General features: G+C 70.1%; 49 protein-coding genes and 6 pseudogenes (1 of these 55 cut by a window edge). 31 read left to right on the top strand and 24 right to left on the bottom strand.

From position 1 onward, the window contains the following. The 3 genes from ACTWQE_RS17745 to ACTWQE_RS17735 all read right to left on the bottom strand — a co-directional run. Positions 1-707, bottom strand: the 5' portion of a protein-coding gene (locus ACTWQE_RS17745; RefSeq protein WP_443329928.1) for a hypothetical protein. It extends 181 nt beyond the left edge of the window; the window shows 707 of its 888 coding nt (coding positions 1-707); its start codon is at positions 705-707; its stop codon lies off the left edge, out of view. A gap of 65 nt (positions 708-772) precedes the next feature. Next, positions 773-1933: a hypothetical protein gene (locus ACTWQE_RS17740; protein WP_443329927.1), complete on the bottom strand. Its 1161-nt coding sequence runs from the start codon at positions 1931-1933 to the stop codon at positions 773-775. After that, positions 1930-4275, bottom strand: coding sequence for a hypothetical protein (locus tag ACTWQE_RS17735; RefSeq protein WP_443329926.1), 2346 nt, complete (start codon positions 4273-4275; stop codon positions 1930-1932). The genes ACTWQE_RS17740 and ACTWQE_RS17735 overlap by 4 nt, the downstream gene beginning before the upstream one ends. A 597-nt stretch (positions 4276-4872) precedes the next feature. On the opposite strand from ACTWQE_RS17735, the gene ACTWQE_RS17730 reads away from it, so the two are divergent. After that, the gene (locus tag ACTWQE_RS17730; protein WP_443329925.1) at positions 4873-5577 is read left to right on the top strand and encodes a hypothetical protein; all 705 of its coding nucleotides are present in this window, start codon (positions 4873-4875) and stop codon (positions 5575-5577) included. Between the two features lie 272 nt (positions 5578-5849). Here ACTWQE_RS17730 and ACTWQE_RS17725 read toward each other — a convergent pair whose 3' ends face one another. Further along, a complete protein-coding gene (locus tag ACTWQE_RS17725; protein ID WP_443329924.1) occupies positions 5850-6353 on the bottom strand; it encodes a hypothetical protein in 504 nt (167 codons plus the stop codon). Then, positions 6350-7483 carry a NucA/NucB deoxyribonuclease domain-containing protein gene (locus ACTWQE_RS17720; protein WP_443329923.1) on the bottom strand — a complete coding sequence of 378 codons (1134 nt, stop codon included), beginning with the start codon at positions 7481-7483 and terminating at the stop codon, positions 6350-6352. The genes ACTWQE_RS17725 and ACTWQE_RS17720 overlap by 4 nt, the downstream gene beginning before the upstream one ends. A gap of 203 nt (positions 7484-7686) precedes the next feature. Here ACTWQE_RS17720 and ACTWQE_RS17715 point away from each other — a divergent pair. Next, a pseudogene (locus ACTWQE_RS17715) lies at positions 7687-7981 on the top strand (alpha/beta hydrolase); the annotation flags it as partial. A gap of 25 nt (positions 7982-8006) precedes the next feature. On the opposite strand, the gene thrS reads toward ACTWQE_RS17715, so the two are convergent. Then, positions 8007-9236: a threonine--tRNA ligase gene (gene thrS / locus ACTWQE_RS17710; RefSeq protein WP_443329922.1), complete on the bottom strand. Its 1230-nt coding sequence runs from the start codon at positions 9234-9236 to the stop codon at positions 8007-8009. Between the two features lie 247 nt (positions 9237-9483). Between thrS and ACTWQE_RS17705 the strand changes: the two genes are divergently transcribed. Further along, positions 9484-9837: a putative quinol monooxygenase gene (locus ACTWQE_RS17705; protein ID WP_443329921.1), complete on the top strand. Its 354-nt coding sequence runs from the start codon at positions 9484-9486 to the stop codon at positions 9835-9837. Positions 9838-9930: 93 nt separating this feature from the next. After that, entirely contained in the window at positions 9931-10734 is an 804-nt protein-coding gene (locus ACTWQE_RS17700) for an intradiol ring-cleavage dioxygenase (protein ID WP_443329920.1), read from the top strand. 148 nt (positions 10735-10882) lie between these two features. Here the strand turns inward: ACTWQE_RS17700 and ACTWQE_RS17695 are convergent, their stop codons facing one another. Continuing rightward, a complete protein-coding gene (locus tag ACTWQE_RS17695; RefSeq protein ID WP_443329919.1) occupies positions 10883-11968 on the bottom strand; it encodes a DUF2855 family protein in 1086 nt (361 codons plus the stop codon). Positions 11969-12025: 57 nt separating this feature from the next. On the opposite strand from ACTWQE_RS17695, the gene ACTWQE_RS17690 reads away from it, so the two are divergent. After that, positions 12026-12682, top strand: a complete 657-nt coding sequence (locus ACTWQE_RS17690; RefSeq protein WP_443329918.1) for a TetR/AcrR family transcriptional regulator — start codon at positions 12026-12028, stop codon at positions 12680-12682. 235 nt (positions 12683-12917) lie between these two features. On the opposite strand, the gene ACTWQE_RS17685 is transcribed toward ACTWQE_RS17690, so the two are convergent. Then, positions 12918-13565 carry a CatB-related O-acetyltransferase gene (locus ACTWQE_RS17685; RefSeq protein WP_443329917.1) on the bottom strand — a complete coding sequence of 216 codons (648 nt, stop codon included), beginning with the start codon at positions 13563-13565 and terminating at the stop codon, positions 12918-12920. 45 nt (positions 13566-13610) lie between these two features. Between ACTWQE_RS17685 and ACTWQE_RS17680 the strand changes: the two genes are divergently transcribed. Then, positions 13611-14399: a class I SAM-dependent methyltransferase gene (locus tag ACTWQE_RS17680; protein WP_443329916.1), complete on the top strand. Its 789-nt coding sequence runs from the start codon at positions 13611-13613 to the stop codon at positions 14397-14399. A gap of 403 nt (positions 14400-14802) precedes the next feature. Here the strand turns inward: ACTWQE_RS17680 and ACTWQE_RS17675 are convergent, their stop codons facing one another. Next, positions 14803-15309 (bottom strand): GNAT family N-acetyltransferase, encoded by a 507-nt coding sequence (locus tag ACTWQE_RS17675; RefSeq protein WP_443329915.1) that lies wholly within the window; start codon positions 15307-15309, stop codon positions 14803-14805. A 1065-nt stretch (positions 15310-16374) separates the two neighbouring features. Here ACTWQE_RS17675 and ACTWQE_RS17670 point away from each other — a divergent pair. The 4 genes and pseudogenes from ACTWQE_RS17670 to ACTWQE_RS17655 all read left to right on the top strand — a co-directional run. After that, a complete protein-coding gene (locus tag ACTWQE_RS17670) occupies positions 16375-16596 on the top strand; it encodes a hypothetical protein (RefSeq protein WP_443329914.1) in 222 nt (73 codons plus the stop codon). A 695-nt stretch (positions 16597-17291) separates the two neighbouring features. Continuing rightward, positions 17292-17690, top strand: coding sequence for a DUF2267 domain-containing protein (locus tag ACTWQE_RS17665; protein WP_443329913.1), 399 nt, complete (start codon positions 17292-17294; stop codon positions 17688-17690). 437 nt (positions 17691-18127) lie between these two features. Continuing rightward, entirely contained in the window at positions 18128-19237 is a 1110-nt protein-coding gene (locus ACTWQE_RS17660) for a Rieske 2Fe-2S domain-containing protein (protein WP_443329912.1), read from the top strand. Positions 19238-19396: 159 nt separating this feature from the next. Then, positions 19397-19825, top strand: a pseudogene (locus ACTWQE_RS17655) (site-specific integrase); the annotation flags it as partial. A 309-nt stretch (positions 19826-20134) separates the two neighbouring features. Here the strand turns inward: ACTWQE_RS17655 and ACTWQE_RS17650 are convergent. Continuing rightward, positions 20135-21352 (bottom strand): erythromycin esterase family protein, encoded by a 1218-nt coding sequence (locus tag ACTWQE_RS17650; protein ID WP_443329911.1) that lies wholly within the window; start codon positions 21350-21352, stop codon positions 20135-20137. Positions 21353-21410: 58 nt separating this feature from the next. Between ACTWQE_RS17650 and ACTWQE_RS17645 the strand changes: the two genes are divergently transcribed. Continuing rightward, positions 21411-22142, top strand: a complete 732-nt coding sequence (locus tag ACTWQE_RS17645; protein WP_443329910.1) for a TioE family transcriptional regulator — start codon at positions 21411-21413, stop codon at positions 22140-22142. A gap of 31 nt (positions 22143-22173) precedes the next feature. On the opposite strand, the gene ACTWQE_RS17640 is transcribed toward ACTWQE_RS17645, so the two are convergent. The 3 genes and pseudogenes from ACTWQE_RS17640 to ACTWQE_RS17630 all read right to left on the bottom strand — a co-directional run bounded on the left by ACTWQE_RS17640 (position 22174) and on the right by ACTWQE_RS17630 (position 23263). Further along, positions 22174-22416 (bottom strand): Tn3 family transposase, encoded by a 243-nt coding sequence (locus ACTWQE_RS17640; protein WP_443329909.1) that lies wholly within the window; start codon positions 22414-22416, stop codon positions 22174-22176. A gap of 52 nt (positions 22417-22468) precedes the next feature. Beyond that, positions 22469-22807, bottom strand: a pseudogene (locus tag ACTWQE_RS17635) (Tn3 family transposase); the annotation flags it as partial. A gap of 108 nt (positions 22808-22915) precedes the next feature. Next, positions 22916-23263: a MerR family transcriptional regulator gene (locus tag ACTWQE_RS17630; protein ID WP_443329908.1), complete on the bottom strand. Its 348-nt coding sequence runs from the start codon at positions 23261-23263 to the stop codon at positions 22916-22918. A gap of 1165 nt (positions 23264-24428) precedes the next feature. Here ACTWQE_RS17630 and ACTWQE_RS17625 point away from each other — a divergent pair. The 3 genes from ACTWQE_RS17625 to ACTWQE_RS17615 all read left to right on the top strand — a co-directional run bounded on the left by ACTWQE_RS17625 (position 24429) and on the right by ACTWQE_RS17615 (position 26939). Next, positions 24429-24632, top strand: a complete 204-nt coding sequence (locus ACTWQE_RS17625; RefSeq protein ID WP_443329907.1) for a cold-shock protein — start codon at positions 24429-24431, stop codon at positions 24630-24632. Between the two features lie 349 nt (positions 24633-24981). Next, positions 24982-26490: a DEAD/DEAH box helicase gene (locus ACTWQE_RS17620; protein ID WP_443329906.1), complete on the top strand. Its 1509-nt coding sequence runs from the start codon at positions 24982-24984 to the stop codon at positions 26488-26490. Positions 26491-26642: 152 nt separating this feature from the next. Next, positions 26643-26939 carry an SCO5918 family protein gene (locus tag ACTWQE_RS17615; protein ID WP_443329905.1) on the top strand — a complete coding sequence of 99 codons (297 nt, stop codon included), beginning with the start codon at positions 26643-26645 and terminating at the stop codon, positions 26937-26939. A gap of 156 nt (positions 26940-27095) precedes the next feature. Here the strand turns inward: ACTWQE_RS17615 and ACTWQE_RS17610 are convergent, their stop codons facing one another. Both ACTWQE_RS17610 and ACTWQE_RS17605 read right to left on the bottom strand, forming a co-directional pair. Continuing rightward, a complete protein-coding gene (locus ACTWQE_RS17610; RefSeq protein WP_443329904.1) occupies positions 27096-27473 on the bottom strand; it encodes a hypothetical protein in 378 nt (125 codons plus the stop codon). A gap of 301 nt (positions 27474-27774) precedes the next feature. Further along, positions 27775-28116: pseudogene (locus tag ACTWQE_RS17605) on the bottom strand (Lrp/AsnC family transcriptional regulator); the annotation flags it as partial. 157 nt (positions 28117-28273) lie between these two features. Between ACTWQE_RS17605 and ACTWQE_RS17600 the strand changes: the two are divergent. Then, a complete protein-coding gene (locus ACTWQE_RS17600) occupies positions 28274-28732 on the top strand; it encodes a hypothetical protein (RefSeq protein ID WP_443329930.1) in 459 nt (152 codons plus the stop codon). A gap of 411 nt (positions 28733-29143) precedes the next feature. Then, positions 29144-30934: an ATP-binding cassette domain-containing protein gene (locus ACTWQE_RS17595; protein WP_443329903.1), complete on the top strand. Its 1791-nt coding sequence runs from the start codon at positions 29144-29146 to the stop codon at positions 30932-30934. On the opposite strand, the gene ACTWQE_RS17590 is transcribed toward ACTWQE_RS17595, so the two are convergent. Beyond that, positions 30914-31582, bottom strand: coding sequence for an adenosylcobinamide amidohydrolase (locus ACTWQE_RS17590; protein WP_443329902.1), 669 nt, complete (start codon positions 31580-31582; stop codon positions 30914-30916). The genes ACTWQE_RS17595 and ACTWQE_RS17590 overlap by 21 nt on opposite strands. 103 nt (positions 31583-31685) lie before the next feature. Here ACTWQE_RS17590 and ACTWQE_RS17585 point away from each other — a divergent pair, with 103 nt between their 5' ends. From ACTWQE_RS17585 to ACTWQE_RS17570, 4 genes are all read left to right on the top strand, one after another. Further along, complete coding sequence (locus ACTWQE_RS17585; protein WP_443329901.1) at positions 31686-32573, top strand: phytanoyl-CoA dioxygenase family protein; 888 nt, start codon at positions 31686-31688, stop codon at positions 32571-32573. Further along, positions 32560-33462: an SAM-dependent methyltransferase gene (locus tag ACTWQE_RS17580; protein WP_443329900.1), complete on the top strand. Its 903-nt coding sequence runs from the start codon at positions 32560-32562 to the stop codon at positions 33460-33462. The genes ACTWQE_RS17585 and ACTWQE_RS17580 overlap by 14 nt, the downstream gene beginning before the upstream one ends. After that, positions 33459-34565: a phytanoyl-CoA dioxygenase family protein gene (locus ACTWQE_RS17575; protein WP_443329899.1), complete on the top strand. Its 1107-nt coding sequence runs from the start codon at positions 33459-33461 to the stop codon at positions 34563-34565. The genes ACTWQE_RS17580 and ACTWQE_RS17575 overlap by 4 nt, the downstream gene beginning before the upstream one ends. 103 nt (positions 34566-34668) lie before the next feature. Next, positions 34669-35142 (top strand): hypothetical protein, encoded by a 474-nt coding sequence (locus ACTWQE_RS17570; RefSeq protein ID WP_443329898.1) that lies wholly within the window; start codon positions 34669-34671, stop codon positions 35140-35142. 524 nt (positions 35143-35666) lie between these two features. Here ACTWQE_RS17570 and ACTWQE_RS17565 read toward each other — a convergent pair. Further along, positions 35667-36176 carry a DUF6624 domain-containing protein gene (locus tag ACTWQE_RS17565; RefSeq protein ID WP_443329897.1) on the bottom strand — a complete coding sequence of 170 codons (510 nt, stop codon included), beginning with the start codon at positions 36174-36176 and terminating at the stop codon, positions 35667-35669. Positions 36177-36349: 173 nt separating this feature from the next. Here ACTWQE_RS17565 and ACTWQE_RS17560 point away from each other — a divergent pair, with 173 nt between their 5' ends. Beyond that, the gene (locus ACTWQE_RS17560) at positions 36350-36508 is read left to right on the top strand and encodes a hypothetical protein (protein WP_443329931.1); all 159 of its coding nucleotides are present in this window, start codon (positions 36350-36352) and stop codon (positions 36506-36508) included. Positions 36509-36523: 15 nt separating this feature from the next. Here the strand turns inward: ACTWQE_RS17560 and ACTWQE_RS17555 are convergent. Further along, a pseudogene (locus ACTWQE_RS17555) lies at positions 36524-36655 on the bottom strand (protein phosphatase); the annotation flags it as partial. 42 nt (positions 36656-36697) lie between these two features. After that, positions 36698-36985: a hypothetical protein gene (locus ACTWQE_RS17550; RefSeq protein ID WP_443329896.1), complete on the bottom strand. Its 288-nt coding sequence runs from the start codon at positions 36983-36985 to the stop codon at positions 36698-36700. 86 nt (positions 36986-37071) lie between these two features. On the opposite strand from ACTWQE_RS17550, the gene ACTWQE_RS17545 reads away from it, so the two are divergent. Continuing rightward, positions 37072-37944, top strand: coding sequence for an LppU/SCO3897 family protein (locus ACTWQE_RS17545; protein ID WP_443329895.1), 873 nt, complete (start codon positions 37072-37074; stop codon positions 37942-37944). Between the two features lie 376 nt (positions 37945-38320). On the opposite strand, the gene ACTWQE_RS17540 is transcribed toward ACTWQE_RS17545, so the two are convergent. After that, a complete protein-coding gene (locus tag ACTWQE_RS17540) occupies positions 38321-39094 on the bottom strand; it encodes a DUF817 domain-containing protein (protein WP_443329894.1) in 774 nt (257 codons plus the stop codon). A 107-nt stretch (positions 39095-39201) separates the two neighbouring features. Then, entirely contained in the window at positions 39202-41718 is a 2517-nt protein-coding gene (locus ACTWQE_RS17535; protein WP_443329893.1) for a hypothetical protein, read from the bottom strand. A gap of 745 nt (positions 41719-42463) precedes the next feature. Between ACTWQE_RS17535 and ACTWQE_RS17530 the strand changes: the two genes are divergently transcribed. Further along, positions 42464-43579 (top strand): PP2C family protein-serine/threonine phosphatase, encoded by a 1116-nt coding sequence (locus ACTWQE_RS17530; RefSeq protein ID WP_443329892.1) that lies wholly within the window; start codon positions 42464-42466, stop codon positions 43577-43579. A 466-nt stretch (positions 43580-44045) separates the two neighbouring features. Then, a complete protein-coding gene (locus tag ACTWQE_RS17525; protein ID WP_443329891.1) occupies positions 44046-45851 on the top strand; it encodes a BTAD domain-containing putative transcriptional regulator in 1806 nt (601 codons plus the stop codon). Positions 45852-45952: 101 nt separating this feature from the next. On the opposite strand, the gene ACTWQE_RS17520 is transcribed toward ACTWQE_RS17525, so the two are convergent. The 3 genes from ACTWQE_RS17520 to ACTWQE_RS17510 all read right to left on the bottom strand — a co-directional run bounded on the left by ACTWQE_RS17520 (position 45953) and on the right by ACTWQE_RS17510 (position 47548). Further along, on the bottom strand, positions 45953-46426 hold the full coding sequence (locus tag ACTWQE_RS17520; protein ID WP_443329890.1) for a hypothetical protein: 474 nt from the start codon (positions 46424-46426) through the stop codon (positions 45953-45955). Between the two features lie 72 nt (positions 46427-46498). Beyond that, positions 46499-46801 carry a hypothetical protein gene (locus ACTWQE_RS17515; protein ID WP_443329889.1) on the bottom strand — a complete coding sequence of 101 codons (303 nt, stop codon included), beginning with the start codon at positions 46799-46801 and terminating at the stop codon, positions 46499-46501. A gap of 3 nt (positions 46802-46804) precedes the next feature. Next, entirely contained in the window at positions 46805-47548 is a 744-nt protein-coding gene (locus tag ACTWQE_RS17510) for a hypothetical protein (protein ID WP_443329888.1), read from the bottom strand. Between the two features lie 683 nt (positions 47549-48231). Between ACTWQE_RS17510 and ACTWQE_RS17505 the strand changes: the two genes are divergently transcribed. The 7 genes and pseudogenes from ACTWQE_RS17505 (at position 48232) to ACTWQE_RS17475 (ending at position 56439) form a co-directional block, all read left to right on the top strand. Then, positions 48232-51609, top strand: a complete 3378-nt coding sequence (locus ACTWQE_RS17505) for a pyruvate carboxylase (protein WP_443329887.1) — start codon at positions 48232-48234, stop codon at positions 51607-51609. Positions 51610-51717: 108 nt separating this feature from the next. Then, positions 51718-52020: pseudogene (locus tag ACTWQE_RS17500) on the top strand (NmrA family transcriptional regulator); the annotation flags it as partial. A 304-nt stretch (positions 52021-52324) separates the two neighbouring features. Beyond that, positions 52325-53305, top strand: a complete 981-nt coding sequence (locus ACTWQE_RS17495) for an alpha/beta fold hydrolase (RefSeq protein ID WP_443329886.1) — start codon at positions 52325-52327, stop codon at positions 53303-53305. Between the two features lie 330 nt (positions 53306-53635). Continuing rightward, on the top strand, positions 53636-53977 hold the full coding sequence (locus tag ACTWQE_RS17490; protein WP_443329885.1) for an STAS domain-containing protein: 342 nt from the start codon (positions 53636-53638) through the stop codon (positions 53975-53977). Positions 53978-54252: 275 nt separating this feature from the next. Further along, a complete protein-coding gene (locus tag ACTWQE_RS17485; protein ID WP_443329884.1) occupies positions 54253-54672 on the top strand; it encodes a DUF6153 family protein in 420 nt (139 codons plus the stop codon). A 324-nt stretch (positions 54673-54996) separates the two neighbouring features. Then, entirely contained in the window at positions 54997-55626 is a 630-nt protein-coding gene (locus ACTWQE_RS17480) for a DUF305 domain-containing protein (RefSeq protein WP_443329883.1), read from the top strand. A gap of 291 nt (positions 55627-55917) precedes the next feature. After that, positions 55918-56439, top strand: a complete 522-nt coding sequence (locus tag ACTWQE_RS17475; RefSeq protein WP_443329882.1) for a DUF4396 domain-containing protein — start codon at positions 55918-55920, stop codon at positions 56437-56439. The last annotated feature ends 67 nt before the right edge of the window (positions 56440-56506 follow it).

Genomic DNA, 56506 nt, shown 5'->3' with positions numbered 1-56506 from the left:
GGGAGTCCGCGCCGCGGGGCCTCGGGGGCCAGGACCGCGAGAGCCTCCCCCGGCTCCACGGAGGGAGCCTCCTCCGCGCCCTGGACCAGGTTCAGCACCAGAGCACGGCCGTCCGACCCGAGCAGCAGCGCACGTACATGGGCGGTGAAGGCGGTGACCGCCTCGGCCCTTCGCGGGCTGTCGAACCATGACTTCCGGCCGTCGGGCTCCAGTGCCTTGGCGCCGTCCGGCCGTGGCTCCACCGACCGCAGCAGGGCGGTCACCCGGTCCTGGACCCGGTCGCCGGCTTCCCGGTCACGGCGCAGCCGCAGCTCGACGACCTCGTCGTCGGAGGGGAACTGTTCGTCGAGCAGCCGGCCGAGCTCGGTGAGTCCGGCTCCGTCGGTGTACTGCTCCAGCCACCGCTGGACCAATCCGACGACCCGGTCGGTCACATCGTCGTCGGGCGCCCCCGGAGCGTTTCCCCCGCATTTCCCCTCCAGCGCCAGCGAGAACCGGATGGGCGTGCCCACCTCGTCCCGCCGCTGGGAGGGGATACCGCTGAGATAGGTCTGCCACTTCCCGCCGGAGGCCCGCATCAGCAGACTCGGGTAGTTGGGGTCGGTGTGGTCACGGTAATCCAGCCACCACATCGGGTCGGGGACCGCTCCCAGGAAGCGGTAGTCCGCCTTCCGCGGACGGCCCCTGGACATCACATATCCGCGCACTGCCGTTTCCTTCCCATGCCGCTTCCCGCCTCCGGCGGCCGGAGATCCGCCGCCGTCCCGCGCGTTCACAGAATCCTGCTCCGTCCGCTCGGGGAGCGCTTGGCCAGCAGCTCCACGGTCTCGTGCAGCTGCTCCGCCTGCTCGCGCAGATGTGCCGCCTGTTCCCACTCGCCCTGTTCCTCCAGGCGATTGGCGTTGATGCTGCCGTTGGCCCAGTTGCGGATGTGCCGGAAGAACCCCCGCTTGAGTTCCTTGCCTTCCTCGGCGGCTCGCTGCGCCGCGTCCGCGTGGCCGGTCGCCGTCTCGCTGACCACCTTGCGGCGCGCGTCGGCCAGCAGGGAACACACCGCGATGAGGATGTCCTCCGCGCCGAGGATGGAGATCCTTCCCTCGCCGCGTACGGCGAACGTCCCCTCCGGGCGCAGGACATGCGGTTCGTCGGGATCCGGCTTCCACTGCACCCTGACGAGCTCCACACAGCCGAGCGTGTCCACCGGGCAGTAGCGGATCTGGGCGTGCGAGGCGTTCAGCCGTACGAGTTCGATGACCCGGTCGTAGACCCGGAGCACACGCTCCCGGAGAAGCTGCGAATCGTCCCGGAAACCGCCGTTGTCGGCGAAGTAAGCCTCGCACTTCACCGGGGCGAGGACGACCAGAGCCGGCTCGTCGGTGAGCTCTCTGCGCTGAGTGGCCCAGAGTTCCACGATGTCCAGCACCGACAGGGTCTCCAGGACGGCGGGTACGGACTGCCACTGGCGGTCCCGCTCCGCTTCCATGAGCACCGTGGCGTCGATCGGGATGATCAGCACATTGCACTCGGTGAGGAAGTTGGAGCACTCCTGCCAGTTCTTGGCTTCCTGTTCGGTCAGTTCCTCCGGCTCCCGTATCCAGCCGCCGGGGAAGTCGAGCAGGGAGAACCTGATGCCGTCCTCCGCTCGCCCGGCCCGCATGCCGAGCTGGAAGTACACCGCTTCCTGAGTGCCCGGCATCGTCGTGGCGTCGAACTTCCGGGCGAGCAGCCCTCCGTCCAGCTCCTGACGCCGCAAACGCAGCCGTTGTCTGGTGGCCGCGTCGGCCGCCCTCAGCACCACCGGGGTTCCCCCCAGCAGCCGTTCGCCGTCCGTGAGCATCGAGACGACCAGTGATGTCTTGCCCACGCGGCTCGGCCCCAACATGCCGATCTTGAACACCGGAGTGTTCCCGGTGTCGGCGGTCATGCTTGTCATCCGGTCTCCCCCATCTCGTGCCCCGGGGCCGTTCCCCGTACTGCCCGTTCCACATCCCGGCAGGCGCGGGTCACCGCCGCGAACCGGGCGTGTTCGCTGCCCAGCCCCTGGTAACGGCCCGGCCACAGTTCATTGCGGTACGTCCGGGCCAGCCGCCGGTACTCCCGCTCCGCCGCCCCCGACCGGATGAGCGTGTCCTCGAACTGCTCCACCGCCGCGTAGAGCACCAGCGCCGGTACGACGGAGTCCCGCAGCAGCGCCGTACAGGTCCGGTAGGCCGCCTGCTCGGCACGCAGCGCGATGAAGTCGTACAACTCCTCCACACCGCCGGGGCTGACCTCCACCGCGATCTGTGACCGCATCTGCCCGGTGGCCGGGTCACGGACCTCCAGGTTCAGCCCGTTGAGCTCGGCGCGGATCCTCGGGTGCAGCTGGGTGCGGTAGTCCAGGCGGACGGACAGCAGTTCGCCGATGGCGGCGGAGAGCGCCGGGCACGGTTCGAAGCCGGCGTCGAGGAGGCCGCGCAGCCGCGTCAGCCAGGCGTTGCCGTCGACTGGTGGCGCCGGCCCGTCCGAAGCGCCGTCGTCGCTCACCAACAGACCGGTGTGCCGGGAGAGCGCCTGGGCGACGCCGTGGTGCAACTGGCGGACGCGCTGCTCGAAATACGCGTCGACGGAGGAGAACCGCCGGCCGATCTCCACGCGGATCCGATTGAGCTCCGCGGAGGCCACCGGGGCAGCGTTGCGATGGACACGCATGGCTTTGAGCTGCTCGGCGCACCACTGCTCGCGCAGCGAACCGGCGTCAGGAGCCGCTTCCGGCGCCCCGTTCCCGTACGCCGTGCCCAGCCCCCGGGCGATCCAGCCGCGCAGCTCCTCGTACGCGGTCTGTACGGCGGCCACGAAGTCCGTGTCCTCGTGTTCCGCGGCCGCCTCCGACCGCAGTCCCGCCACGATCTCCGCCAAGTCGGCGGCGATGTCCTCGCGCAGCGCCTTCGTCCGCGCTTCCAGGTCCTCTGCCGGCGCCGCGGTGTGGCCCCGCAGAGCCGCGAGCGCCGCCTCGAGGGTGGCGATCTCGGCGAGGACGGACCGCTCGACGGCCTCGGCGCGTTCGGTGAGACCGGCGATGATGTCGCCGTCCATCACCGGGAGGCGCTCGGCGAGGGCCGCGAGCAGGGGCGCCAGCAGGTGTTCGCCCACCGAGGCGGGGTCCGCCGCGTCCGCCTCCAGGACGGTGAAGTGACGGCCGGGCATACCGGCGTTGACCTCACTGGTCAGATGACCGTGCAGCGCGGCGGCCAGACTCTCCGGCTCGCCCTTGCCCCGGTTGACGACGATGAACACGAAGTCCCCCGTGCGGCGGACCAGTCCCCGGGCCTCGTCGAGCAGCGCCAGGGCCCGGGCGTCCGCGGCACCGAAGTAGGCCATGCCCTCGAGCGGGCGTTTGACCAGCAGCACCGCGTCGACATCATGCCGGAGTCCGGCGACGTGCTGCCGCTCGGCCTCCGCGGCGATCTCGCCCAGCCCCGGGAGGTCGGCGATGCCGAGCCGGCCGACACCGGCGTGCGGGAACGGGCACTCGATCCTGGCCTCACGCACGGCCAGGTAACGGCGGGCCGGGCGGCCGGAGTCCACGTCGGCCTGGGTGGGGTAGGCGACATAGGCGCGCAGTTGGTCGAGCGCGACCTCGCGCTCGCCGCCCACCAGGTCCTGCCGGAAGGACCACAGCCCCTGCTGTGCTGCCTTCACCCGTTGCAGCAGAGGCATACGGCTGTCCTCCACCTCCTCCGGATAGCGCCAGGAGGCGAACTCCTCGAGCGTCGCCGGCGCCGACGTGAGGCCGAGCTGGGCGTGGTAGGGGCGGACGGACTCGTCGAGGAAACTGCCCACCGTGTGCAGCCGTACCGTGGCGCGGGCGGGGCCGGGAGAGTGGTAGATGCGGCTGCGGACGGCGGTGACCGGGATCCCCGATCCGGAGGGGATCTGGTCGGCGGTCAGACCGGACAGCGACTGGAGCAAGGTGCTCTTGCCCACCCTGGCCTGCCCGCTCACCCCGAGATTGACGGTCGTACGGGAGAACCGGGCGGCCGCATGCCCCTGGAGGTCGAGGAGCTCGCTGATCCGCGCCTGCAGGGCGCGCAGACCGGCTCCCGTCAGCACCGCCTTCAGCTGCTCGGACGCGTCCGGGTGGTCGCGCAGCCGGGCGAGCTTGTCGCCCAACTCCTCGATACCGGCGCTCGTCGCCCGCCACCGGTGCCGTTCGGCGTCGATGACCCCGAGCAGCTTGCGGCGGCTTTCGAGCAGTGCGTCGACACGTTCCTCTGCGCTGGGTACGGAGGTCATACCGCTGTGGTCCCCCTACTGCCGTTCGACGTCCCGCCGTGTCGTGCGGCGGGGGAGCAGGGCCGCGCGGCGGCGTAGCAACCCCGTGTGTGATCCCCCGGCCCGTTGGCTGACCGGCTGACATCCGTTCCGGCCCCTGACGCCGTACGGACCACGGCCCGCGGATGCCCCACCGTTCCACCGGTGCACCACGGGGCCCGCCCCGGAATCCCCCTGCACGGCCGTCAGGCTAGTGAGAACGGGAAGCGGCGTTCCCCTCAGCTGATGGGATTCCCCCAGGTTGGAGCCAGGGCCGCATACATCAGCAGCCGCCGGGCTCCGAGGACGACAGCGGGCCGTTGTCCGCGTCCGGTCCGGTGGGACGTCGGCGCGGGTGAAAGGCCCGATGGCCCGGAGCGGGAGCGCCGCCCGGCCGAGGCCGCCACCGCACGTATGGCTGAGGCCCACCGGTCCCGCAGGTCGACGGACGATGGCACGGGGGCATGAGAACGGGCTGCTCTTCGCCACGACGCGACATGAAGGTGTCCGCCCCGGGGCAAGGCACAGACCCGAACGGGGGCTCCTTCTCCGTTCGTTCCGCGGACATCAGGGGGGCTCATGGGATCGGCCATCGGTGCGCATGTCGTGGTGGACGCCTTCGACAAACTCGGGGCGGACACCTCCATGGCACGGAGAGGAGTGTCCGAGTACTCCACCCTGGCCGGTTGGCGCGCCTCGCAGACCGCGCAGGTCGCCGCCGCCGGCGCCGCGGCGATGGCAGTACCCGGCGCGCATCTCCTCGCTCTCACGGCGGATGTGGGATTCCTGTTGCACAAGATGTCCATCTGCGCCTGGGGCATCGGATTCAAACTGGGCGCCACGGTCGACGGCAAGGACGACCTGGCCGTCATCCTCGGGCTGTGGTCGGGCGCACTGGAACCCGACGCACTGAGCGTGGGCTCGGCCGCCGCGGGAGCCGCGGCGGGCTGGATCGTCCTCAACGCCGCCTATCCGACGTATGGCACCGCTGTCATGGCCAAGGCGCTCGCTGCCGGGGCCGGTGCGGGGGCATCCGCGGTCGGCGCGAAGATCGCGGGAAAGAAGAGCGGGAAGCTGGCCGCGAAGCTGAGCAAGCCCTTCCTGCAGAAGATCGCACAGAAGGTCGCCGTGAAGTTCTCCGCGCTGCTCGGCTCGAAGGCCGCCACGGGCGCGGTACCGCTGCTCGGTGCTCTCGCGGGTGCCGGGCTCAACAGCTATTTCATCGCGAAGTTCGCCGATGCCGCCGAGAGTTACTACCGCGCGAAGATTCGCGCGGGCGGCTGAACGCCCGCCCCGGCACAGGGGGCGCACCCATCGTGGCCCGCGGCGGCGCTCTCCGGCACCCCCACCACCCCGCACGGGCCGGCCTTTTCCATCCCTCCGACCCCCGGCGCTTCCGCCGGGACAACGTCCCGCTTCGGCGGAATCGGCTTGCCGCGGTCGACCCGCCGCCCGACACCGGACGACCTTCCGATGCTGCGGCTGTCCGCCTCAGCGCCGCCAGGCAGAGCCGTGCCCTGACCGCCCGTCGCCCACGGACCGTCGCACTGTCCCGCTCACCCTGACGGCACGGCTGTGTGGACGGGCCACAGCTGTACCAGGAAGCGTTCTACGCCTCGGGGGATGGCTTCGGGGCCGGCTCCAGGGTCGGCTTCGGCGAGTCCGGCCACGTGCCGGCCGCCTGTCCGGTGTGCCCGCACCCGGTATGTTCCGGGCCGTCCCACGGGGAGAGGCGTGCTTTCCGGTTCACCTCCGGTGAGGCCGAAGATGCCTACCTCTCCGCTCCCCAGGCACAGCTGTGTTTCGGCTCTGTCGTCCCACTGCCCTGTGGGCTCGGGCGGAGCGTCCTCCCACGCTTCGACGCGGACAGCAGGCTCGTGGAGGATGTCCCCGGCGCCGCTTTCGAGGATGAGAATGTTGTCGGACGCGAGCAGCCAGGAAACGCCACCGGCGGCCCGGACCGAAGAGGCCGAGCCGCCGACGTGTACGTCTTCCACCACGATCTGAGCGTCCTCGGCCCACAGTTGAGCCTCGGTTGCACCGCGCGGCGATCGGGTCATGGGGCGATGTGGACGTAGAACTCGTCGTGCTGGCCGTAGAGGATACGGTCGCGGGCGTAGAAGTCCTTCAGCAGTCTCCCGCCCGCCTGGTTCTGCCCGGAGTCGACCCAGTCCACGGAGGAGTTCCCGGTCAGCTGCTCGCCGCCTGCCTTGTCGGCAAGGCCTTCCTGCGTGCTGGCCATGGGGTACTCGTCCAGGTCGTAGGACTTGTCGGTGGGCTTGGGCCGCAGATCGTTCGGCTTGCCGTACGGGGCTCGGCCGTGCTTGATCCTCTCGAGCTCCAACTTGTTCGCCTTCCACACTTCGCCCTGGTAGGGGACCCGGTGAAGCCCGGGGTCTCCCCACCTGCCGGTGTACTTGCCCGGGATCTTCTTCGGCGTCCCCCGGTTGGGGAAGGTCTCGGACGGGGCGTTCTGCGCCCGGGAGATGTGCTCGGTCAGCTCGGGAAGTTCGCTGCGCTTGTAGGTGAGGAAAGGGATGACATCGTCGTTGACGCATGCCCTGGCCGACCTGAAATAGGCGGCCGAGTCACAGCGGACGCGGTGCTGGAGCATGGCGAAATCGACACCCGGTTTGAGATTGTTCCTGCCGATATTGGCGAGGAAGTTCCACTTGTGCCGGAGCACATGATCGTCGCCCTCGCCCATGTCGGGTGATGTGAGGTCCCAGGACACCCATTCGGCTCCGCGCCACGTCGCCAGCCAGTTGTCCTTGGCGCTGTCGTCATCACCGGTGGTGGTGCAGTCGAACTCGCAGATGACCCTCATCTTGAGGTTGGTGAGTCCGGTGTACAAGCCGGTGGTTTCGTAGTCGTTGACGCGGAAGAACACCCGCACCCGGCGGTCGGTGGCGTCCGCGTAGGCGAGCGCGGTGAAGTGGACCGTGACGGTGCCGCGACTCGTTCGCATGACGCGCCCGATGTTCTGACACCACACGCCGCGGTTGAAGACCCGGCCCTCTTTGGTGCGGGCCTCCGCGTCGTTCTCGCACTGCGTGACGAAGCCCGGATCCGGCGCTGCCGGTACCGGGCCCCGCTCCGGCGCGGCCAGGGCCTGGGCCGGCGCGGCAGATGGCCGGGGCGTCGGCTGGTCGGCCGAGGCCGGTGCGGTGGTGGTCAGCGGTATCAGCAACGCCGCTGCTCCCGCTGCGAACCGTTTGCTCCATGTCGATATCAAGCGCACTGCACCCCGTGATATGTCGGATACATGACAAACGGCGCTCGGGGCGCTCCCCGAGATCGCCGGTGAGGAGTCTTTCAGCGCCTGCCGACTGTCCGGAACCGCCTCACGATACGAATGGCGACATCATTGATACGTCCCTGCCTATGAATGCCGTCCGGGCCTACACCGGAAGCGAAGCCCTGCGCTGCACCTTCGCGTACTACCGGGCCCTGCCCGTCGGTGCACGGCACATCCAGGAGGCTGTCGGCTCCGGCAGGCTCACGGCCCCCACGATGGCGGTGGGCGCCCACCCCCGTGGGGGCCGCACTCGAACGGCAGTTGCGGCCCGTCTCCGACGACCTTGTCTGGCACATGATCGAGGACTGCGGCCACATCATCCCCCTGGACCGCCCCGAAGCCCTGCTCGGCGTGCTGGAGAAGTCTCTCGCCGCCGACCCGCCGGAGTGAGCGCGTCATGTGCTCGTGCCGGTACCTACGAGCGGGCCGTGCGGTCCCACAGGCCGGTGCTGTGGGCGTCGATGAGAGCGCCGATACGGGCGAGGACGTCGCCGGCGGGCTGCGGGGCGAGGCGGCGTCCGTCACGCAGACGCAGGGCGACATGGTCGTCGGCGGCTTCCTCGGCACCGATGACCAATTGGTAGGGCACGAGGCGGGCCTCCCTGATGCGGGCGCCCAGGCTGCCGTGTTCCGGCCCGGCGACCTCGGCCCGCAGCCCGAGGCCGGTGCATCGCTGCGCGAGTGCCGCGGCGGTCGGCACCTGGGCCTCGGAGACGGGGAGGGCCACCAGCTGGGTGGGGGCGAGCCAGGCGGGGAAGGCGCCGCCGTGCTGTTCGATGAGGTGGGCGACGGCTCGCTCCACGCTGCCGATGATGCTGCGGTGGATCATGACCGGCCGGTGCTTCGCGCCGTCCGCACCGATGTAGTTCAGGTCGAACTGTTCGGGCTGGTGGAAGTCGACCTGGACGGTGGACAGCGTGGACTCCCGGCCGGCGCTGTCGGTGACCTGGACGTCGATCTTCGGGCCGTAGAAGGCGGCCTCGCCCGCGGCCGCCTCGTAGGGCAGGCCGGACCGGTCGAGGACCCCGGTCAGCAGTGCGGTGGACCGCCGCCACAGCTCCGGGGCGGCAACGTACTTCCCGCTCGGCCCCGGGAGGGAAAGCCGGTAGCGGGCCGGGCTGATGCCGAGTGCCTCGTACGCCCGGCGGACCATCTCCAGGGCGGCCTGTGCCTCATCGGCGACCTGCCCCAGGGTGCAGAAGATGTGCGCGTCGTTCAGCTGGACGGCCCGGACCCGGGTCAGTCCGCCGAGCACGCCCGAGAGTTCGGAGCGATACATGCCTCCCAGCTCGGCCATGCGCAGGGGCAGCTCGCGGTAGCTGTGGGAGCGGGCACGGTAGATCACCGCGTGGTGCGGACACAGGCTCGGTCGCAGAACGACCTGCTCTCCGCAGAGGTTCATCGGGGGGAACATGTCGTCGCTGTAGTGCGACCAGTGCCCCGAGATCTCGTACAGCTCCCGCTTGCCGAGCACCGGCGAGTACACGTGCCGGTAGCCCGCCCGCCGCTCCTGGTCGCGGATGTACTCCTCCAGGGTGTGCCGCACGGCCGCGCCGTCCGGCAGCCAGTACGGCAGCCCCGCTCCGATCAGCGGGTCGGTGTCGAACAGGCCCAGCTCACGGCCGAGCTTCCGGTGGTCATGCATGGCGGTCTCCTCGCAGGCATCGGGCGAGTGACTGCCCCGGCCGGTGGCCGGGGGACCCCATGGCGAAGCCCCGGGGCCACTCGCCCCGGGGCTTCGGACTACGACATCTGTCAGCGCGCCGGGACACTCTCCGGCGTCGTCGTCATGGCAGCGCGCTTCATACTGGTGACGCTAGCAGAGGCGCAGCGGCGTCCGCGCGGTCATTCTTCGGTGGCCGCTGGGCCAACTGTTCTGCTGGGATGGAGGGATGAGCATCTTCGTACGCGCGCGGTTCGATGTCCGTGACCATCGCCAGGCGGACTTCGAGGAGGTGGCACTCGCCCTGCGGGAGCAGGCGCGCGAGGAGCCCGGGACGCTCAACTACCGCTGGTTTTCGGCCGGTGTGCGCGGCTATGTGGTGCTGGAGGAGTACGCCGACTCGGCAGCGGCCGTGGCCCACAACGAACGTGCGGCGGAACTCCTGGCGCGTGTGGGGGAGTGCGCGGAGATGGTCTCCGCCGAGCTCTACGGCCCCATCGGGCCCGAGCTGCGTGCATGGGCCCGGTCGCGTCCCCGGGTGGCCACGTTTCCGGACTTCCCTGATCGCGGCGCCGACGGCTGAGACCCGATCCCCCGACCCTCATCGAGCGGCGCCGCTATGTTTGTGACCAAAAGAGTTCTTGTCATGGCCACGGCGTAAACCTACGGTCGGGCCATGGCTGATACCCCCCGCACTCCTGACGAGCCGGCACCCGGCCGCACCGGTGCGTCCCGCCGCACGGTCCTCACCACACTCGGCGGAACCGCGCTCTCACTGGCCGCCGCGGGACTGGCGGCCCCCAGCGCGCTCGGGAAGACGCAGGACGACCGCCGGGCGCCGGCCCCGACCGGCTCCCCCCGGCTGTCCGCGGCCTGCGTGCTGACCCCGGAACAGACGGAAGGGCCCTTTTACCTGGACCTGGAGACAGTCCGCAGGAACATCACCGAGGGCAAGGCCGGTGTGCCGCTCACCCTGCGGACCACGGTGATCGACACCAGGACGTGCTCACCGCTGCCGAACACGGCCGTCGACATCTGGCAGTGCGACGCCCTCGGGGACTACTCCGGCTACGCGGAGGGCGGCTCGGATCCCGACACGACCTTCCTGCGCGGCATCCAGCTCACCGACTCCAGCGGTGTCGCCGAGTTCACCACCGTCTACCCCGGCTGGTACGTGGGCAGGGCCCTGCACATCCACGTCAAGACCCACCAGGGCGGCACCGTCTCCAACGGGGAGTACCACGGCGGGCATGTGTCCCACACGGGGCAGCTGTACTTCCCCGAGAACTACAACAGCCAGGTCGCCGCCCTCGACCCGTACCGGAGCAACACCGCGCGCCGCACGCTCAACTCCCAGGACGCGATCTACCGGAACGGCGGATCCGCCACCCTGCTCACCGTCACCCGGGTCGGTGGCAACACCAGCCAGGGAGTGATCGGCACCGTTGTGCTGGGCATCGACCCCACCGCGACGCCCTGACGGACACGGGCTGACCGGCCCAGCTGACGGAACGTCAGGAAGTGCCTGGCGACCCCACCGGCCAGGGCCCCGGCTCCCGGGGCCCTGACCCGGCCGCCCGAGGGGGCGGCCGAAGGACAACTCGGCGCCGAGCCGTGCGCCGTGAGAATCAGAGGGCGAGGACATGGCCGGTGCGCGGTGCGGTCCGCCCCGACTGGACCTCGTGCCAGACCTTCTCCAGGGCCTCCGGGCCGTGGCCATGGACGACATCGACCCATCCCTCGACCACGGGGGCGAACCGCTGCCATGCGTCGGCGAAGCGCCGGTCCAGCCCCTCGCGCCCCCAGTCGCCGACGCGCTTGCGCATCTGGTCCGGTGCGAAGAACATGCCCGGGCCGGTGTCGGCCAGCGTGCCGGCGGGCCCGGGCTGCTGGTTGGTGACGCCGACGACCACGTGGTGCACCAGGGCGTCGCCGAGGTGGGCACGCAGCGCGGCGGTCAGGGCCTCGTCACCGGCGAAATCGGCGTACAGGGTGGGCTTGGCCGGGGAGAGCCGGGCGGCGTCCTCGTACGCCAGCACCCGGTCGTAGCAGCCCAGGCTCTCGGTGAAGGCGACGTTGCGCCGGGATGTCAGCCCCACGACCTCGCATCCCTGCCCTTGGAGCAGGAAGGCCGCACCGTAGGCGGTCTTGCTCGACGCGGAGGACAGGACGGCGGTGCGGGCACCCAGCCAGGAGTTGTCGACGAGCCAGTCGGCCAGCATGAACGAGGTCCAGAACAGCGGGCGGTACAGGATCTGGAGGTCCTCGCGGTCCGCCTCGTACGCCAGGTCGCCCGTGGTGAGGGCGTAGGCGTTGTAGGGCGAGGGCAGCGTGGCCCGGTGAGGGGTGGTGTCCCGGAAGCCGCGCTCTCCCACCCGCCCGGGGCGCACCCGCAGATGGCTGCCGGAGGGGAAGTAACCGTAGAGGCGGCTGCCGGGCTCGACGCCGTCGACGCGGGAGGAGACGACCTCGGCGAACCCCCAGAGCGGGACGATGCCCCAGCCCGCCCGGGCCGGGAAGAACTCCCAGTAGCGGAAGGAGTCGCCGAGCGCGGCGTAGGTGACGTTGTTGGCGGTGACGCCGACCCGGTCGACCCGCAGCAGCGCCTCGCCCTGCCCGACCTCGGGGACCGGCGCGTCGACCAGCTGGGCGCTCGACAGATCATCGCGGGCTATGAGCAGATTCCAGCCGCTGGACGTAGGAGTGGTATTCATGGCTCGGAAACGTACTTGAATCCGGATTCGGATTCAATACTGGCTAGGATGCAGCGCATGCTCTCCCCCGACCACTCAGCGCGCGAGCCCACCGCACCCCGGCGCACCCGGCGCGGGATCCGCACCAGGGACGCCCTTGTCGCCGCGGCCCGACGGATCTTCGAACGCGACGGTTATCTGGATGCCCGGATCGTCGACATCGCGGCCGAGGCCGGTGTCGCCACCGGAAGCTTCTACACGCACTTCACCTCCAAGGAGGACGTCTTCACGGCCGTTCTGACGGAGCTGCAGGACGAGATGCTGCACGCGGGAGTCAGCGGCGGCAGCCGCAAGGAGCTGCGCCGTGGGGTGGAGGAGGCCAACCGCGCCTACCTGGAGTCCTACCGCCGCAACGCGGCGCTGATGGCGGCCATGGAACAGGCCGCCGCCGTGGACCGGCGCTTCCTGCAGCTGCGGCTGCAGCGGTCGCAGGCGTTCATCGAGCGCAGCGCCGCGGCGATCACCCGGCTCCAGGAAGCGGGGCTCGCCGACCCGGCGCTCGACCCGGCCGTCACCGCCCGGGCCCTCAATGCCATGGTGAGCCGCATGGCGTACGTGACCTTCGCCACCGACCAGCCCGTGCCCTTCGAGGCGCTGGTGGAGACCCTCACCAGGCTCTGGGTGAACGCGTTGCGCATGCCTCATGAGCCCGAGCCTCCCGAGGCGGGCCGCTAGTGGGGCGTCAGCCAGGGTTCACCCCGCTCGCCGCCCTGGTACGGCCCCCCTCAGCTACCGCTGGGTGGGGCCCGGCCGGAGGCTGGGGGAGGGCCCAGCTGCGTTGCCCGATCGGCCGGGTAGGCCCTCCCCGGCCTTCGGCATGGGGCACCCCAGCGGCTGCGGGCGGCGTTCTCCTCCCTGCGGTGCCAGAGGCCGACCGGGCACGGGGTGGGCGCATGGGCTGTGCGGACGACTACGTCCCCGTCGGGGAGGCGGCCTCGAGGTCCTCGATGCTGCCGGACATGATCGTTCGGATGTGCTCGGTGATGTGCTCGGCGGGCCAGTCCCACCAGGCCAGGGCCAGAAGGCGGGCGATGTCCGCTTCGCTGTAGCGGTGACGGATGAGTCCGGCCGGGTTTCCGCCGACGATGCCGTAGTCGGGGACGTCGTCGACGACGACGGAACCGGAAGCGATGATGGCCCCATGGCCGATACGGACACCCGGCATGACCATGACCCCGTATCCGAACCAGACGTCGTTGCCGACCACGGTGTCCCCCCGGCCCGGCAGGCCGGTGATCAGATCGAAGTGCCCGGCCCAGGAACCGCCCACGATGGGGAAGGGGAACGTCGAGGGGCCGTCCATGCGGTGATTGGCGCCGTTCATGATGAACCGCACGCCCTCGCCCAGCGCGCAGAACTTGCCGATGACCAGCTTCTCCGGCCCGTAGTGATACAGCACGTTGCGGGTCTCGAATGCGGTCGGATCGTCGGGGTCGTCGTAGTACGAGTACTCGCCGACCTCGATCAGCGGCGAGGTGACCAGGGGTCTCAGCAGCACCACGCGCGGATGGTCCGGCATCGGGTGAACCACGGTCGGGTCGGCGGGAACAGCCGGCATGGCGATGGCTTCCTCCGGTCGCACGAAAACTGATGGGATTCCTCTATGAGCTCCTTGCCGTCGGCCGGGTCGCCGGCCGTGTATGACCGTATCGGCCTCGGCTATCGGGAGGTCCGCCGTCCCGACCCGCGGCTCGCAGCACTGATCCATGACGCGTTGGACGGGGCCCGCACCGTGGTGAACGTCGGCGCGGGAGCAGGCTCCTACGAGCCCCCGGACGCGGAGGTCACCGCGGTGGACCCCTCACGAGTCATGCTGGACCAGCACCCAGGGGCACACAGAGTCCAGGCCGGTGCGGAAAACCTGCCCTTCGGGAGCGGCGCGTTCGACGCAGCGATGGCCATCATGACCGTGCATCACTGGTCCGATCTGCACCGGGGGATCCGGGAACTGCGACGGGTCGCCAGGCGTCAGGTCGTCCTCACCTGGGACCCCGGCCATGAGCGCGAACTGTGGCTGGTCTCCGAATACCTGCCGGAGATCCGGAACCTGGACCATGCCCGCTTCACGCCCGTGGCCGAGGTCGCAGGGAGCCTCGGGGCACACACCGTCCGCAGCTTCCCCGTCCCCCACGATTTCAGCGACGGGTTCCAGGCCGCGTTCTGGCGGCGTCCGGAGCAGTATCTCGACCCGATCGTGCGACGGGCGAGTTCGACGCTCGCCGTCCTGCCCTCCGGTGTGGTCGAGCGGGCGATGCACCGGCTCCGGGGAGATCTGGCCTCCGGGGAGTGGCAACGGCGTCACGCCGACCTCCTGGCCGAGGACACCGCCGACTACGGCTACCGGCTTCTCATCGCCGGTGAGGACCTGCCGGCCCGGACGATCGCAGGGTGAAAGCCTTCGACCGGCCGCCGCGGTAGGGAGGCTGACGCGGAATCAGCACGAGGACAGAGCCGTGAGGCCATACGGTGGGAAGGCCCTTGCGGCCGTGACGGGTGCGGCCTGAGCGCCGGTCCCCCGAGCACATCTCCGGACCCCTCCGGCGTTGGTTTCGTCGACCTGGCGCACTACACCTACGTCTCGCCGCACCGTCGGCCTGCCGCCCCGCTGTTCACGGGGGAACGCGGTGATGGCCGAGCGTTTTCGGGCGGTACCGAGACGGACGGTGGCCGGTCTCGCCGCACTCGGGGAGGCTTCACGCTGGAGCCCGTATCCGGGTCCCTGCCGGTGCGCTGCAGGTGCGCGATCCCGTGTGCCAGCTCCGGATGTCCGAAGGAGCCGAGGCATCCAGGGCCGGCTACAGCGGTATCTGAATGTCGAGGACGGGCCCGGTCGCGCGGGCGGGCGGCGCGTCCAGGCTCTCCAGGACGTGAAGCATCGGGGCGTTGCCTGCGGCCACCGCGGCCGTCAGGGTGTGGTGGCCGGCCCGGCGGGCCACCTCGGCCGCGTGTGCGGCCAGTGCCGTGCCCAGCCCCTTGGACTGCCATGCGTCCTCGACCAGCACGGCGAGTTCGCCCACCCCCTGCTGATCGGTGCGCATGACGTTGGTCATGGCGATGATGCGGTCCGTGCGCTGGGCGGTGGTGGTGACCAAGGTGGTGCCGCGCCCCGGGTCGGACAGCTGCCGCCAACCGGCGGAGGACAGCTGGGATTTACCCGCGTGATAGCGCAGGGCTCTGCTGCCCAGCGAGCAACGGCGGTGCAGCGCCTGGATCGGACCGAGGTCGGCGGGGGTCGCCTCCCGGGTCCGGGTGGTGGTGCCATCGGTCAGCGTGATCGGGAATGCGGTGTCGGTGCCGGACATGCGCGTCTCCTCACGTTGCGAACGTGACTGGTGTACCAGGGAGCGCCAATACGCGGCAGATGCCCCCCTTTGGCACAGGAGAAGTCTTTGCGGACCGCCGGGTCGACTCAAGACGGATTCTCGCCATGTCGATTACCGTTAGCTTATACCCAGTCACCCATTGGAGTGACATCGGTCCCCCGGTCTCATAGACTCTGCCGTGGTTCCCTTGTGACCACCGTGTTCGTCCACGAGCCGGTCGAACCCGCGTGGTGCGACATTCCTCGTGGGACGGGTCCGGTTCGGTCGGCCACACCTGATCGGTCACCAGCTCGAGTGGATCCAGCCGCTCCGGTCGCTCCGTTGACGGCGGCGGATTCGCAATAGATAACACCTGGTCCACGGGGTCGCACCGGTCTTCGTCAGGCCGTACGCCCCGGATCCGCTGCCGTCCGCGACCCGGTGACGCTCGCCGCCTGGGTCGTCGAACGTCCTGGAAGTGAGGGTGTCCGCTCCGACCGTGCCGCTTCCCCGCCGCAGGGCGTCGTTCCGCCGGATGCGCCTACGACGGGCACAACGAGTACCGGGGAGACGCCCGATGAAGGCCTCCACGCCTTCTGGTCGGACCGATACTCACCCGTGCCGTCGCCGCACGGAGGGAACCCGCGCTCGTCCCGACGCCGCCGCCCCCGGCGGCTCGACCGGTTCCCGCGCGGCCATGCCATCGACCGACCTCACGGCTCGGGCGACGTGGGGCGGGGATGGCGCTACGGGGCACCGCGGCCTCGCGGAGGACGAGATGGTGCTCCGGGTGTCCTGGGGCCGGGTGTGCCGCGCCTTGGGCTTGATCACGTCTGATCGGCAGCTGCCTCAGATGGCCGAAAGCCGAGGAGTCGCACCCGGTTCCCGGCAGGTGTGCCGGCGGTACGCGAGGTCTGCCCCGCCCTGGGCGGGAACGCGGGACGTTCGGGCGGGCGGGTGGCCGGCTGCCGCGAAGGGCCGAGGATGGTGAGTGCCGGATCGAATCGTTATCGTCGCTCTCCTGGCCTGACCGTTCGGGCCCCGTGGGCGCATACTGGTTCCACGATGACGAAGCCACCCGCGCCCCGGCGCCACCTGCCCACAAGCCCCTTCAAAGCCCCGGTTGTGCCGCCGGTCAAGCAATTCGGACTGGGGGACCGAGTCTCACACGACCAGTACGGCCTGGGCCGGATCATTGGTGTCGAGGACGGGATCGCGATGCTCGTCGACTTCGGCTCCCGCCACGCCCGGATCGTCAGCCCGTACACGGGCATGAATAAGCTCTGACCTCGACAATCGACCTCCACCTCGTGCGGCGACCTCGCGACTTTTCCTGAGCCGGGACACTGGGCGCGCCAGGTCGCATCGCTCAGGTATTCGAACAAGAATGAAACGGCGCGTGAGCGCCGTACGCGACGCCCGGGCCGTGGCACGGGCGTCGCCGGATGTCCGGAACCCGCTGTCCTGCCGACCGTCCGTACCTGTCCTGGGGACGGAGGCGACAGGAACTCGACGCGTTCTCCCGGCCCACCGGTCCATCCCGACGGCCCGATCCTCGCCGGACCCGCACGGCCCGCCTCCCCCCGCCCGCCGGCCGAGACAAACAGGCAGCCGGCCGAGCGGCCTGTTCTGTGCTCGCCCTCCTGGGCGCGGCCCGACCGCTGACGCGGATACGACGGCAACCGATCGGATCAGTGGGCGGGCGCCCATTGAGTCGGTCCTGTCACGTTTGCCCTGGGTTATGTAGGTGGTGCCACGTCACCTGCGCATCGTGCCGGGACAGGAGCAACCGAGATGATCAGGCGTACCACCGGGGTGCTACGGCGCATTTCGGTCACCGAGCCAACCAGGCTTCGCGAACAGCCCTCAACAGCGGCGAGTCCCTCGGACCATGCGCGGGTGAACCGACCGGGGTGCCACAGCCGGATACCCGCCACACCACGGCAACAATGGGACACCCGGCGTACGACAAGGGAGTCGGCATGGTGATGAAATGGGATGTCTTTCTGGAGCAGGTCCAAGAACGGGGCGAGTACCCCACGCGGCAGGAAGCCGACCGAGCGGCCCGGGTAGTGCTTGCCCTTCTGGGGGCGCACCTGGTGGGCTCGGTGAGAGCCGAGCTGGCAGCCCGGCTTCCGGAAACGTGCGCACTGGTGCTCCTCAATCCCCTCCCCGCGGCCGAGCCACTGGGGCCGGACCGCTTCGTGCGCGCCACAGCCGCGTGGATCGAGGGGGCCACCGAACAGACAGCCAAGTGGGACGTCAGCGCCGTCCTCAGCGTGGTGGCCGACGCCGCCGACGAAGAATTGATGGGCCGCGTCCTGCTCCAGCTCCCCCCTGGATACGACCTGCTCTTCGGCCACCCCCAAACCAACGGCTGACGCAAGCCCATGACGGCGGTGGACGGTACCGGCCGGGCCCTTCGGCCATGAAGACCCGGCAGCATCCTCGGACGGCCGAGGGCCCGATAACCATCGCCCCGCCGCCCGGCACCGGCCGGAACGCGGCGCCGCCCCCTCACGGCTCGAGGCCGGCCGTACGGACTCCTTGACCCCCGGCCGCGCCGGAGACGGATCAACTCGGCGTGGGAGCGGTCGCGCCGGAAGAGGCAACCCGCTGACTGCTGCCGGTGGCGTGCGTGGACTGCTGGGCGGGCCCTCGGCGAGGGCTGCGTCGAAACCTTCGTTCCAGCGGCCGCAACTCGGAATGAAGACGGGGATATTAAACCGACTTTATTGGTTATCCAGTCGGCACTTCTTCCGCAGGCAGCCTGGATAGCCTGGAACACCATCCTGCTTGGACTTGGGCTGGAGGATCGATGAGATTATCCCGCAAATATGGACTCCGTATGAGTCAAGGCCCGACGCCCGCCGACGTGGCATTGGCTCCCGGTCTGCCGTACCCGGACGGTTGGGCCGCGGTGGCCTTCTCCGAGGAGCTGAAACCGGGAGCAGTCCTCACCCGCCCGCTCATGGGCGAGGACGTCGTGCTGTACCGACTGCACAACGGCGATGTCCGGGCCATCCGCCCGTACTGCCCGCACCTGGGCGCGCACCTCGGCTTGGGAGAGGTCGACGGGAACGACCTCGTGTGCCCCTTCCACCGTTTCGCGTTCGGCCTGGACGGCTCCTGCGTGCGGACCTCGTACGGCACGCCGCCTCCGAAGGCCTCCCTGGTTCAACTGCCGGTGCGCGAGGTCAACGATGCCGTGTTCATCTGGCGGCATCACGCCGGCGGACAGCCGGACTGGGAAATCCCCGTCTGGCATGCGCTCGGTCACCTGCCCCCGCGGCACGCCACGTGGGAAATGGCCGGTCATTCCCAGGATGTGATGGAGAATGCCGTGGACTTGGGGCACTTCTCCGCGCTCCACGGCTGGGCCGAAGCCGAACTGGCCGCTCCCGTCGCCTTCGACAGGGTGAGATTCCATGTGTCGATGCGGGTGCGTGAGACTTTTCCCCTGCTGGGTCGGCACCAGGTCGAGATCGAGGCCGACGGATACGGTCTCAGCTGCCTCCACACCGATGTCCGCACACCAGGGCTGGGCCTTGAGATGTGCACGCTGGTCATGGCCACGATGATCGCGCCTGGTCGGATGCAGTTCCGGCAGGCGAGCCGGATCGCCGTAGCGGGACCGTCGTGGCTGCCACCATCGGTGGGACGGGGGGTGGGGCGTGCGCTCTCACGGCTGCTGGCACGTCCGATGTTCCGGTGGAGCTGCGACTTCACGGCCGCCGACTTTCCTATCTGGAGCACCAAGGAATACCAGTCGCCCCCACGACTCGCTCAGGCCGACGGGCCGATCGGCCCTTTCCGTCACTGGGCCCGGCAGTTCTACCCGTTGAACGACAACCGACAGGTGCTGGGGGGTGAGGAACATCCGCGTCAGATCGTGGCTAAGCCCGGATCGCCGCTGGTGGGCGGGTGACGGGGGGTCGGTTGCGGGGGCGGCCTGAAGTTCTTCCACAGATAACGCCCCATGATCTGCGGCATCGCCGATCATGACCTGCGGCGACGTCGTCGGGCCGCTGCGCGAAGTGGCCCGTTATCTGTGGCAAGGGGGAAGCGGTGCCCGCCGTCGTTCAGTCGGGCGCGTGAGGACTTCGTGCTGGAGACGGTCTACTGGGACGCTGGCACTGCGCGGCTGCTGCCCTGCCTGATCCAGGGCCGCATCCGCGGCCCGGTGTTCGTCACCCATCGCCGCACGGGACCGGGCAAGGTCGTCTCGCCGCAGGATGTGTGCCCGGACACCGGGCTGGCCCGACTGTCGTACGGGCAGGCCCGCGCGCTGCCGGACCAGCACACCGCGTCAGCCGGGTAAGGCACCGGCTGGGACCTGCACGAGTGGAGGCACTTCGGCCTGACCCACCTCGGGGAGGCCCGAACGAGCCTGCTGATGCTCATGGCCAAGTCGAGGCATCGCAAGCCGGAAAACGTGAAGCGGTACGTCAAGCCGTCACCGGAGGCCATCGCGGAGGTCAGCAGCCTGCTGGCGCCCGGGGGCGGCCGGCGCTGAGCGGTCGTATTCGCCATTGACGGCCGGGACGCCTCCGCGCATCGGCCCTCCCCCAGACTCCGTCCGGGTGGGGGTGCCCCCGGCCGAAGGCTGGGGGAGTGCCCCCACGCTGCGTTGTCGGGCTCGTCCGAGTACTCCCCTGGCCTTCGGTATGGGGGACCCCAGTACGAGGACGACCTCCCCCAGCCTCCGGCCGGGGGTACCCCCACCGCCTTGCGATCGCACGCACCTGGGGGCACCGCCCAGCGGTAGCTGGGGGAGCCGCGACCCCCGCCCTTCGGGCGGACGGCGCTACTTTCGAAACACGCCCTAGCTCTGCGGGACGTCCTTGACGAACACGATGCCGTCGCTGTCCGCCAGGTGGGCCGGGTCAAGCGGGGCGTAGCCGAACCAAGGGGATATGCGGGGCGCGGGCCGTGTGTCGCCGAGGGCGGTGGCCAGTCGCGGGGTGTCGATGACGCAGCGGTCCTCCGGGAGCGCGTACAGGCGTCCTTCGAGGGTGTCCGGCGGCGGCGTGTCCACTCCCTGGTGCCGGATCGTGCCGAGAGCCGTGGCCACGAAGGCGTACTCCTCGCCGAGCCGGGCGCTCACCAGCGCACCGGCGCTCCACCACTCCACCGGCATCCCGCCCATCCGCATCGAGCTCTTGGCCCGTTGGAGATGGGCGTTCTGGGCGTGGACGAGTGCCGGGCCCCGTTCGGCGACGGCGAGGAGGTTGTGGGCCATCATCTGGTCCCGGACGCCCACCAGCCCTGTCATGCGGGCCGGTGAGGTGTCGGCCATCCAGTGGTGGTAGCGCAGCAGGCCGGTCGCGGTGCGACCGTACAGGCGCGCCCGGTCCCAGTCGTCCCGCGAGGTCGTCACGAGCAGGTGCGGCGTCTGCTGGTCGAGCAGTGCCACCAGATCGTCGGCGAACAGTCGCAGTTGGCCGGCCTCGGCCGACTGCCCCGTGGACTGGGACGGGTCCATCATCGCGGCGGGGTTGGTCCACCGGTCGTCGGTGCCGAGCAGGCGGTCGAGTGTGTCCGCGGTGCAGGGGAGCAGGTCCGCGTCCACCCGTGCCGAGAGGTAGCCGTGGAGTGCCGTGAGGGCCTGCCGGGGGCTCGCGGCGTGGGTGATCTCCAGCGGGCCGTCGAAACCGGCGAAGCGGAGCCGCTCGGACGCGGGCCGGCCGTCGTTGTCGGCGCGGACGTTGTAGGCGCGCATCCAGCGCACGAGTTCGCGGTTGGCCGCGGAGGTACCCCAGCCGTGGCTGATTCCATGCTCCATGACGTCGTCGAGGGTGCCCGTGCCCGAGGTGACGTAGTCGTCGACGACCAGGCCCATCATGCAGTCGCTCTCGATCGCGATCGTCCGGTAGCCCTCCTGCTCGACGAGCTGCCGGAAGAGCTCGTTGCGCAGGTCGAGCAGAGCGTCCTCGCCGTGGGTGGGCTCGCCCAGGGCAAGCAGCCGGGGCCGGGCGGGGAACAGCCTCATGACGGCGGCGGCCTCGACGGCATGGGCGGTGTCCTTGATGTCGGTAGCCATGCCTTCAACGGTATCGTTGAACCTTCGGTTGAAACTTTTCCGCGATATCGTCAGCCACATGGGGCGAAACCTTCAAAGCGGTGAGCGGCTCAGGCCCGTTGATCTGGCGCGCGGGCACGGTCTGTCCACACAGGCGATCAGGAACTACGAGGAGGCCGGCATCCTTCCGGCCGCCGGTCGCACACCCCACGGCTACCGCACCTACACTTCGCTGCACGCGGGGGCCCTGCGCGCGTTTCTTGCCCTGGTGCCCGGGCACGGCCACCAGACGGCGTCGTCGATCATGCGGGCGGTGAACGCGGGCGCGGCCGAGGATTCGTTCCGCCTCATCGACGAGAGCCACGCCCAGCTCCTCGACGACCGCCGGACCCTCCACGCCGTGGAGAGCGCCCTCCGCGACCTGGAGCCCACCACGGCGGCCGAGCCGGACGCGTTGTCCGGGCCCGGCGGCACGTTCATCGGGCCGCTGGCGGACAAGCTCGGGATCCGGCCCGCGACGCTGCGCACATGGGAGCGCGCCGGGCTGGTGCGCCCGCGGCGCGACCCGCGGACCGGGTACCGCGTCTATGACGAGGCGGACGTACGGGACGCCCGGCTGGCCCACCAGCTCAGGCGGGGCGGCTACCTGCTGGAGCAGATCGCCCCGCTGATCGCCCAGGTGCGGGCGGCCGGCGGGCTGGAGCCGCTGGAGGCCGCACTGTGCGACTGGCACGGTCGGCTGTCCGCCCGCGGGCGGGCGATGCTGAACGGGGCCGCAGAGCTGGAGGCGTACCTCCGCGAGCGCGGATGAGACGTCGGTCGCCAGCCGAAGAGAACAAGAGTCACCAACGGTTCCGTCTCGGCTGACCCGTCGCCGATGTCGGCCTGGTCCCCGGCTGAGACTTACTCCTCATCGACCGCAGCCGGATCACCCAGGGGCCGCAGGCCACCGGCAGCTCGGGGAGCTGGAACGAGTACCGGCCGTGCATGGTGATGTGATGTCGCACGAACGGCGAGAGACGGGCCACACCCTCGTCACGGACGTCGAAACCGTTCGCTCGCAACTGCGTGACCGCGACGTCCATATGCCTGGTGTTGAAGAGTACGAGGGCGTTGAGCACAAGGCCGAGGGCGATCTGGCAGGGCGATCTCCCCGGTGCCGACCTGCTCGCTTGTGGTGTCGAACACGATCTGGAACGCGGCGGCCGGCTTCGCCGAGGCCCGCTCCGCACGCGGCAGGGTCTTCAGCTTCTCCTTCGCCGTCTCCCGCTCCGCCCTGGCCGGCAGCTTCGTGGCGGTGAGCACTTCGAGCAGGTCCAGGGCGTCATCGACCGCGGGGGACGTCAGGTGGACCGCGGTGGCCGGCAGCGTGGCCGGACGCCGGGAGTCGCTGTGCCGCTGGAGCGGCGATGCCTTGCCGTCCAGCCCGTAGCGCGACAGCTCCGCCAGCCGGCGCGGTGGGAGGAGAAGGAGGTCGCGGTCGGGCTGCACGTACCGAGGTGCAGCCCGGGAGGCGTAAGGCAGCGATCACCCGGGTCTTGGCCGGGGGAGTCGAGGGTGGTGGGCGGCGTACGGCAGTGGTGGTCAGGAGTGTGTGTGCCGCTGCGGGGCGGCGGCAGGCCGGCGGAGTTCTTCGTTGAGCCGCTGGGCTTCTTCGAGTTGGTCTTCGAGGATGACGATGCGGCACGCGGCCTCGACCGGGGTGCCCTGGTCCACGAGTTCGCGGGCGCGTGCGGCGATGCGCAGTTGGTAGCGGGAGTAGCGGCGATGGCCGCCTTCCGAGCGCAAGGGGACAATGAGCCGGGCTTCACCCACGGCCCGCAGGAAGGCTGGTGTGGCGCCGATCATCTCCGCGGCGCGGCCCATGGTGTAGGCGGGGTAGTCGTCGTCATCGAGCTTGTCGGTAGCGTGCGAGGGGGTTTCTCGGGTCACGTGCACCTCTTCGTTGGACGCGTCGAGGGGCCCTGGCGCCGTACGGCACCAGGGCCCCGAGGGGTTTCAACACCATCTACCGGCGCCCTGCGCCGGCCTTCTGTATCCGCATGCTCGCCCGAGCGGGCCGGGATGCGGGGATCGCGGCTGCGTGACCGGGGACCACCATCCAATCCGGGGTCTGCGGTACCCGAGCGAAGTGGTCCTCGCTCGGGCGATCCTGATGGCGTCTTCTCCTCTCTTCCTTCTCTTGTCGGTTTCTTGCCGGTACTGCTGTTGTGCGGTCCTGCTCGGCGGCCCTGGGGGCCGCCCGGCCCGACAGTCGGTGGTGGGACCCTCCTGTAGCTTCCCGGCCCCACGACCCCACTGCCGTGCCGTGTCCTGCTCGCGGCCGTTCGTCTCCGCCGCGTATCACTGACGTCGCTGACTGCGAGAGAAACACTAGCCCTGCCGGCTTTGAATGTCTACTGCGGCCACGACAGTTTTTCTCCGGCCGCAGGGCACAGTCACCAGATCGCCGATCCGAGTGCGGCGGTTGTCGGAGCCCGGGCGGGGGTGAAGGGCCGTGTCCGGAGAGGCGTCATACCTCCCCGCCGTAACGGTGGGAAGTGGCCGGGCTCCCGAGGGCCGCCGGTGGAGGGTTCGAGCCCCTTCGGGCTCCGCCTGTGGACCCGGCCCTTCCGCGCCATCGCTCGCTGCCTTCGGCCCCGCCGCGCAGCGACCCTGCCGGCCGTCCGCCGGCCTCCCTGCCCCGCTGCCTACGGGAGGCGGCGGGATATCTACTACGACGGCTCCAGGTTTTCTGCGCTGTCGTGAGAGATAGCGTGTTCTCGCCGTCACCACTCCCGAGGCTTTCCCGGCGGATAAGAGGCTGCGCCGCTGCCGGATATCTAATGCCGCAACTACAGAAATAGTCGCGAGTGCGGGTGGCGATTTCGGTGTGCCAGAAGTGGCGGGAGGTGTGTTCCCTGCACGCCCGCTCCTGCCGTGCTACTGTCGTTCTCAGTTGCAGTTGTGGTTCCCAAAGACTTCAAGTGCCCTCGCTGGTGTCCAGCCGCGGGAGCACTTTTGTATTTCCGGTTGCATTTCCGGACGGGGCAATCATCGCGGCGACGCGGGGTCCGTACAGTGCGGTCCCCGGGAACTGCCCCGAAGGAGATATGACATGGCTACTGGCACCGTGAAGTGGTTCAACGCGGAAAAGGGCTTCGGCTTCATCGAGCAGGACGGCGGCGGCGCCGACGTCTTCGCCCACTACTCGAACATTGCCGCCCAGGGCTTCCGCGAGCTCCTGGAAGGCCAGAAGGTGAGCTTCGACCTCACCCAGGGCCAGAAGGGCCCGCAGGCCGAGAACATCGTTCCCGCCTGACGCAGACGCGTACGACGAAGCTGGGGCCCACACCTTGGGTGCGGGCCCCGGCTCGTTGCCTTTTGGGCGCATCCCGCAGCGCCGCGACCGCAGCACAAGCGCCGGGGCAGTCCGTCCGGTTGCTGAGCCGCCCATAGGTTGCGGCAGGGCATGGCCCCGTCCAGCCCTTGACCGGCATCGGAATCGCCATCTCTGTGCGGCGCATGTCGATCCCCTTTTCGACGCGCCCGCCCGGCCGATTCCGCACCCCGGCTTTCATTCATTTTTTTCGGTCCGTTCCTGCAATTCCCCTGTGGGCAGCTCATTGCTGCGGGAATTCCTCGACGTACCGCATCGAGGAAGGTTCCGTATGAACCGCACTGCTCGCACGAACGACCGCTACTCCCGCACACGCACCACCGGCTCCGGCCACCGTTCGAAGGCTACGAGCCGCTCCGGTGTCCCGAGCCGCTCCGCTTCCGCGGGCCGCTCCGGGCGTCACGGGCGCCGTCCCGCCGCTCCGCAGGGGGATTTCGCCCTGCCCCTCACCGTCACTCCCGCCCTTCCCCCGGCGGAGACCTTCGCCGACCTGGACATGCCGCCCGCGCTGCTGGCGTCCCTGACCGCGGAGGGCATGGCGGTGCCGTTCCCGATCCAGGCAGCCACCCTGCCGAACTCGCTCGCCGGCCGCGACGTCCTGGGGCGCGGGCGTACCGGCTCGGGCAAGACCCTCGCCTTCGGCCTGGCCCTGCTGGCCCGCACGGCCGGACAACGTGCCGATGCCGGTCGGCCGCTGGCCCTGGTCCTCGTACCCACTCGGGAGCTGGCGCAGCAGGTCACCGACGCGCTCGCTCCCTACGCCCGGTCGCTGAGGCTGCGCCTGGCCACCGTCGTCGGGGGTATGTCGATCGGCCGGCAGGTCAACGCTCTACGGGGCGGAGCCGAGGTCGTTGTCGCGACCCCCGGACGGCTGAAGGATCTCATCGACCGTGGTGACTGCCGTCTGAACCAGGTCGGCATCACCGTGCTGGACGAGGCCGACCAGATGACCGACATGGGCTTCATGCCTCAGGTCACGGCCCTGCTCGACCAAGTTCGGCCCGAAGGACAGCGGATGCTCTTCTCCGCCACCTTGGACCGCAACGTCGACCTGCTGGTCCGCCGCTATCTGAACGACCCCGTGGTCCACTCCGTCGATCCCTCGGCAGGCGCGGTCACCACGATGGAACACCACCTGCTGCACGTCCACGGGGCCGACAAGCAGGCCACCACCACCGAGATCGCCGCCCGCGACGGCCGGTTGATCATGTTCTTGGACACCAAGCACGCCGTGGACGGACTCACCCGGCACCTGCTGAAGAGCGGTGTCCGGGCCGCCGCCCTGCACGGCGGCAAGTCCCAGCCCCAGCGCACCCGTACCCTGGCGCAGTTCAAGGACGGCCACGTCAACGTCCTGGTGGCCACCAATGTCGCCGCCCGCGGCATCCACGTCGACAACCTCGACCTCGTCGTCAACGTCGACCCGCCCAGCGACCACAAGGACTACCTGCACCGCGGCGGCCGCACAGCCCGCGCCGGCGAGTCCGGCAGCGTCGTCACCCTCGTCCTGCCCAACCAGCGCCGGGACATGAGCAGGCTGATGACCGACGCCGGTATCACCGCGCAGAGCACCCAGGTCCGCTCCGGCGAGGCCGAACTGAGCCGTATCACCGGCGCCCAGGCCCCCTCGGGTGTTCCCGTCACCATCACGGCGCCGATCGCCGAACGCGCCAAGCGCAGGAACCCCTCCTCCCGCGGCCGGGCCCGCCGCTCCGCGGGATCGACCGCGACGGCGACAGGGACCTCTCAGCGGCGCTCCTCCCTCGGCACGGTGGCGTAAGTCTCCGTCCGACGACAGCACGGCTTGGCGGACGGTACGACGAGGACGGGTGCGCCCCGGATTTTCCTCGCTCTCACACGCTGATCTCCCTCAGGCCGACGGATCCCATCCGCCCGTTCTTCCGGCCTTTCTACGACCCCTGTTGAGGCATCATGCGTTGTGTCATCGCCCGCTTTCCCTTCGACCTCGTGAAGAGTGAAGTGGTGCAATCGATGAAGGGCATCAAGCCGGAACCCGTCACGGGGGAGTCCGTGATCATCGGCCGCCGCCATTACCCCGTCAAACAGGTCGGGGCAGTCATTACCCGGCTGGATCGCCGGGACTTCACCGCCGGCGAAATGACCCGAGCGCTGAGCCGCCTGGGCTTCACCTGCCGCTCCGCCCCTGCTGCCGTGCTCAGCCCGCTGGAGGAGGCGGCAGCGCTGCTCCAGGCCCCGTCACGCCCCTGACGGAGACGGGTGAACAGCGGAACCGACCATGAGTGGGCCCCGACTGCGTCATGCGCAGTCGGGGCCCACTCATGGTCGGCCACCCCAGGCCAACCCTGGCCACCCCCGTCCAGGATCGGGACGGTGACGGTGACGGATCGGCGGAGGCAGGGGACTTTAACGGTCCGAATAGCTGAAGTCGCCTACCGTCCAGGCGCCTACGTCCTTGATCGCGACGCGATACATCCCCCCGGTCTCGGGAATGCCAAGACTTCCCTGCAGGATCCGTGCGACATGGAAATGCAGGTGCGTAGGCGGCCCGCTGCGGTTCGGAGAGCGGGTCGCGGTGCCGGCTGAGGCAAAGAGGGCGGAAAACGGTCCCAGCCGATCCGATCCCTCCAGCACCTCGGCCACGCGTTGCCTCCACACGGCCTCGGGCGCCAGCCGTCCAGTGATGACAGCGCCTTGGAGAATCACTGTGAGAGACATCTGATTGCTCTGCTCCGACTCCACCCTTGCGGCGACGTCGACAAGCAGGTCATCGGGCTTCGACATGAGCGAAGACTTTACTACGCACCGGTCGCGCAGAACGGCCCTGGGCTCCCGCCGGTGACGGGGTGTCCGGGATGGCCGCATACGCCGCTCGCGTCCGGCAGCAGCCAATCATCGGCGGCCCCTGCTTGACCGCCTTCACCTTCACCGGTCCGCTGTCCTTCGTCCCCTTCCCGCTGCCCCCCTGACTCGGCAGGATCCGTACGATGCCGGACCGCCCCCAGCGGCCGGCATGGGTGGCCTTACGGTGGGCGAACAGGCAGTACAGAACCCGACGACACCCTTCTGCCCAGGGCGCATGTGTGATCGTGCGATTCCGGAGCGGGCTGGAGTAAACGACGCTGGTCGTGACGGAGCCCAGCCCGGCGATCCGGCTCGTTGTCAGCTCCAAGTGGCGCATGGAGCGTGCGACAACCTTCAGGACGAAGCAGTCCTCACCCGTCACATGATGGGCCTCGGGTATTTCGGGCGTCGTGGCGACCAAGTCGTGGAACGGCTTGTAGTTCCCGGTCGGGTGACGGAGCCGCACGAAGGCCAGGATGCCGAGCCCCAAGCGTTCCGGGTCCACCACGGCGGAGCAACCGGAGATCACACCGCTCTCCTCAAGCCGCCGGACCCGTTCAGTGACAGCAGAGGCAGACATGGCCGCACAGGGGCCACGAGGCAATCGGCACAAGGCCACCCCACCGACGACTTGGTGTGTACCTGACGCTAGAGTGCCATGCTTGTTCGATTTGCGCATGGGTGAAGGGGGAGGGGTCGTGAGCGCACAACTCAGGGACACCGCGAGTGCGTTGGCGGAAGTGCTGTGGCGGGAGCACGCCGTGTACCGGGACCGGTCCGGGGGAGTGGTGATCCGGGCTGATCATGTGGAGCGCTGGATCAGTCTCGCTCCTGCGGGTGGCCGGGACGAGATACTCCTCCGCGTCGGCCGCATTCTTGACAACGGCACGACAGCACCGGCGCGTTCGGAGGCTGTCGTGCCACTCTCCGCGGGGACGGGTGAGCTCGCCGCGACATGCCGCCGTCTGCTCGCCGATGCCGCCGTCGATGCGGTTGCGCCCGTTGCGCCGAGGCCGACAGCGTCCGGTCGGACCAGGCGGTCCGGGAAGCCCGCGCCGTCCGGGGAGCCCGCGCCGTCCAAGAAGGCCGCGCAGTCCGGGCGTGGAGGAAGACGTATGAGCTTCGCTTCCTGGCTCATCGTCATCTGCGTGTCCGGTGTTCTCGCTCTCTGTGTCTACAGCGCCGCGATCGGTAGATAGTCAGGCCCCCGGGATCGCCCCCACAACCGTCCACGCAGACGCGAAAAAGCGGAATAGTTGAATTGCGTAGTGGGCCGTCAACCGTAAGGTCAGTGAGTCACCGGCCAAAGTGGTTTTGCGCCACTCCTGGGTGGTGAGTACGAGTACCCCGGAGGGCGACAACCGACAACGAGAACCCGGTAGCGGGCCAATGAGGCCAACACCCATGGGCCAGCGCGTTCCCGGCCTTGGCCTGGTCACAGCATGGGCGACGGAAGGCGTGGGGAGCCTCGGCCGGACCCTGACGGACATGGTCGATAATCCGCTCGCCGAGACCTCGATCACGTTATGGCGAATTCCGCGGAATCGGGTACCACCATGTACCGGATACCTCTTCGCGCTCTTCTTCGGATTCGGGGGATGCTGGTGTCCATGAACCACACCATCAAGACGGAAAACCTGAGCCGGGCTTTTGGGGACCGGTTTGCGGTGGACGGGCTGGACATCGCTGTGGAGGCGGGGGAAATCTACGGGTTGTTGGGGCCCAACGGCGCGGGGAAGACGACGACGATCCGGATGCTGACCACGCTCCTGGCGCCGACCGCCGGGCGGGCGTGGGTGTGCGGATTCGATGTGGAGCGAGAGGCTGCGCAGGTCAGGCGGCGGATCGGGTATGTGTCGCAGGAGAAAGGCGTACGGCATCTGCTGACCGCTCGGGAGAGCGTGGAGATCGAGGCGGACCTGTTCCACGTGCCGCGCGGGGAGCGACGGCGCCGGGTGGAGGAGGTCCTGGAGGCGGTCGGGCTGTCGGCCGAGGCGGGGCGTCGGGTGGCCGAGTTCTCCGGAGGAATGCTCAAGCGGCTGGATCTGGCCTGCGGGCTGTTACAGGTGCCGCAGGTGCTGATCCTGGACGAGCCGACGCTCGGTCTCGACGTACAGTCGCGTCACCGCGTATGGGAGCACATCCGGGCGCTGCGGGAGCATGGGTCTTCGGTGCTGCTGACCACCAACTACCTCGATGAGGCCGACCGGTTGTGCGACCGGCTGGCCATCATCGACAGCGGCCGTGAGATTGTGAGCGGAGCTCCGGCCGAGCTGAAGCGGGCGGTGGGGGCGGACATTCTCGAGGTCGTCGCGGACGAGGGCGACCGGCTGCGGGAGGTGCTGAGCGGCCTGGCGTGGGTACGGCAGATGGCGCAGACGGCCGATGGCCTGCATGTCCACGTCGATGATGCGACGACGGCGCTGGCCATGGTGGTGGAGACCGCGCGGGACCACGGGGTGAAGCTGGCACAGGTGGGGTACCAGCAGCCCTCGCTGGACGATGTGTTCCTGCTGCACACCGGGCGGGGTCTGGGCGACCGAGGCAGTACGGAGGCGCAAAAGGCCGGCGGACCGGCGCCCGTGGTCCTGCACGGCGCCCACGCCGCACCCCACCCCGTACGCGGTCGGGTCCAGGAGACCGGTGCGCTCCTGCGGCGCTGGTTCCTCGAACTGCGGCGGGAAAGCCTCAATCTGGCGTTCACGCTCCTCCAGCCCGCCGTGTGGCTGGTCTTCCTGGGCAGTTCGCTCAGCCGCGCCGTGAACCCCGACACCGTCGAGCGCGCCGACTACGTCGCCTTCATGCTGCCGGGTGTCATCGCGTTCACCGCCATCGGCGCCGGTGTGAGCGGCGCGGTGCCCCTGCTGTGGGACAAGGAGACCGGGTATCTGGCCAGGCTGCTCAGCATGCCGGTGGCGCGTGGCTCGGTCGTGGGCAGCCGGATTCTGTTCCAGATGGTGCTGGGTGCGGCGCAAACGGTGATGATCATGGTGGTGGCCGCGGCCATGGGCACCAGACCGGCGGCGGACGCATGGAGCGCCGTGCTGCTGCTCCTGACCGTGATGCTGCTCGTGGGCGCCCTGTCGGCGGCGTTCATCGCACTGGCCTACCGGTCGTCGAGTCACACACTGTTCTTCACCATCAGCGGTTTCGTCTCGCTCCCGCTGGTGTTCACCAGCAGCGCCTTCGTGCCGTTGGCGGCCATGCCGGGCTGGCTGGCCGCCGTGGCGCGGCTGAATCCGCTCACCTACGCGATCGAGGTGATGCGCGGGCTGGTGCTGGGCGAGTGGCACGGCGGCGGACCGGCAGCGGGCATGCTCGTGCTGGCGGCCTTCGCGGCCGGAGCCTTGGTGCTGGTCGGGCGGATGACGCCGGACCGGTCAGGGCGGGGACTGGGCTGAGCGGACCACCGCACGATCAGGGTGGCGTTCCAGCCAATTGAGCGCACCGCGGAGCACGGCGGTGTGGACGGCACGCGCCAGCCGGGCACCCCAGGCGGAACGGGGGCCGCAGAAGGGTACGGCGGGACCGGGGGCCTCGGGCGCCGCCACGCAGACCGCGTCCGAGGCCGTGCCGGTGCACGGGAAGCCCGCCTCCCACAGCGCCTGGGACTTGGCCTCGGTCGCGGTGATCACGGCGTTGACCAGGGCCGCGTCGTCGAGTGGCACGGGCAGGGCCGCGATGATGTTCACCGTCCCGGGGCGCGGTTCCTCGACTACGGCGTCGTACTCCGCCGCCCACGTCGGCACGCTCAGCCCGACGGTCGCCGTCACCGGAACGCCCTCCTCCCGCACCCGTACGTAATACCGCACCGCCGTGGCCGTCAACATGCCCACGCCCGGCCCCTGGAGACCGCAGACGGTCGCGAGTTCCTCGAGGTGGGCGGCAGGGTCGGTGCGGTCGTACGCGAGTGGGACCTGGGCGTTGAGCACCCAGGTACGAGCGCCCAGACCGCCTCCGAGCACACCGGAGGAGAGCATGCGCCAACCGGGACCCGGCCGCCACACCACCGCCGTGGTGCCCGCCAGGTTTTGTACCGCGATGTCCATTCCACCCCCAGCCCGCAAACGCCCGAAAACCTCCTGCTGGAAGGGATCAAAGCGTTGCTAGGTTCCGGACAGCCTTACCACGGCGGCGGGAGGAACTGCCAATATGTCAGTAGCGGTCGACCCTGACCTCCTCGGAAGCATGGAGGTCGACGGCTTCTGCCTGATCAAGGGAGCGGTGCCACCGGAACTGATCGCGCGCCTGCGTGGTCTGGCCGAACGCAAACTCCGTTCGGAGCGGGAAGCCCACTTCCAGCGCTACGCGCACCACGGCAGCCTGATCCCGATCCACCTCGAGGACGATCCCCACACCGACCTGCTCACCTCGCCTGCGCTGCGAAACGCCTTCCAGCGGCTCGGGTTCACCGATCCTCGCTGGATCAGCGGGTACGTCATCACCAAGCCCCCCGGCTCGCCGGGACTGTGGTGGCACCAGGACTGGTGGGCCTGGGACCACGAGCTGAGCTTCGAGCCCCGCCCCGCCCAGGTTTTCTGCATGCTCTATCTCCAGCCGACCGTCCGGGAGAACGGCGCACTGCGGGTGATCGCGGGCAGTCACCGCAACCGGCACCCCCTGCACGACGCCCTGCCGGAGCCGCATACGCAGCACATCGAGAACCAGCCGCAGAACACCGTCTCCCACCTTCCCGTCCCCGACGAGCTGACCATCGAAGCGGACGCGGGCGACCTGGTCATCGGCGACGTACGGGTGCTGCACGCCACCCATCCCAATCACAGCGACGCGCCGCGCACCGCCGTGGACCTGTTGTTCGCACCGCACTTCCGGGATCTGCCGGAGGAGTTCCGGGCCCACTACGTACGGCAGTTCTGCCTGCCGGAGGCCGGCTGGTGGGGTGAGCCCGGGCATCCGCTGCGCGGCAGCCCGGTGAGCGCCATGCTGCCGACGTACGACGGACCGGACCACCCGCCGGTCACCTACCGACGGCTGCCCGCCGGCCGCAGGACACGAGAGGTACCGCGTGAAGGACGCTGAGACCACCGCGACGCACTACAGCGGCGATGTGGTCGGTGCCCAACTCGGTCTGGCCGGCGGCGGACTGCACATCTACCTCACAGGCGATCTGCTGCATCCGCCGATGGTGCCCGACCCGGAGATCTGGGCGGACGGGCGGCAGTGGCGCCGCGGCGCCGCGCTGCACACGCTGCAGATAGCCGACCTGGCCGAGCTGGCCGAGGACGAGCGGGTGATGGACATCGGCGGCGGGCTCGGCGGCCCGGCCCGTCTGCTGGCCCGCCGGTACGGAGTCCACGTCACCTCGGTCACCAACTCACCCGTCCACGCGGCGACCAGTCGCAAGCTCAACGCGGCGCTCGGCCTCTCGCGCGGAAGCGTCACCGTCCAGCTCAGCGACTGCCAACGGTCCCTGCCCGACGGTCCGTTCGACGCCGCAATCAGCATCAACATGCTCTATCAGGTCGCGAACCACCGCGCCCTGTACGACCGGGTGTTCCGCAGCCTGGCGCCCGGCGGCCGGTTTGTCATCGACGACTGGATGCTCACCTCGCTCGCCACCGACGAGGACGTCGCGGGGCTGACGGCGCACTTCCAGTTCCCGTACTTCGCGCGCACCACCACCGTCGAGCACGACCTCGTGGCGGTCGGTTTCCTGCCCGCGGAGACCTCGCTGGATCTCGGCCACGTGGCGCGCGGCCCCATGGCCGACCACTTCGAGCGGCAGATGTGGGAGCACTTCGCGCCCCGGGTGATCTGCGACTGGCCGGGAGACCCCGTCCTCGCACCCGGCAGGCATGCCTACGGGCGCCTGATGATCGAGGAGTTCGTGGCCGCCGTGAACACCACCATCGACCTCTACCGGCGGCGCCGGATGACCTACCGGCGGATCCTGGTCCGCAAGCCGTGACCTCCGCCGGCACGGCACCCTTCACCGACTCCGGCCCGCTGATCCGCGACCGCGCGGCGCTGGCCCGGCGGCTGGCCGAGGACGGCTACCTCTGGCTGCCGGGTCTGCTGCCGCCCGCCGCTGCCGAAGCCGCCGGGCACCAGGTGCTGGCGCTCGCCCGCGACGCCGGATGGCTCCTGCCGGCCTCGGCCGGCCACGGCACACCGCTCGCCGCACCGGACGCCGCCGTCTGGCCCCCGGACCCGCGGTACACGAGGTGGCACAGCCGGATGTGGGGTCTGCGTCCGGTGCACGCGCTGATGCACCACCCTGCCCTGCTCGCGCTCGTGGAGGACCTCATCGGCGAACCCGTCCTGGTGCACCCCCGCAAGGTCCTGCGCGTCGTCCACCCGACGGGGCCGGGCGCGCCGCCCGAGAGCGGCTGGCATCAGGACTATCCGGGCGTCCAGGGCTCGCGCCGTACGCTGACGGTCTGGACACCGCTCACCGTCGGTTCCGGCCCCCCCGAGGTGCGGCCGGGCAGCCATCGGGCGGGCCTGCTGCCGATGCGGCTGAGCAACGACGCCATCGTGGGCTGGGAGGCCCACGCCGGGCCGGGCCCGGTCCACCACGGCCGGCTGCGCCCCGGCGACATCCTGGTCCTGGACGCCGCCACCGTGCACCGGGGCACGCCCAACGTCGGCCGTACGCTGCGGATTTCGGCCGACTGCCGGTACCAGCCGCTCTCGGAGCCGGTCTGTGAGGACTGCGTCGAGCTGCTCGGGGAGACGTACACCTGGGACGAGGTGTACGACGGTTGGCCACGCGGCCGTGCCGACCCGCTGGCGTACTACTGGCTCCGGCAGCGCCCGCGCACGATCCCGTACGACAGCCGCCCCGACACCCGGCGCGACCAGCGGGCCCTGGCCGCCGGCCGGGCGGGCGACCGGAGCGCGCTGCGTGCGCTGCGGGTGGCCGCCCGGCACAGCGCCGACCCGGCCACGGCGGCCGAGGCGGCCGCCCTCGTACGACGACTGCTTTCGGCCACCGTGCCGCGCGGTGCTGGCGGGTCGCGCGAAGCCTGTGAGAAATTGGCTCCGCACAAGCGCAGGAGTGATCCGTGAACCGTGAGGTTCCGGAGCGTTCGGGGGACCATGCGTGGGCTTGTGGCTGCGTCGCGTCGCCCGCTGTTCCGTAACCGCGGTCTGTTATGGGGGAGGCGTCCGCATGCTGTCGTCGAATGCAGAGCTGGTATGGCAGGGTCGAATTCATCTGGGTGATGAACCCGGAATCTACGGTGACGCATCGTATTCCGGTCTCGGGGTGGAGTTGCCGCTCACGGTGGAGCGCATCGGCACCACCGGCCCGGAGAGCACCACCCTGACCCTGGAGACCCGGGACCTGAAAACCTTCCAGGGCTACCCTGGGCATCTTGTCGAGGTCTTTCTCTTCACGTCCGGTGCCGCGGACCCCAACCACTGGACGCGCACCACGCTGGCCACTCAGCGGCTGTCGGGCGACAGCAACACGTGGGACATCCCGGTGAGCTTCACCGGCCACCCGTCCCCGCACCGGCTGAGCGTGCGTGTCTCCATCGACACCGAAGCCCCGGCCGGGCTGTACGACGACTTCGTCCTCACCCGCCTGTCCAACCGGTCACCCGGCTTTACGTATGTGGCCTCGCTGGGATTCTCGGGCTGATACCCACCGGGGTAATTCCCGGCACCGGCTCCCCACCGCACGTGCTGAATGCATTTCGGCTTTCGGCGCCCAGCCCCCCCGGAGTTGTTTCCCCGGGGGGTTCGGAGCGCGACGCCGTACACGTACAGCATGTGTGACGGTGCCCCGCGCTTGAGGGGCCCACGCCGTCGGTAGCGGCCAGGGCCCGACGGAGACGTGAGAGGTTACCGTAAAGGGTGTCGCGGGCCCGGTGGTCGCCTCCGGCCCGGCCTCGCCGATCGGCACCGTACGCGCGTATCCACGTTACGCAGCCCCAGCACCTGTTGTCCCGGGGTGCGCCGGTCGGCGGGGCGTCGGCCATCAGCAGCCGGGCATTGCGCACGGCTAGTTCCGGTTCCGGTCAGGCCTCTCACCAGCGGTCAGACGGTGCCCCGAGCCCGGCGGCACCACCCCCAGGTCCCGTCGACACGGGGCAACAGCCAAGCCGGGCCCGGAGGCCAGGAACCCGTTTCAGGGCCAGGAAGAACGTAGCGGGGCGGCCGGCGTCAGCTCAGCGGGAACTTGGCGACGTACTCGGCGAACGGCTCGATCCCGACCTCTGCACGCAGTTCGTCGACCCGCTCCGGTTCCTCACACGGCCACGGGACGGGTGACCCGTCTTTGACCCCGGCGATCTGCGTGCCGTAGATCTGCTTGCGGCCATCGTTCACCAGCGCGCGGTCGCGCAGGAAGGCCAGCTCGCGCGCGCCGCCCGAGCCCGACGCCGCTGCCCGCTCCATCAGTTGGACCGCACGTCGCTGTACCTCGAGCTGCCGGTCGGCGTGCTGCGCGATCAGCCATGCGCTCCGTGCTGCGTCCTCACCGACGAGCTCAGCGGTCGGCCAGCCGTGCTCGTCCATGATCTGGTCGAGCCGGTCTCCGTGGTGGGCGGTGAGCCGCCGCCAGGCCAACTGCTCAGCGGGATAGTCACTGTTGGCGAAGGCGGAGGCCCGATGGTCTGCCTCGGCCATGCTCGTCAGTTCCGCCGCCAATGCGGCAAAGCCGTGTTGTGTCACGCCCACTCCTCGGTTCAGGTCGATGCGTCGTTTCGGCCCCACAACGCTAAAGCCGCAAACCGACCTGAAGATCATCCGGAAGAACGGCGACAACTGCGGTCCCGCACGGGGATACTGGATCTACGCCCGAACGCGTGAGCTGACCGCCCGCCGGGGGGTGCAGCTGCGGGAGAATGCTGTATCCGCGCGAGCGGTGGATCGACGAGCAGTTCGCGCTCGGTCCGCAGCATGACGTGCTGAGAGACGCCATCGGCACGGAACTGGACCAGTTGCAGGGTGCACTCATGGTGCGGGCCTCCCCGGGCCCCGAGGGGACCGGCCGATGCACCTGACTGCCCCACCAGGTCGCTGTGGGTCCGCCCGGTCGCCCGCAGGTACGCGGGATTCACCTCCGCGATCACCAAATCCGGGTCCAGCACCAGGTACAGGCTCGGCGTTGCCTCGAACAGCGCCCCGTAATCGATCTCCGGTGTCCTCATGCACCCTGCGACTTCCCCAGCGTCGGTGTCCCGTCCATCAATCTACGAGTCACCCGGCGGCTCCCGCGCCCGCCACGCCCGCACCCGTCGTAGCTGCTCGGCGCCCTCGGGTGGTCGGCCGTCGAGGCCCGTCGAGGGAGTGTCGCCATGGTGTGCCTGCTGGGAGGGGTCGGCGAGCATCGGGAGCTCCGTGACGTCGCCGTCATCGATGTCGTCCTTGCCGACGCCGATGGCGTTGGTCCACCGCAGGGTCACCGCGCCGAGCCGTGCCCCGGCCGGGAGCCGCGGCACCACGTCCGTCAGCCGCTCACGGCCGGCGCACCCCGCCATCGGCAACAGCGGTCCGCGGGAGCAGAATGACGGACCTCCGGCACCGACGCATCCGGTCCCGGCCCGCACACCTGAGGGGGGATCACGTGGCTTCTCCGCCACCGCCGCACGGCTCGCACCCGTACACGCCGTCCGGGCACCAGCCCGGGGCTCCGTATGCGCCAGAGTCGGGAGGCCCGTACGCCACGCCGCCCGCGGGTGGGCCGGGCGGCAACCCCTACGCCCAGGGCGGCCCGCCGGCCGGGCAGCCCTTGCCCGGTCAACACGTCCCCGGCCCGTACCCGTACGCCCCGCAGCCCGCGCCGTACCAGCCCGGCGCGCCCGGCTGCCGGTTCTGCGGCGCTCAGCCCGCGGTACAGGCCACGGTGCGCGGGCATCAGGGCCTGCTCATCATGATGCGGTCTCTCACCACGGAAGGGCCGTTCTGCCGGAACTGCGGGCTCGCGACCTTCCGCCGGATGTCGGCCGACACCCTGGTGGCGGGCTGGTGGAGCCCGCTGTCCGTGGCCATCACGCCGTTGACTCTGCTGCTGAATATCCTCGGCCCGCGGGCCCGATTCGTCAGACTCGCACCTCCCGTCGGTGGGTTCCGGCCGTCCCTCGACCCCGGCAAGCCCCTGACGCTCCGTCCCCAGGCACTGCTCTTCCTGGTGCCGATGATGCTCATCGCCGTGGCAGTACCCGTACTGATCGTGATCGGGGTGCTCTTCGGTGACCCGGAGTCCGGCTCCGGCACCGAGAAGACGCGGACCCTGTCCGTCGGAGACTGCGTACGCAACGACGGTGACTGGACGGACCAGGACCTGCAGGTCACGGACTGCGGATCAGCCGACGCGCGGTACAGAGTGAGCCGCAGACTGGAGGAACCGGGGTCCAAGTGCGCCGACGGCGAGTACTACGCCGATCTCAAGTACGGCCCGGGCGGGACGACGGTCTCCTGCCTCGAGCTGCTCCGGTAGCCAGTGCGCCCCGGTCCACGGCCGCGCACCGGCGGTGAGGGCTGCCCGGCCGCGCCGGGTGACCGCGGCCGGCTTCACGCCCTTCCGCCCCGGCTGACCAGCACGATCGCGTCCGAGGGCAAGCCCTCGACAGGGTGACGGCTCCGGAAGGGGGCCGGTCCGGGGCACAGGCGCGTGGTGGCGGCGGTCGCGGCTGAAGTGGCCCGCCTACCGGAAGGGCTGTGCAGGATGACCGGTATCGGGACGACCGTACGGGAGCGCGTGCCCCCGTAACGCCGCCCGGCGCCGTACCCGTGCCTGATCGGTCGCCGCAGACCGCGCCCTGGCCGGGTCGTCACAGGCGAGGATCGTGCGACCGCGGCGGCCGAGATCCGTGTCATTCCCTGGTCGCCGCTGTGCGCTGGGTCTGTGCGACCAGGACGAAGGTGACGCTGATCAGCAGTGCCCAGGCGCCGAACTTTTCCAGGGAGACCGGCTGCCAACCGTGCATTTGGTAGGGGTAGCGCCACGCGCCGAGATACGTGGCGATGTTCTCCGCCAGCCAGAGGAAGAACCCGATCAGCGTGAAGGAGAGCGCCAGCGGCATCCGATACCGCGTACGGCCGACGGTGAACCGTACATACGTACCCGCCGTCACGATCAGCAGCAGCGCGGCGAGGGGCCAGCGAGCGTCGGGTAGCCAGTGATGGCTGAAGAAGTTCACATAGATGGCCGCTGCCACTGCCACGGTGGACCGGTGGCGGTAGCCGACGAGCTCCAGGTCCGTCAGCCGCCAGGCACGGCAGACGTAGCTGCCGACCGCGGCATAGAGGAAACCGCCGTACAGGGGGACTCCCGCGACCTTGAAGAATCCTGGTTCCGGATAGCTCCAGGAACCGAGTGAAACCTTCACGAACTCGAAGGCCAGCCCGATCACGTGGCACACAGTGATCACCGCGAGGTCCTGGCCCTTCTCCCACCCGCGTGCCCAGAACAACACGCTGAGCATGATCCCGTAGATGAGCAGCAGGTCGTACCTGGCCAGAGGCAGGCGCGGGAACAGTGTGGAGACAGCCACACCGGAGAGCAGAGCGACAGCGAAGGCGCAGGAGCGCGTTTGCAGACGGGCGAAGACCAGCAGCTGGTGGACGGGGCGAACGAATACGTGCATGGCCGGGAGGACGTGTCCGGGCAGCGAAGTGGTTGCCGGGGCCGTGCTTTCGATATCTCACGGATCTCACGGGTGGGTCTGCGGGCCGGGTGCGGCCGACTCCGGCGTCACGTGCCGCCCCGGGTGCACTGGCCATGGCTGTCGACGTCCGGGCTGTGGGGCGTCAGGCAGAGGAAGAGGGGACGCCGGACGCGTTGGTCGTCGTCGAGCGGCAGGTCGAAGCCTCGGTCCGGGGCGATGTCGTCCCGGACCGTGACGCCGGTGCGCAGCGCCTGCAGGACGTTCGACGGCGTGGCGGAGCCCCCGGACTGTGCGGAGGCCTCGAGGATGGCCGCCGCGGCCGCCCGGAAGGAGTCTCCTCCGGTGGCGAAGTCACTGCCGCCCTCGGGAGAGTGGAGAACGGGCCGGTCGGAGAAGGACACGTAGTAAAGGTCCACGGCGGTGTACTTGTGCAAGCGTGCCGAGGCCGGTAGGTCCTGGTACTCGATGAGGGTGTTGACATCCGCGGAAATGACGGGGATGGGAGTGGACTCGGCCCGGTCCCGGCCGCAGGTGTCCTGTACCCGGGCGAGGACCTTGGGCAGCTGGGTGCCGCGGGCGGTGTACAGGGTGATGCCGTCCTGCGCGGGGAGGTCGCAGATCCTCTGTGCGAGCTGCGGGAGCCGGAGTGCGGTGGCACCGCTGTTCTCCGGGGTCGGAGGCGGGATCTCGGCGAACCACGGTTTCTGCACCGCGATATCACGGGCCTTCAGCTCGTGGGCGAGCTTGCGCCGGAGCTCAGCGCTGTAACGGTCCTTGCGGTCGTAGACGATCAACGCCTCTTTGCCACCGAGGTCGGCGGCGCGCGCGGCCATGGCCCGGGCCATCACCGTGTTGGTGGGCTGGGTGTGGAAGAAGTTACGCGCCTCGTCGGCCATGAAGTCGCCGGTGACCGAGGCTCCGATCACCGGCATGCTGGCGCCCAGGTGGTTGATTGCGTCGACCGATTCCTGACGGCTCTGGGTGATGCCGATTACGGCGGAGATGCTGCTGTCCTTCGCCGCCAGTGCCTTGATCCGGTCCGCGACCGCTTTGCCTTCGCTCAAGGCGAAGCCGGCGTTCGCCACCACCATCTTCAGCATGGGTTTGTCGTTGTCGACCAGGGCCCGCTCGTTCCACGCCCGCTGTGCCTCCGCGGCGCCCTGGAGCTGGAGCACGCCTGCCGGGACGAGCTGCTCGCCGCGGCCCCATGGGTTGGCGGTCAGCGGCGCGAGGAACACCACGGTGCGGTGAGGGCCTCTGACGTCGGCGTTCTGTTGGCGGATCCGGTCCTGCAACGACCGGAGGAGCGACTGCGATCGCAGATCGGTGAAATAGCAGCCGCGTGACTCGGTGTCGATGCCCACGCGTGCCTTTCCGGCCTTCCAAGTCGCGGGGCAGGGGGTGTCGTGCAGTCGTGCGCTCACCGTGACGAATCCGGGGTACGCCCCGGTGACCAGCACCAGCGTCGGCACCAGCCACCAGACGTGCGCGGTGAACCTGCTCACCTCGCGTGGCCGGACCTTGGCGTTGAGCAGCAGCCGTGCGGCCACGGCGGGCTGCTCGGGCCCGTCCGGCACCCGGACAGTGATCCGGTCCGCCTGCTCCGTGGCCGCCGGACGGCCGCGGATGGCTCGCAGGTGATCGGCCGCGGTTCTCATGTCCAGCGGGGGAGAGCCGCCGGTCTCCGTGTCCGTCGGTGCACCGCCCTGCGCCGCCAGAACCAGAAGGGGAGGGCGGGCGCCCTGCCGCAGCAACTCGCCGTAGGCCTCGAGCAGTTGCCGTGACGGTCCGGCAGCGGAATCGGCCAGGTCCGGCAGGAGAAGAAGGAAGCACCACACTCTGCGGCGGCGCTTGGGCCGGAACCGGCTGGGTGCGACGGCCGCGGAGAGGTCCGTTGACAGTGCCTCCAGGAGAAGGCTCAGCCGGAGGGTGGCCTGCCGTTGATCGTCGGCCTCGCGCAGGCGCGTTGCGGCTTCGATGAAGTTCCGTGCGGCCAGGCCCGCTTGGCAGACTCGCTGGGTGTACCAGCGCATGCTGTGGTTGAGCTTCGCACGGTGCCATAGCTGCAGGGGCCACGACAGAAGCAGTCGCAGCACCGCGGCGAGCCACGGGGGCCGCACCGCATCCGCTCCGCCGTTGTCCAAGCCCTCACGCAGCGCGACGAGACCGGTGGTGCGCCGTTCCCACGCCCTCCACAGCCCCTGAGCCATGGCTTGCTGGGGGTCCGGAGGTACGTCGGCCGCCAGTGGGTCGTCGTCGGACAACGTCACGTCCAGAACATCCCGGCACGTCCGGTACAGGGGCAGGCGCAGCGTCCCGGACAGCCGCGGCATGGTGTTCTCCCACTCCTTGACCAGGGCGTCGAGCAACGCGATCTCCGGCCTGGCATCCCTCGTGACCGTGGCCTGACAGGCCTTGTCCACGAGAGCGTGTGGAACGAGGAACTCCTGGTTCCCCTCCGGGTCCTTCCCCCTGAGCCGCTCGCCGTAGCCGGACACGAACGCCTGCGCGCGTCCCGGCGCGGCTTCGTCGCGGAAGACCACCACCGGCAGTCTGCGGCCGCGGGCCGGCTGGGCGGCCAGCGCATCCAGAGCCGCCACCATATGATCCACGTTGTCAAAAGCCGGAACGGGCACGGCTCCCCCCTTCCCCCTGGCACCAGTGCTTGTCCTGATACTGCTCCTCTTCGGATGCGATACAGAACGAAATAACATGAGTGATTGATGTTGTCGTAAATATGCTGCTCGGCGACCGTAGCTGCCCTTTGAGCCGCCGCTCAGCCCCTTCGGAGGCTCCTCGGCCCAGGAAAGAACGCAGATTCTCAATCGCCCCCGCACATTCATAGGGCGCGGCCGACGGGAATTGCGGAGGGACTGCGCCTGTACGTGTTTTCCCACCGCCGCATTCCCGGATGAGGGACAGAGGCCGTGTCGTCGTTGCTCTTTCAGAGGATCTGGAGGTGGAGTGAGCTCATGCCGAAGAGTTCCTACGGAACGTCCGTGACGTTCCCCGTCACGATGCGCGCGGACGAGCGCAGCAAGCGTCGGTGTCCGAAGTGCCCGGCGTTCCAGGGTGGGAAGTGCTTCGGCCGTCCGGCCGTGGAATGCAGGACGGCCCCGGCTGGGGGCAGCCGGTGCAGGGTGGTGACAGGCGGCGCCCCGCGTGTCTCGCACAGCGGTGCCGAGGCCGGCGTACAGGCCGGGCAGAGCTCGTGGAACCCGATCGTCGGCTTCGGATGAGCCCTGGTCATGGCCCGGCGGCCGGTCCTGCCCCGGCACGGAGCGGGACCGGGGCACACTGGAGGAGGTCCCATCGCATGGTGTGGATGTCCCCGGCCGGGGAGAGGCGATGACGACGTTCCGTAGGGGGCCGCACGCGTTCCCGCATGCTGTCGCCGCGCTGCTGCTCCTCGCGGGTGCGGCCGCTGACCTCTTCGGGCCCCAGCCGTACATGGGACTGCCACTTCTGGCGGCCGCCCCGCTGATCGCATGCGTCCTGCTGTCGTTCCGCGTCGGGCTGGCCTTCGCCGTGGTGGCGTGCGTGCTCTCGGTCGCGCTGGACCTGTACCTCGGACGTCCTGCGACGCCGCTCATCGTCGACCTGGCCGACGTCCTCATCGTCAGCATGATCGCCTTGGGGATCAACATCCTGCTGCATCGGCAGGGACGTTATCTTGCGGAGGCCCGGGATGTGGCCGAGGCGGTGCAGCGGGCGGTACTGCCGGACCCTCCGCGCCACGCTGGGCCGGTCGCCGTGGCCGCCCGCTACGAGACGGCGCAGGCAGAGGCCCGGATCGGTGGAGATCTGTACGCCGTGCAGCCCACCCCGTTCGGAGTCCGCGCCATCATCGGTGATGTCCGGGGCAAGGGGCTACAGGCGATCTCCTCCGTTTCCGTCATCGTCGGAGTCTTCCGCCAGGAAGCCGAACAGGCTCCCACGCTGGCCGAGCTGGCGCGCCGGCTGGACAGCGCTGTTTCCCGGGAGAGCGACCGCCGCCTGGGTACCGTCAGCGGCTTTGAGGACTTCACCACCGCGGTGCTGGTCGAGATCCCGCCGGAGGGCGAGGCGGTGCAGTTGGTCAATCGTGGCCATCCGGCACCGTTCCTGGTGGAAGGCGGAACCGCGGTCCGGCTGGAACCGACGCATTACGAACTGCCGCTCGGAGTGCGGCTGCCGGAGGCCGGGGAGGTGGGGGACGGTGGGCCCGCCGCCGATGTCTTTGCGTTGCGGCCGGGTGCCTCACTCCTCCTGGTCACGGACGGCGTGACCGAAGCGCGCAACCATCACGGCGTGTTCTACGATCCATGCACCCAGCTTCCCGCGGGGGAGTACAGCCATCCGAGCCGGCTTGTGGACACCCTCGTGCGGGAGGTATTCCACTGGACAAGCGGCCAACGCCAGGACGACATGGCCGTCCTCGTTCTCACGCGGACCGGTAGCGGGTCCCCGGGGCCGGCCACATGACGTCCAGAGGCTCCTTGCGGGGGGCTAGCCCTCACCGTCGTCCCGCGCCGCCGTTCCGCCCCGGCCGAGGGGGCCGGGCCCCTCGCGTGGATCAGCTGTGGACCTCCGGGACGTCGTCGGGGTGGGCCTCCAGGCTCAGCGCCTGGTGAACGACTGCGTCCCGCGCTTGCCGGAATCGGCCGGCTGAACAGTGCTTGCCCTGTGCGCACAGCCGGAATCCGCGATGCAGGCTGGCCTGATGACCGCCTTTCGCTGCGTGCACGGACGACTACGATGGGTTGCTGTCAGGGGTGGTGGGGCCTGGCGGCGTACGCGTCCATGCAGGGGGCTTGGGGTTCGGGGGCTCATCGGGCGGACTGCTGCCGATGAGGTCTGTCAGGCATAAGAGTCGGGGTGGGGTGGCGTGGTGAACTCTGCTGTCAAGTGCTGCATGTTGGGATCCTTTCAGGTTCAGGGGAACGGGTGTGTGCTGACGCCGAGCGCACCGAGGCTGCGGCAGGTGCTGGCCTTACTGGTCCTACGCCGTCGTGAGGTGGTGTCCACGGATGTCCTGGTGGACGAGCTGTGGGGGATGCGTCCGCCTCGACACGCCCTCCGGGCCCTGCACACGTGCCTCTATGACGTACGCAGGGCCGTGAGAGGAACGGAGCGGGAGGCGAACCGCTTTCTGGTGACGGAGCACGGCGGCTACAGGGCGGTGTTGCCGGACGAGGCGGTCGATGTCGGGCAGTTCGAGCAGTGGGTGGAGGAGGGCCAGAAGGCGGTCGCGGGGGGCGAGCCGCTCAGAGCGCGGGAGTTGCTGGAGCGCGGTCTGGCATTGTGGCGTGGCGCGGCTCTGGCCGATGTCCGCCGGGGGGAGGTCCTCAGGGCGCATGCCGTCGGCTTGGAAGAGGCTCGGCTACGCGCCCTGGAGCTGCGGCTCGACTGTGACCTCGAACTTGGTCGGCATGGACACGTCGTGGCCGAGCTGACCGGACTGGTGGCAGGGCAGCCCTTTCATGAAGGGTTGTCGGTGAGGCTGATGACGGCGCTCTACCGGTCCGGCCGGCGCTGGGACGCCCTTGCCGTGTACCGGGATCTGCGGAACCGGCTGCGGGCCGAGCTGGGTGCGGAGCCGGGCCCGGAAGCGCGGCGGACGCACCGGGCGGTGCTGACGGACGATCCGGCGCTGTCGGCACGGGCCGGTGGTCCGGCCCGGTTACAGGTGCGGGTGCGGCCCGCACAACTCCCGCCGGACACCGTGGATTTCACCGGCCGGGCCGAAACGCTGGCCCGCGTGGCCGAGTTGGCGGCAGTCGGCCGGTCCGGGTCGGCAGCGCCCGTCGCGTGCCTGATGGGCATGCCCGGGGTGGGCAAGACCGCGACCGCGGTGCATGCCGCCCACCTCCTGCGGGAGAACTGCCCGGACGGGCAGTTCTACGTGCAACTGGCCGACACCCCGACAGAAACCGATGCGGGCTACGTGGCCCTGGGTCGTCTGCTCCGGTCGACCGGCATGCCCTCCCACGCCGTACCGGATGCGCTGCCGGAACGGGTGGCGGCCTTCCGCTCGTGGAGCTCCGCCCGCCGCGTGCTGGTGCTCGTCGACGGAGCGGGATCCGCCCGCCAGGTGAAGCCCCTGCTGCCCGCCGGGCCGGGCTCGCTGGCGCTCGTCACCAGCCGCTCGCCCCTGTACGGGTTGCGCGGACACACCAGAATCCATCTCGGCCCCTACACCCTCCCCGAGGCCGTGGAGGCACTCGGGCGGGCGATCGGCTGCGGGCGCACCGCGGCCGAACCGGAAGCGGCCGAAAGGATCGTGGAACTGCTGGGGCGGTTGCCGCTCGCCGTCGGCGTCGCCGGTGCGCAACTCACGGCGCATCCGACGGCGAGACTGGCCCGGTGCGCCGATCTGGTGGAGCAGTGCGTGCAGGAGAACCGGCTGTCGGAGCTGGCCGCTGTGGGATTCGACTTCAACGACCGGATCGACGCGGTGCTCGGCACCCTGGAGCGCTGCGAGGGCGCTGCCTTCCGGCGGCTGGCCGCGGAGCTGGACGGTGCCTTCACGGCCGAACAGAGCGCCGCGGTCCTGTCCGTCGACAGTCTGACGGGTGGTCTGCTGATGGTCCGCCTGGCCGACGCCCACCTGGTGGAGCAGGTCGGCGAGACGGTGAGCGGAGAGCGTCAGTACCGCTTCCACGCCCTGGTAGGCGCGTACGCCCTGGAACAGCACGGGTCGTCCGGCCACCGCGACGCCAGGGGCGGCACCCCCCTTCCGGCGCTTTTCCGCTGACATCCGGCCGTCCCCCATCGAGGGATCCTCCACCGGTGCCCTTTCACCGCGCCGCGGGCGGGCGCGGTGAAAGGGCCGGTACTACCGTGAGGCCCGGAAGGTCAGTCGCCGGTGTTCGTGGCCCACAGAGCGCCGCCGCGGTAGACGACGAGGTTGCCGTCGTCCTGGATGGCCAGGTAGGCACCCGGTCTGCCGTATGTGCCGGTGGCCCACAGGGCGCGGCCGTTGACGTCGTACAGGACGAAGTTGCCGTCGGACTGCATCACAGCGCGGTAGCCGTTCGGCCAGGCGCCCGGGGCCTGCCAGGCCGCGCGGCCGTCCTTGTACAGAACGAGGTTGCCGTCCGACTGCAGACGGAGCACGGTCCGGCCGTTCCCCGACGTCCACGCCTGGTTGCGGCGGAGAGTGCTGGACGCGTACACGAAGGTGTCGGAGGAGCCCCGTAAGACGCTGCTGTGCTGATGGCTCTGTGCACCGGATGCGGGGGAAGCGTGGGCCACTGCGGGGGTGAGGGCGCCCAGGGCGAGCGCGGCCATGGCCGTTGCGGCTGCCGCGGCTGTGCGGATGGTCGTCATGCGTGGGACCTCCTGCCATGCCGGAGACCGTCCCCGGCGCGACGAACTTAGGCAGCCCCGGTCAGCGCCCGGTCAGGACCCGGTCAGGACGGCCGCACCAGACCGCTGAGCCCCAGCGGGACACCGTACGGCGACGACTGCTGCGGCGGCGTCAGAGCCGACAGGCGGGAAGGGTGAGGCCGGCGTGCCTTCCTTCTTTGCGTACGCCTGCAGGAATGAACGGCTCGTCTCCAGGTCCGTGACGGCGTCCGGTAGCGCGATGTGCTGCCCGGTGAACCCCCGTCCCCGGTCCATGCGGGCCAGGAACTCCTCGGCCCGCCACGACTCGAGCGGCCGCAGCTCCGCGCTGTCCTCGCCCAGGGATGTCGCGTACATCAGTCAGCCCACCTCGAGCTTGGCCAGGACGCGCTGGAGGGACCGGGCCCGGTCGCTGCCTGGAGGCAGTTCGGGGAGGCAGGCCCGCAGTCTCCGCACGACGCCCACCGGTACCTGGTCGGCACCCAGTTCGTCCACCGCACGGCCGAGCACGTTGAAGCTCCAGTACTTGAGGAAGGGGAGCGCCTCACGGAGAACGGCGTCGACCAGCCGGTCGAACTTCGCCGTCTCCGGCATGGCGTAGAGACGGGCGTAGGCGGCCAGGCGTGTCCCCGCGTCTTCCGACTCCAGCATGGCGTCGATGTCGGGGGTGCGGACGCGCGGTGTGGCCTTCAGCAACTCGGCGAAGATCCGCTCCTGCTGCGTGGTACGCGCGGGGCTGCTCTTCATGGACTGCCGGAGCCGCGCGTACTCGCCGATGAGCCGCTCGACCGCCGCCCGCGCCGCGGGGTCGTCCTCTTCGTCCGTGCCGTCGGTGCTGCCCGCCGCGGCGAGAGCCACGCGGGCGGTCGCGGCCACGCCGTCGACCTCCTGGTCCAGGCGGGTCGTCCGTTCCTCCGCGGCATCGATACGGTCCTTCAGCCGCTTGTACTCCAGCCTCGGGCCGCCCGGCAACTCGATGCTGTCGAACACATCGCCCAGCCACGGCACCACAGCGACGAAGAACAGCATGACCGTGATGGTGTCGATCTTCAGATCGGGCCGGACCAGGTGCACCACGGCGATCCCGATCGCCGCGCAGGACACCGATATCGAGATCCCTTGGCGACGCCTCCGCGGGAACGTGTCGCCGCCCCGTTCCCGACCGCCTTCCCCGCTCGCCCGTATCTCTCCGTTCGTACCCTGTTCCCCCTCAGTCACGCGGCCCAGCATGGCAGACGGTGGTCGGCAACACCTGCGAGATTGTCTGCCAGGCCGGGCTCCTCCCCCCCGGCCGGTCAGGGGGACGGCCCGGCACCAGCGGCGCGGTGCCGGGCGTCAGCCGCTGACGCGGGTGGTAACGGGCCCGATCATGGCGGTCCGGCAGCGGTGGGTCACCAGGGGCCGGATGCCGTCGGCGAGGGCGGCGACGAACTCGGCGGGCGATCATGGCGCGATCGAAACCATCGAGCCCAGAGATGGGAGTCCTCGGCATGCCATGGCACCCCCGAGGACCCGGACGGCACGACCGGGCACCGTCTGCGTCTCTTCGCGGGCTTCCGCACCGCGTGCGGCGCCGACGAGCCCTCACACCTGCGGGGCCGGACTCCCGCCGGGCCCGCACACGGGCCGGTGGACCGCCACGTACCGCCGCGTGACGGAGCGGTGGGTGAGACGCAGGTCACGGGCATCCCGCCTACGAGAATTGGATCACATCGCCTTTTGCGCCACGTGGGCAGTACTGTCGCCGACAAGCTTGCGCTCGCAGGGTCAGGTAGAAGGGATCGGGCATGTTCCGCAAGGTGCTGGTCGCCAACCGTGGTGAGATCGCCATCCGCGCCTTCCGGGCCGGCTATGAGCTCGGAGCAAGAACCGTCGCCGTGTTCCCGCACGAGGATCGCAACTCACTGCACCGGCTGAAGGCCGACGAGGCCTACGAGATCGGTGAGCAGGGGCACCCGGTGCGGGCCTATCTCTCCGTCGAGGAGGTCGTCGGCGCCGCGCGCAGGGCGGGTGCGGACGCGATCTACCCCGGGTACGGGTTCCTGTCCGAGAATCCCGAGCTCGCGCGGGCGTGCGAGGCGGCGGGTGTCACGTTCGTCGGCCCGAGCGCGGAGATCCTCGAGCTGACGGGAAACAAGGCCCGCGCTGTGGCGGCGGCCAGGGCGGCCGGCGTCCCGGTGCTCGGTTCCTCCGAGCCGTCCACCGATGTGGACGAGCTGGTGCGGGCCGCCGATGAGCTCGGCTTCCCGGTGTTCGTCAAGGCCGTCGCCGGCGGCGGGGGCCGTGGTATGCGCAGGGTCGAGGACCCCGGGGCGCTGCGCGAGTCCATCGAGGCGGCCTCGCGCGAGGCCGAGTCCGCGTTCGGTGACCCGACGGTCTTCCTGGAGAAGGCCGTCGTCGAGCCCCGGCACATCGAGGTGCAGATCCTCGCCGACGGCGAGGGCAATGTCATCCACCTGTTCGAGCGCGACTGTTCGCTGCAGCGTCGGCACCAGAAGGTCATCGAGCTCGCGCCCGCACCCAACCTCGACCCGGAGCTGCGCGAGCGGATCTGCGACGACGCGGTGAAGTTCGCCCGGCAGATCGGGTACCGCAACGCGGGCACCGTGGAATTCCTGCTGGACCGTGACGGTCGGCACGTGTTCATCGAGATGAACCCACGCATCCAGGTCGAGCACACGGTGACCGAGGAGATCACCGATGTCGATCTCGTACAGGCGCAGTTGCGTATCGCCGCCGGGCAGACGCTGGACGACCTCGGGCTGTCGCAGGAAACCATCCGTCTGCACGGTGCCGCACTGCAGTGCCGCATCACCACCGAGGACCCCGCCAACGGATTCCGGCCGGACACCGGCATGATCAGCGCCTACCGTTCGCCGGGCGGATCGGGGATCCGCCTCGACGGCGGTACCACCCACGCCGGTACGGAAATCAGCGCTCACTTCGACTCGATGCTGGTCAAGCTGACCTGCCGGGGACGCGACTTCACGACGGCGATCGGCCGCGCCAGGCGCGCCGTGGCCGAATTCCGCATTCGCGGCGTGTCCACGAACATTCCCTTCCTGCAGGCCGTACTGGACGATCCGGACTTCAGGGCCGGAAGGGTCACCACGTCCTTCATCGACGAGCGCCCGCACCTGCTGACCGCACGGCACTCCGCCGACCGCGGCACCAAGCTGCTGACGTACCTCGCCGACGTCACCGTGAACAAGCCCCATGGCGAACTCCCGCATCTGATCGAGGCGACCACCAAGTTGCCGCGGGTGCCCAGCACCGAGCCGCCCGCCGGCTCCAGGCAGAAGCTCATCGAGCTCGGCCCGGAAGGTTTCGCGCGGTGGCTGCGCGAGTCGCCGACGATCGGTGTCACCGACACGACCTTCCGGGACGCACACCAGTCGCTGCTCGCCACCCGGGTCCGGACCAAGGACTTGCTCGCCGTGGCCCCGGTGGTGGCACGGACCATGCCGCAGCTGCTGTCCCTGGAGTGCTGGGGCGGCGCCACCTACGACGTTGCGCTGCGCTTCCTCGCCGAGGACCCGTGGGAGCGCCTCGCCGCGCTGCGCGAAGCGGTGCCGAACATCTGTCTGCAGATGCTGCTGCGCGGTCGCAACACCGTGGGCTACACGCCGTACCCGACCGAGGTGACGAACGCCTTCGTAGAGGAAGCCACGTCCACCGGCATCGACGTCTTCCGGATCTTCGACGCGCTCAACGACGTCGGGCAGATGCGCCCCGCGATCGACGCCGTGCGGGAGACCGGCTCCGCGATCGCCGAGGTCGCGCTCTGCTACACCTCCGACCTGTCCGATCCGTCGGAACGGCTGTACACGCTCGACTACTACCTCGGGCTGGCCGAGAAGATCGTGGCCGCGGGCGCGCATGTGCTGGCGATCAAGGACATGGCGGGGCTGCTGCGGGCCCCGGCCGCGGCGACGCTCGTCTCCGCGCTGCGCAGGGAATTCGACCTGCCGGTGCACCTTCACACCCACGACACCGCGGGGGGCCAGCTCGCCACGTATCTCGCGGCCGTCCAGGCGGGGGCGGACGCGGTGGACGGGGCGGTGGCCTCCATGGCCGGCACCACCTCACAGCCCTCGCTGTCGGCGATCGTGGCCGCCACCGACCACTCCGCCCGGCCCACCGGGCTGGACCTCCAGGCGGTCGGCGGACTGGAGCCGTACTGGGAGGCCGTACGCAAGATCTACGCCCCCTTCGAAGCCGGCCTCGCCTCGCCGACCGGGCGCGTGTACCACCACGAGATCCCCGGAGGGCAGCTGTCCAACCTGCGGACCCAGGCCATCGCCCTCGGTCTCGGCGACCGCTTCGAGGACATCGAGGCCATGTACACCGCCGCGGACCGGATCCTCGGTCACCTGGTGAAGGTCACCCCGTCCTCGAAGGTGGTCGGCGACCTCGCGCTGCACCTGGTCGGGGCCGGTGTGTCGCCGGAGGACTTCGAGGCCGAGCCGAACAGGTTCGACATCCCGGACTCGGTCATCGGGTTCCTCCACGGTGAGCTGGGCGTCCCGCCGGGCGGATGGCCCGAGCCGTTCCGCAGCAAGGCGCTGGAGGGCCGCAGCGCCCCCAAGCCGACGCCGCGGGAGCTGTCCGCCGACGACCGTGAGCAGCTGGAGAAGGACCGGCGCGGGACGCTGAACCGGCTGCTGTTCCCCGGGCCGACGAAGGAGTTCACGGCACATCGTGAGGCCTACGGCGACACCAGCGTGCTGGACAGCAAGGACTTCTTCTACGGGCTGCGCCCGAGGCAGGAGTACACGGTCGACCTCGAGCCCGGCGTCCGGCTGCTGATCGAGCTGGAGGCCGTCGGCGACGCCGATGAGCGCGGCATGCGCACGGTGATGTCCACGTTGAACGGCCAACTGCGCCCGATCCAGGTGCGGGACACCTCGGTGGCCTCCGATGTTCCGGCGACGGAAAAGGCCGACAGGTCCAACCCCGGCCATGTCGCCGCGCCCTTCGCCGGCGTGGTGACGCTGTCGGTCGCGGTGGGCGACCAGGTGGAGGCCGGTGCCACGGTGGCGACCATCGAGGCGATGAAGATGGAAGCCACCATTGCCGCGCCGAAGGCCGGGACGGTGTCCCGGGTCGCCATCAACGCGATTCAGCAGGTGGAGGGGGGAGACCTCCTCGTCGACATCGGCTGACACCACTGCCGTTGCGTGATGGGCCGGGGGCGGCCGGCGCGTGGCTGACGACGGCTCCGGCGGGGATACGCCTCCGGGGCCGCCAGGCCCGTGACCAGCCGGCCCCCGGACGCTCACCTGGGCGCCACCTACACCCTGACCGGTCCCGCACCGACCACCCCGCGCGAGCGGGCAACGGCGATCGCGGCCGTGCTGGGCGAACCGGTGCGCTTCACCGAACAGACCCGTGGGGAGGCTCACCGGCGGATGGCTCAATTCATGCCGCTGCCCGTGGTCGAGGGCACCCTGGCCATCCTGGGCGAACCGACCGAGAGCGAGCAGCGGGTGAGCCCCGACGTCGAGCGCGTCCTGGGCCGGTCGCCAGGCAGCTTCGCAGCCTGGGCCGAACGCAACGCCGCGGCCTTCCGGTGAGCATGCCCCGTCGGTGGTGTCCTCGCTGCGCCGCACGTGGCCACCCGGACCACCGGCGTCCCGAGGACGCGCCGCATATGGTCGCGGTGCGCTTCAGCTGGGAGGGCAGGCGGGGCCGGCCCGTGACCTGACCGACGACACCCCGTCCCGCCATCGTGTCCCGGAATGATGACTTCGGAACGCGCGAGATGGCCCGCCCGAGCCGTTTTGCTGAATCGGCAACAAGACTCGCAACGACCGCGCCGCTCCCAGCAGGCTCGGCACCGATTCTGGCGCATGCCAGATCGAGAGCCCTGGAGGATTCATGTCGCAGCAGGCCACGGACGTCACTCACCGGCTGGTCTCCTCTCCCGCAGGCCGGATCCACCTGGTGGAGCAGGGCACCGGGCCGCTGGTGCTGCTGGTGCACGGCTTCCCGGAGTCCTGGTACTCCTGGCGCCACCAGCTGCCGGCGCTGGCCGCAGCCGGGTACCGCGCGGTCGCCGTCGATGTCCGCGGCTACGGCCGTTCCTCCAAGCCCGGGGACCCCGACGCGTACCGCATGCTCGAGCTGGTGGAGGACAACGCCGCGGTGGTGCACGCCCTGGGCGAACAGTCCGCGGTGATCGTCGGCCATGACTGGGGGGCGACCATCGCCGCCAACTCCGCCCTGGTCAGGCCGGACGTCTTCCGCGCGGTGGGGCTGCTCAGCGTCCCCTACGCTCCGCGCGGCGGGCCCAGGCCCTGCGAAGTCCTCGCGCAGATGGGCGGGGACGAGGAGTTCTACGTCTCCTACTTCCAGGAGCCCGGTCGCGCCGAGTCCGAGATCGAGCCCGACGTGCGCGGCTGGCTCGCGGGCTTCTACGCCGCCCTGTCCGCCGACACCATGCCCGCGCCCGGCGCACCCGGCCCGCACTTCGTCGGCCGAGGCGGGACGCTGCGTGAACGGTTCCCCGCCGGCGTGCTGCCCGACTGGCTCGGCGAGGACGACCTCGACGTCTACGCCAGGGAGTTCGAGCGGACCGGCCTGAGCGGAGCGCTGGGCCGCTACCGGAACATGGACCGGGACTGGGAAGACCTCGCCGAGTACGACGGCGCCGCCATCACCCAGCCGTCGCTGTTCATCGGTGGCAGCCTGGACGCCTCCACCACCTGGATGGCCGATGCGATCGAGGCCTACCCCACCACACTGCCCGCCCTGGCCTCCTCCTACATCCTCGACGGCTGCGGCCACTGGATCCAGCAGGAGCGCCCCGCCGAGACCAACCGGCTCCTGACCGACTGGCTCGCCTCCCTGCCCGCCTGAGCCTGTCCGGGCACCGGGGGGTACGACGCCTCCGCGCCCTGCGTCCATCCCGTAACGCGGCCATGACCATGGCCGTGACAGGCGGGCTGTCGATCACCTTCTTCGCCGGGACGGCACCGGCCCTGATCGCGGATGTGCGCCCCGTGGAGGACACCTGCCCGCTGGTGGGCGTCCCCGGGGACTGCGCGACCGGCTCACAGCGCACGGTGATCGCGCGGACCGCAACGCCGTTCGGAGGCCGGCGACGGCGTGAAGGTGACGCGGCCTGGCAGGGAGAATGGACACAAGAGCACCGTGCACCCGTGTTGGCCGGCTCCCCAGGAGGTCGCCGTGGCACCTGAACCGTACCCCGCCTCTGTCCCCAGGACGCCCACCGTGACCCTCACGGTCGACGGGCAGCGGGCCACCCTCGTCTTCTCCGGTGAACTGAACGCGTACATGGCCCGCGCGATGGAGGAACGGTTCCTCGACCCGCGGCTGCTGGCGGCCCGCGAGTGGGTGCTGGACATGAGCGAGCTCGAGCGCATGGACCTTGCGTGCGCCTATGCCCTGATGCGAGCTGCCACCGGTACCTCTGGGCCCGCCGTGATCCGCGTCCGGGGCGCGCGGAGAAACGTACAGCGGACCCTGCACCACGCCGGAGTCGACGAAGTGGCGACCTTCGAGGATTGACCGGTGCCGCACACGCGTGGACCGCCTCCCCGGCGCCGTTGCTCCGCAGCGTGGACGCCTGCGGCCCAGTACGCGGCCGGATCGGACGACGCGGCGGGTCGGTGCAGTTCCGGCGGCTGTCGGCCGGGTTCCCCGGCCGACCTGGCAGGGACGCAAGAAGCCGCAGATCAGCGCCCTCACGGCTGTCTCACGCGCCGGCTTCGCCGAAGCGGGGCCCCCGGTAGGTCATGCCCCCGGCCGCCGCGCCCAGTGAGGCGAATCGTACGATGGGCGCCATGACCAGCACCTCGCAGGAGCGGAGCCGCCGCCCGGCCGGGCGCGGCATGCTGCTGCTGGTGCTTGCGGTGCTGACCGGGGTGTTCGCCATGCACGGGCTGGCCCCCGGCGGGCCGCCTGCTGCCCACGCCGATTCCCACGCCCGGCACGCCGCGGGGACGGCCGAGGGCGCTGCCGCTCATCAGGCGGGACAGGACTGCGTACACGCTCCCGGGGGCGGCACGGCCGGACACCTGAGCCACGCCGATGCCACCTGCGCTGCCGGCGGTATCGGAACGCCGTACGCGCCGCCCGCTCCGGCCCCCGCTCTCGATACGGCCGCGGCCACGTGGCTCGCGCCGCCCGGCCGGGCGGTGGCCGCGACACAGGGTGGGCGGGCTCCGCCGGACCTGGCGCAACTGCAACTCCTGCGGATCTAGGGCGTGTTTCGAAAGTCCCTCCCCCAGACTCCGTCCGGGAGGTGCCCCCAGGCCCGCGACGCCTGGCACGCACGCTCGCTGCGTTGTCGGGCTCGTCCGAGTACGCCCAGTACGAGGACGACCCTCCGCCTTGCGATCGCACGCACCAACCGCCGCGACCCCCGCCCTTCGGGCGGACGGCGCTACTTTCGAAACACGCCCTAGAGGCACCCGCACGGCACCACTGCTTCCGGTTCTGCCGGTCAGGGGTGCCGCGTCCTGCATGCCCTTTTTCCGCCTTCTCGCGCGCCGTTGCCCGGTGCGCAGGCCAAGGAGTTGCACACCATGTCCGCACACCGTTCCCTGATCCGCCGGGCCGCCGCTGTGGCGGCCGCCGGCACCGTCGCGATCACCCTGGCCGCCTGCGGGGCCGGCGGCGACAGCTCGGCCGGACACGACGGACACACCCGGACCACCCAGCCGAGCGCGTCGGCTTCGGTGTCGCAGGGGCAGCACAACGCCGCCGACGTCTCCTTCGCGCAGGGGATGATCCCTCACCACCGGCAGGCCGTGGAGATGGCCGAACTCGCGGTCAGCCGTGCCGCGTCGGAGCAGGTGAAGAGGCTCGCCGGAGAGATCAGGAAGGCACAGGACCCGGAGATCAGGACGATGTCCGGGTGGCTGACCTCGTGGGGCGAGCAGGTCCCGCAGGCCGGTGGTTCCTCGGAGCACGCCGGCCACTCGATGTCCGGCATGATGACGGCCGAGGAGATGAAGGAGCTTCAGGGCGTCTCCGGGAAGGCCTTCGACACCGCGTTCCTGAGGATGATGGTCAAGCACCACGAAGGTGCGGTGGAGATGGCCAGGACCGAGCAGAAGGCCGGCGCCCACCAGCCTGCCAAGGACATGGCCGGCGCCATCATCGCCTCCCAGACCGCCGAGATCACCGAGATGAACAAGCTCGGCAAGAACTGACCCGCGTACCGGATCAGAGGGGGTGGGCACATCGCGCGCGCCCGCCCCCCTGTCCCGGCGTTGCCGGAACGTCCCTCATTTCTCCTCTTGGACCAGCATGAACACCGTGTGATGACGGGAGCTGTACACCGCCGCCGCATGTTCGGGCGCCGGGCCCTCGCAGCCGCATGCGCCGACCGTCCGCCGAACCGAACACCACTCAGGAATACCCCCAGGGGTATGTACCGTTTTGGAATGGGTGCCCCGGGCCTCCCACCGGGCTCACACTGGACAAGGAGAGGGAGATGCGTCATGGACCACACCGCTCACACCGACGCGCCCGCCCATGGCCACGCCGGGCCCACCAGCCACGACGATCACGGCGGGCACACACCCGGCGGTGCGTCCTGGAGCACCGCATCGAAGGCGACGCTGCACTGTCTGACCGGCTGCGCCATCGGCGAGATCCTCGGCATGGTCATCGGCACCGCCCTGCTGTGGGGCAACGTGCCCACCATGGTCCTGGCGATCGTCCTGGCATTCCTCTTCGGTTATTCCTTCACCCTGTTCGCCGTGCGCCGGGCGGGCCTGAGCCTCACGACCGCCGTCAAGGTCGCCCTCGCCGCCGACACGGTCTCCATCGCGGTCATGGAACTGGTCGACAACGGCATCATCGCGCTGACCCCCGGCGCGATGGACGCCGAGCTGTCCGACGGGTTGTTCTGGTCCGCGCTGCTGGGCGGCTTCGCCGTCGCCTTCCTGATCACGACCCCGGTGAACAAGTGGATGATCGGCCGCGGCAGGGGACACGCCGTCGCCCACGCCTACCACTGACCACAAGACCGTCCTCGCTCCCGCCCAGGTGCACCACTGGCCCGGCTGGGCGGGTCTTCCGTCCCTG

The sequence above is a fragment of the Streptomyces sp. 8N706 genome, from assembly GCF_052245415.1.
GTDB lineage: Bacteria > Actinomycetota > Actinomycetes > Streptomycetales > Streptomycetaceae > Streptomyces.
This window is presented reverse-complemented; position numbering and strand designations above follow the sequence as displayed.

Bases quoted from the DNA above. Each gene is read 5' to 3' on its own strand.
- ACTWQE_RS17740 (WP_443329927.1), bottom strand. From the start codon at position 1,933: ATGACAAGCATGACCGCCGACACCGGGAACACTCCGGTGTTCAAGATC.
- ACTWQE_RS17735 (WP_443329926.1), bottom strand. From the start codon at position 4,275: ATGACCTCCGTACCCAGCGCAGAGGAACGTGTCGACGCACTGCTCGAA.
- ACTWQE_RS17730 (WP_443329925.1), top strand. From the start codon at position 4,873: ATGGGATCGGCCATCGGTGCGCATGTCGTGGTGGACGCCTTCGACAAA.
- ACTWQE_RS17725 (WP_443329924.1), bottom strand. From the start codon at position 6,353: ATGACCCGATCGCCGCGCGGTGCAACCGAGGCTCAACTGTGGGCCGAG.
- thrS (WP_443329922.1), bottom strand. From the start codon at position 9,236: ATGCATGACCACCGGAAGCTCGGCCGTGAGCTGGGCCTGTTCGACACC.
- ACTWQE_RS17705 (WP_443329921.1), top strand. From the start codon at position 9,484: ATGAGCATCTTCGTACGCGCGCGGTTCGATGTCCGTGACCATCGCCAG.
- ACTWQE_RS17700 (WP_443329920.1), top strand. From the start codon at position 9,931: ATGGCTGATACCCCCCGCACTCCTGACGAGCCGGCACCCGGCCGCACC.
- ACTWQE_RS17695 (WP_443329919.1), bottom strand. From the start codon at position 11,968: ATGAATACCACTCCTACGTCCAGCGGCTGGAATCTGCTCATAGCCCGC.
- ACTWQE_RS17690 (WP_443329918.1), top strand. From the start codon at position 12,026: ATGCTCTCCCCCGACCACTCAGCGCGCGAGCCCACCGCACCCCGGCGC.
- ACTWQE_RS17685 (WP_443329917.1), bottom strand. From the start codon at position 13,565: ATGCCGGCTGTTCCCGCCGACCCGACCGTGGTTCACCCGATGCCGGAC.
- ACTWQE_RS17680 (WP_443329916.1), top strand. From the start codon at position 13,611: ATGAGCTCCTTGCCGTCGGCCGGGTCGCCGGCCGTGTATGACCGTATC.
- ACTWQE_RS17675 (WP_443329915.1), bottom strand. From the start codon at position 15,309: ATGTCCGGCACCGACACCGCATTCCCGATCACGCTGACCGATGGCACC.
- ACTWQE_RS17670 (WP_443329914.1), top strand. From the start codon at position 16,375: ATGACGAAGCCACCCGCGCCCCGGCGCCACCTGCCCACAAGCCCCTTC.
- ACTWQE_RS17665 (WP_443329913.1), top strand. From the start codon at position 17,292: ATGGTGATGAAATGGGATGTCTTTCTGGAGCAGGTCCAAGAACGGGGC.
- ACTWQE_RS17660 (WP_443329912.1), top strand. From the start codon at position 18,128: ATGAGATTATCCCGCAAATATGGACTCCGTATGAGTCAAGGCCCGACG.
- ACTWQE_RS17650 (WP_443329911.1), bottom strand. From the start codon at position 21,352: ATGGCTACCGACATCAAGGACACCGCCCATGCCGTCGAGGCCGCCGCC.
- ACTWQE_RS17645 (WP_443329910.1), top strand. From the start codon at position 21,411: ATGGGGCGAAACCTTCAAAGCGGTGAGCGGCTCAGGCCCGTTGATCTG.
- ACTWQE_RS17640 (WP_443329909.1), bottom strand. From the start codon at position 22,416: ATGGACGTCGCGGTCACGCAGTTGCGAGCGAACGGTTTCGACGTCCGT.
- ACTWQE_RS17625 (WP_443329907.1), top strand. From the start codon at position 24,429: ATGGCTACTGGCACCGTGAAGTGGTTCAACGCGGAAAAGGGCTTCGGC.
- ACTWQE_RS17620 (WP_443329906.1), top strand. From the start codon at position 24,982: ATGAACCGCACTGCTCGCACGAACGACCGCTACTCCCGCACACGCACC.
- ACTWQE_RS17615 (WP_443329905.1), top strand. From the start codon at position 26,643: ATGCGTTGTGTCATCGCCCGCTTTCCCTTCGACCTCGTGAAGAGTGAA.
- ACTWQE_RS17610 (WP_443329904.1), bottom strand. From the start codon at position 27,473: ATGTCGAAGCCCGATGACCTGCTTGTCGACGTCGCCGCAAGGGTGGAG.
- ACTWQE_RS17595 (WP_443329903.1), top strand. From the start codon at position 29,144: ATGAACCACACCATCAAGACGGAAAACCTGAGCCGGGCTTTTGGGGAC.
- ACTWQE_RS17590 (WP_443329902.1), bottom strand. From the start codon at position 31,582: ATGGACATCGCGGTACAAAACCTGGCGGGCACCACGGCGGTGGTGTGG.
- ACTWQE_RS17585 (WP_443329901.1), top strand. From the start codon at position 31,686: ATGTCAGTAGCGGTCGACCCTGACCTCCTCGGAAGCATGGAGGTCGAC.
- ACTWQE_RS17570 (WP_443329898.1), top strand. From the start codon at position 34,669: ATGCTGTCGTCGAATGCAGAGCTGGTATGGCAGGGTCGAATTCATCTG.
- ACTWQE_RS17560 (WP_443329931.1), top strand. From the start codon at position 36,350: ATGCTGTATCCGCGCGAGCGGTGGATCGACGAGCAGTTCGCGCTCGGT.
- ACTWQE_RS17550 (WP_443329896.1), bottom strand. From the start codon at position 36,985: ATGGCGGGGTGCGCCGGCCGTGAGCGGCTGACGGACGTGGTGCCGCGG.
- ACTWQE_RS17540 (WP_443329894.1), bottom strand. From the start codon at position 39,094: ATGCACGTATTCGTTCGCCCCGTCCACCAGCTGCTGGTCTTCGCCCGT.
- ACTWQE_RS17535 (WP_443329893.1), bottom strand. From the start codon at position 41,718: ATGGTGGCGGCTCTGGATGCGCTGGCCGCCCAGCCGGCCCGCGGCCGC.
- ACTWQE_RS17530 (WP_443329892.1), top strand. From the start codon at position 42,464: ATGACGACGTTCCGTAGGGGGCCGCACGCGTTCCCGCATGCTGTCGCC.
- ACTWQE_RS17520 (WP_443329890.1), bottom strand. From the start codon at position 46,426: ATGACGACCATCCGCACAGCCGCGGCAGCCGCAACGGCCATGGCCGCG.
- ACTWQE_RS17515 (WP_443329889.1), bottom strand. From the start codon at position 46,801: ATGTACGCGACATCCCTGGGCGAGGACAGCGCGGAGCTGCGGCCGCTC.
- ACTWQE_RS17505 (WP_443329887.1), top strand. From the start codon at position 48,232: ATGTTCCGCAAGGTGCTGGTCGCCAACCGTGGTGAGATCGCCATCCGC.
- ACTWQE_RS17495 (WP_443329886.1), top strand. From the start codon at position 52,325: ATGTCGCAGCAGGCCACGGACGTCACTCACCGGCTGGTCTCCTCTCCC.
- ACTWQE_RS17485 (WP_443329884.1), top strand. From the start codon at position 54,253: ATGACCAGCACCTCGCAGGAGCGGAGCCGCCGCCCGGCCGGGCGCGGC.
- ACTWQE_RS17480 (WP_443329883.1), top strand. From the start codon at position 54,997: ATGTCCGCACACCGTTCCCTGATCCGCCGGGCCGCCGCTGTGGCGGCC.
- ACTWQE_RS17475 (WP_443329882.1), top strand. From the start codon at position 55,918: ATGGACCACACCGCTCACACCGACGCGCCCGCCCATGGCCACGCCGGG.